The 57,671-nt window shown below is 50.3% G+C and carries 51 protein-coding genes, 1 pseudogene and 2 riboswitches (1 of these 54 running past the window's edge); of the genes and pseudogenes, 19 read left to right on the top strand and 33 right to left on the bottom strand.

The window, feature by feature from the left end:
• A protein-coding gene (locus AV656_RS09730; RefSeq protein WP_063181422.1) for a catalase crosses the window boundary here: on the top strand, positions 1 to 2,042 show its 3' portion. 10 nt of this gene lie to the left of the window's left edge; 2,042 of the gene's 2,052 nt are visible here — the last part of the coding sequence; its start codon lies off the left edge, out of view; the stop codon is at positions 2,040 to 2,042.
• A gap of 53 nt (positions 2,043 to 2,095) precedes the next feature.
• Here AV656_RS09730 and AV656_RS09725 read toward each other — a convergent pair whose 3' ends face one another.
• Entirely contained in the window at positions 2,096 to 2,593 is a 498-nt protein-coding gene (locus AV656_RS09725; protein ID WP_063181420.1) for a DinB family protein, read from the bottom strand.
• 131 nt (positions 2,594 to 2,724) lie between these two features.
• Between AV656_RS09725 and AV656_RS09720 the strand changes: the two genes are divergently transcribed.
• Together AV656_RS09720 and AV656_RS09715 are read left to right on the top strand one after the other, a co-directional pair.
• Entirely contained in the window at positions 2,725 to 2,937 is a 213-nt protein-coding gene (locus AV656_RS09720) for a hypothetical protein (RefSeq protein ID WP_063181418.1), read from the top strand.
• A gap of 102 nt (positions 2,938 to 3,039) precedes the next feature.
• Positions 3,040 to 4,068 carry a S1C family serine protease gene (locus AV656_RS09715; protein WP_063181416.1) on the top strand — a complete coding sequence of 343 codons (1,029 nt, stop codon included), beginning with the start codon at positions 3,040 to 3,042 and terminating at the stop codon, positions 4,066 to 4,068.
• A 50-nt stretch (positions 4,069 to 4,118) separates the two neighbouring features.
• On the opposite strand, the gene AV656_RS09710 is transcribed toward AV656_RS09715, so the two are convergent.
• From AV656_RS09710 to AV656_RS09685, 6 genes are all read right to left on the bottom strand, one after another.
• The gene (locus AV656_RS09710) at positions 4,119 to 5,372 is read right to left on the bottom strand and encodes a dicarboxylate/amino acid:cation symporter (RefSeq protein WP_063181414.1); all 1,254 of its coding nucleotides are present in this window, start codon (positions 5,370 to 5,372) and stop codon (positions 4,119 to 4,121) included.
• A 125-nt stretch (positions 5,373 to 5,497) separates the two neighbouring features.
• A complete protein-coding gene (norA, locus tag AV656_RS09705; protein WP_063181413.1) occupies positions 5,498 to 6,670 on the bottom strand; it encodes a multidrug efflux MFS transporter NorA in 1,173 nt (390 codons plus the stop codon).
• 123 nt (positions 6,671 to 6,793) lie between these two features.
• Positions 6,794 to 7,471: an RluA family pseudouridine synthase gene (locus tag AV656_RS09700; protein ID WP_063181411.1), complete on the bottom strand. Its 678-nt coding sequence runs from the start codon at positions 7,469 to 7,471 to the stop codon at positions 6,794 to 6,796.
• A gap of 72 nt (positions 7,472 to 7,543) precedes the next feature.
• Positions 7,544 to 8,206: a hypothetical protein gene (locus tag AV656_RS09695; protein ID WP_063181410.1), complete on the bottom strand. Its 663-nt coding sequence runs from the start codon at positions 8,204 to 8,206 to the stop codon at positions 7,544 to 7,546.
• Positions 8,199 to 8,549 (bottom strand): hypothetical protein, encoded by a 351-nt coding sequence (locus AV656_RS09690; RefSeq protein WP_063181409.1) that lies wholly within the window; start codon positions 8,547 to 8,549, stop codon positions 8,199 to 8,201. The genes AV656_RS09695 and AV656_RS09690 overlap by 8 nt, the downstream gene beginning before the upstream one ends.
• A complete protein-coding gene (locus AV656_RS09685; protein ID WP_063181408.1) occupies positions 8,546 to 9,388 on the bottom strand; it encodes a ParA family protein in 843 nt (280 codons plus the stop codon). Before AV656_RS09685 ends, AV656_RS09690 begins: the two co-directional genes overlap by 4 nt.
• A 184-nt stretch (positions 9,389 to 9,572) precedes the next feature.
• On the opposite strand from AV656_RS09685, the pseudogene AV656_RS16730 reads away from it, so the two are divergent.
• The 7 genes and pseudogenes from AV656_RS16730 to AV656_RS09660 all read left to right on the top strand — a co-directional run.
• A pseudogene (locus tag AV656_RS16730) lies at positions 9,573 to 9,785 on the top strand (MurR/RpiR family transcriptional regulator); the annotation flags it as partial.
• 94 nt (positions 9,786 to 9,879) lie between these two features.
• The gene (locus AV656_RS16725; protein WP_419865554.1) at positions 9,880 to 9,957 is read left to right on the top strand and encodes a hypothetical protein; all 78 of its coding nucleotides are present in this window, start codon (positions 9,880 to 9,882) and stop codon (positions 9,955 to 9,957) included.
• A complete protein-coding gene (locus AV656_RS16720) occupies positions 9,954 to 10,421 on the top strand; it encodes an SIS domain-containing protein (RefSeq protein WP_419865553.1) in 468 nt (155 codons plus the stop codon). Before AV656_RS16725 ends, AV656_RS16720 begins: the two co-directional genes overlap by 4 nt.
• 144 nt (positions 10,422 to 10,565) lie before the next feature.
• A complete protein-coding gene (gene murQ / locus AV656_RS09675) occupies positions 10,566 to 11,453 on the top strand; it encodes an N-acetylmuramic acid 6-phosphate etherase (protein WP_063181404.1) in 888 nt (295 codons plus the stop codon).
• 15 nt (positions 11,454 to 11,468) lie between these two features.
• A complete protein-coding gene (locus AV656_RS09670; RefSeq protein WP_063181402.1) occupies positions 11,469 to 12,833 on the top strand; it encodes a PTS transporter subunit EIIC in 1,365 nt (454 codons plus the stop codon).
• A 109-nt stretch (positions 12,834 to 12,942) separates the two neighbouring features.
• Positions 12,943 to 14,019, top strand: a complete 1,077-nt coding sequence (locus AV656_RS09665; protein ID WP_063181400.1) for a DUF871 domain-containing protein — start codon at positions 12,943 to 12,945, stop codon at positions 14,017 to 14,019.
• A 52-nt stretch (positions 14,020 to 14,071) separates the two neighbouring features.
• Positions 14,072 to 16,000: an elongation factor G gene (locus tag AV656_RS09660; protein WP_063181721.1), complete on the top strand. Its 1,929-nt coding sequence runs from the start codon at positions 14,072 to 14,074 to the stop codon at positions 15,998 to 16,000.
• A gap of 62 nt (positions 16,001 to 16,062) precedes the next feature.
• On the opposite strand, the gene AV656_RS09655 is transcribed toward AV656_RS09660, so the two are convergent.
• Positions 16,063 to 16,776: a hypothetical protein gene (locus AV656_RS09655; protein WP_063181398.1), complete on the bottom strand. Its 714-nt coding sequence runs from the start codon at positions 16,774 to 16,776 to the stop codon at positions 16,063 to 16,065.
• A gap of 147 nt (positions 16,777 to 16,923) precedes the next feature.
• Here AV656_RS09655 and AV656_RS09650 point away from each other — a divergent pair, with 147 nt between their 5' ends.
• Positions 16,924 to 18,018: an LLM class flavin-dependent oxidoreductase gene (locus tag AV656_RS09650; RefSeq protein WP_063181396.1), complete on the top strand. Its 1,095-nt coding sequence runs from the start codon at positions 16,924 to 16,926 to the stop codon at positions 18,016 to 18,018.
• Positions 18,019 to 18,100: 82 nt separating this feature from the next.
• Here AV656_RS09650 and gltS (AV656_RS09645) read toward each other — a convergent pair whose 3' ends face one another.
• Positions 18,101 to 19,285: a sodium/glutamate symporter gene (gltS, locus tag AV656_RS09645; RefSeq protein ID WP_063181393.1), complete on the bottom strand. Its 1,185-nt coding sequence runs from the start codon at positions 19,283 to 19,285 to the stop codon at positions 18,101 to 18,103.
• A 2-nt stretch (positions 19,286 to 19,287) separates the two neighbouring features.
• The gene (gene hutG, locus AV656_RS09640) at positions 19,288 to 20,235 is read right to left on the bottom strand and encodes a formimidoylglutamase (RefSeq protein ID WP_197462236.1); all 948 of its coding nucleotides are present in this window, start codon (positions 20,233 to 20,235) and stop codon (positions 19,288 to 19,290) included.
• 118 nt (positions 20,236 to 20,353) lie between these two features.
• On the opposite strand from hutG, the gene AV656_RS09635 reads away from it, so the two are divergent.
• Positions 20,354 to 21,256, top strand: coding sequence for a LysR family transcriptional regulator (locus AV656_RS09635; protein WP_063181389.1), 903 nt, complete (start codon positions 20,354 to 20,356; stop codon positions 21,254 to 21,256).
• Between the two features lie 90 nt (positions 21,257 to 21,346).
• Here AV656_RS09635 and gltS (AV656_RS09630) read toward each other — a convergent pair whose 3' ends face one another.
• From gltS (AV656_RS09630) to AV656_RS09570, 13 genes are all read right to left on the bottom strand, one after another.
• Positions 21,347 to 22,534, bottom strand: a complete 1,188-nt coding sequence (gene gltS / locus AV656_RS09630; RefSeq protein ID WP_063181387.1) for a sodium/glutamate symporter — start codon at positions 22,532 to 22,534, stop codon at positions 21,347 to 21,349.
• A gap of 438 nt (positions 22,535 to 22,972) precedes the next feature.
• Positions 22,973 to 23,641 (bottom strand): carboxymuconolactone decarboxylase family protein, encoded by a 669-nt coding sequence (locus AV656_RS09625; RefSeq protein WP_063181385.1) that lies wholly within the window; start codon positions 23,639 to 23,641, stop codon positions 22,973 to 22,975.
• Between the two features lie 130 nt (positions 23,642 to 23,771).
• Positions 23,772 to 23,876, bottom strand: a riboswitch (SAM riboswitch).
• Between the two features lie 211 nt (positions 23,877 to 24,087).
• Entirely contained in the window at positions 24,088 to 25,590 is a 1,503-nt protein-coding gene (locus tag AV656_RS09620; protein WP_063181383.1) for a sodium:solute symporter family protein, read from the bottom strand.
• 20 nt (positions 25,591 to 25,610) lie between these two features.
• Entirely contained in the window at positions 25,611 to 26,987 is a 1,377-nt protein-coding gene (locus AV656_RS09615) for an LLM class flavin-dependent oxidoreductase (RefSeq protein WP_063181381.1), read from the bottom strand.
• A 161-nt stretch (positions 26,988 to 27,148) separates the two neighbouring features.
• Positions 27,149 to 27,255, bottom strand: a riboswitch (SAM riboswitch).
• 160 nt (positions 27,256 to 27,415) lie between these two features.
• Positions 27,416 to 29,065 (bottom strand): catalase, encoded by a 1,650-nt coding sequence (locus AV656_RS09610; RefSeq protein WP_419865552.1) that lies wholly within the window; start codon positions 29,063 to 29,065, stop codon positions 27,416 to 27,418.
• Positions 29,066 to 29,369: 304 nt separating this feature from the next.
• Positions 29,370 to 30,350, bottom strand: coding sequence for an MBL fold metallo-hydrolase (locus AV656_RS09605; RefSeq protein WP_063181377.1), 981 nt, complete (start codon positions 30,348 to 30,350; stop codon positions 29,370 to 29,372).
• Positions 30,351 to 30,375: 25 nt separating this feature from the next.
• Positions 30,376 to 30,891, bottom strand: coding sequence for a hypothetical protein (locus AV656_RS09600; RefSeq protein WP_063181376.1), 516 nt, complete (start codon positions 30,889 to 30,891; stop codon positions 30,376 to 30,378).
• A gap of 118 nt (positions 30,892 to 31,009) precedes the next feature.
• Positions 31,010 to 31,711, bottom strand: coding sequence for an SDR family oxidoreductase (locus AV656_RS09595; RefSeq protein WP_063181374.1), 702 nt, complete (start codon positions 31,709 to 31,711; stop codon positions 31,010 to 31,012).
• 119 nt (positions 31,712 to 31,830) lie between these two features.
• Positions 31,831 to 34,305: a DUF2339 domain-containing protein gene (locus tag AV656_RS09590; RefSeq protein ID WP_063181372.1), complete on the bottom strand. Its 2,475-nt coding sequence runs from the start codon at positions 34,303 to 34,305 to the stop codon at positions 31,831 to 31,833.
• A 301-nt stretch (positions 34,306 to 34,606) separates the two neighbouring features.
• The gene (gene ahpF / locus AV656_RS09585) at positions 34,607 to 36,157 is read right to left on the bottom strand and encodes an alkyl hydroperoxide reductase subunit F (RefSeq protein WP_063181371.1); all 1,551 of its coding nucleotides are present in this window, start codon (positions 36,155 to 36,157) and stop codon (positions 34,607 to 34,609) included.
• An 11-nt stretch (positions 36,158 to 36,168) separates the two neighbouring features.
• Complete coding sequence (ahpC, locus tag AV656_RS09580) at positions 36,169 to 36,738, bottom strand: alkyl hydroperoxide reductase subunit C (RefSeq protein WP_063181368.1); 570 nt, start codon at positions 36,736 to 36,738, stop codon at positions 36,169 to 36,171.
• A gap of 486 nt (positions 36,739 to 37,224) precedes the next feature.
• Positions 37,225 to 37,644 (bottom strand): OsmC family protein, encoded by a 420-nt coding sequence (locus AV656_RS09575; protein WP_063181366.1) that lies wholly within the window; start codon positions 37,642 to 37,644, stop codon positions 37,225 to 37,227.
• Positions 37,645 to 37,656: 12 nt separating this feature from the next.
• Positions 37,657 to 39,201 carry an AbgT family transporter gene (locus AV656_RS09570; RefSeq protein ID WP_063181364.1) on the bottom strand — a complete coding sequence of 515 codons (1,545 nt, stop codon included), beginning with the start codon at positions 39,199 to 39,201 and terminating at the stop codon, positions 37,657 to 37,659.
• 310 nt (positions 39,202 to 39,511) lie between these two features.
• Between AV656_RS09570 and AV656_RS09565 the strand changes: the two genes are divergently transcribed.
• From AV656_RS09565 to AV656_RS09555, 3 genes are all read left to right on the top strand, one after another.
• Positions 39,512 to 40,135, top strand: coding sequence for a LysE family translocator (locus tag AV656_RS09565; protein ID WP_063181362.1), 624 nt, complete (start codon positions 39,512 to 39,514; stop codon positions 40,133 to 40,135).
• A 105-nt stretch (positions 40,136 to 40,240) separates the two neighbouring features.
• Entirely contained in the window at positions 40,241 to 40,957 is a 717-nt protein-coding gene (locus AV656_RS09560; protein WP_063181360.1) for a 3-ketoacyl-ACP reductase, read from the top strand.
• 194 nt (positions 40,958 to 41,151) lie between these two features.
• Positions 41,152 to 41,529: a DUF2871 family protein gene (locus AV656_RS09555; RefSeq protein ID WP_082818696.1), complete on the top strand. Its 378-nt coding sequence runs from the start codon at positions 41,152 to 41,154 to the stop codon at positions 41,527 to 41,529.
• A 60-nt stretch (positions 41,530 to 41,589) separates the two neighbouring features.
• Here AV656_RS09555 and AV656_RS09550 read toward each other — a convergent pair whose 3' ends face one another.
• Positions 41,590 to 42,642, bottom strand: coding sequence for a hypothetical protein (locus AV656_RS09550; RefSeq protein WP_063181358.1), 1,053 nt, complete (start codon positions 42,640 to 42,642; stop codon positions 41,590 to 41,592).
• Positions 42,643 to 42,912: 270 nt separating this feature from the next.
• On the opposite strand from AV656_RS09550, the gene hpaB reads away from it, so the two are divergent.
• The 3 genes from hpaB (at position 42,913) to AV656_RS09535 (ending at position 45,732) form a co-directional block, all read left to right on the top strand.
• Entirely contained in the window at positions 42,913 to 44,361 is a 1,449-nt protein-coding gene (gene hpaB / locus AV656_RS09545; protein ID WP_063181357.1) for a 4-hydroxyphenylacetate 3-monooxygenase, oxygenase component, read from the top strand.
• A 21-nt stretch (positions 44,362 to 44,382) separates the two neighbouring features.
• The gene (locus AV656_RS09540) at positions 44,383 to 44,874 is read left to right on the top strand and encodes a hypothetical protein (protein ID WP_063181356.1); all 492 of its coding nucleotides are present in this window, start codon (positions 44,383 to 44,385) and stop codon (positions 44,872 to 44,874) included.
• 141 nt (positions 44,875 to 45,015) lie between these two features.
• Positions 45,016 to 45,732 carry an FAD-dependent oxidoreductase gene (locus AV656_RS09535; RefSeq protein WP_063181720.1) on the top strand — a complete coding sequence of 239 codons (717 nt, stop codon included), beginning with the start codon at positions 45,016 to 45,018 and terminating at the stop codon, positions 45,730 to 45,732.
• Positions 45,733 to 45,789: 57 nt separating this feature from the next.
• Here the strand turns inward: AV656_RS09535 and AV656_RS09530 are convergent, their stop codons facing one another.
• Both AV656_RS09530 and AV656_RS09525 read right to left on the bottom strand, forming a co-directional pair.
• The gene (locus AV656_RS09530) at positions 45,790 to 49,992 is read right to left on the bottom strand and encodes a tetratricopeptide repeat protein (RefSeq protein ID WP_063181355.1); all 4,203 of its coding nucleotides are present in this window, start codon (positions 49,990 to 49,992) and stop codon (positions 45,790 to 45,792) included.
• 411 nt (positions 49,993 to 50,403) lie between these two features.
• Positions 50,404 to 50,874: a peptide-methionine (S)-S-oxide reductase gene (locus AV656_RS09525; protein ID WP_063181353.1), complete on the bottom strand. Its 471-nt coding sequence runs from the start codon at positions 50,872 to 50,874 to the stop codon at positions 50,404 to 50,406.
• 284 nt (positions 50,875 to 51,158) lie between these two features.
• On the opposite strand from AV656_RS09525, the gene AV656_RS09520 reads away from it, so the two are divergent.
• Positions 51,159 to 51,914, top strand: coding sequence for a SurA N-terminal domain-containing protein (locus AV656_RS09520; RefSeq protein WP_063181351.1), 756 nt, complete (start codon positions 51,159 to 51,161; stop codon positions 51,912 to 51,914).
• A gap of 96 nt (positions 51,915 to 52,010) precedes the next feature.
• On the opposite strand, the gene AV656_RS09515 is transcribed toward AV656_RS09520, so the two are convergent.
• The 7 genes from AV656_RS09515 to AV656_RS16490 all read right to left on the bottom strand — a co-directional run.
• Complete coding sequence (locus AV656_RS09515) at positions 52,011 to 52,442, bottom strand: SRPBCC family protein (RefSeq protein WP_063181349.1); 432 nt, start codon at positions 52,440 to 52,442, stop codon at positions 52,011 to 52,013.
• Positions 52,443 to 52,874: 432 nt separating this feature from the next.
• Positions 52,875 to 54,533 (bottom strand): gamma-glutamyltransferase family protein, encoded by a 1,659-nt coding sequence (locus tag AV656_RS09510; protein WP_082818694.1) that lies wholly within the window; start codon positions 54,531 to 54,533, stop codon positions 52,875 to 52,877.
• A gap of 6 nt (positions 54,534 to 54,539) precedes the next feature.
• Positions 54,540 to 54,722: a hypothetical protein gene (locus AV656_RS09505; RefSeq protein ID WP_063181347.1), complete on the bottom strand. Its 183-nt coding sequence runs from the start codon at positions 54,720 to 54,722 to the stop codon at positions 54,540 to 54,542.
• Positions 54,723 to 54,799: 77 nt separating this feature from the next.
• The gene (locus AV656_RS09500) at positions 54,800 to 54,985 is read right to left on the bottom strand and encodes a hypothetical protein (RefSeq protein ID WP_063181345.1); all 186 of its coding nucleotides are present in this window, start codon (positions 54,983 to 54,985) and stop codon (positions 54,800 to 54,802) included.
• 15 nt (positions 54,986 to 55,000) lie between these two features.
• Complete coding sequence (gene pgsC / locus AV656_RS09495; RefSeq protein WP_063181343.1) at positions 55,001 to 55,462, bottom strand: poly-gamma-glutamate biosynthesis protein PgsC; 462 nt, start codon at positions 55,460 to 55,462, stop codon at positions 55,001 to 55,003.
• Positions 55,463 to 55,480: 18 nt separating this feature from the next.
• Positions 55,481 to 56,674, bottom strand: coding sequence for a poly-gamma-glutamate synthase PgsB (gene pgsB, locus AV656_RS09490; protein ID WP_063181341.1), 1,194 nt, complete (start codon positions 56,672 to 56,674; stop codon positions 55,481 to 55,483).
• 360 nt (positions 56,675 to 57,034) lie between these two features.
• A partial coding sequence (locus tag AV656_RS16490; protein WP_197462235.1) for a hypothetical protein occupies positions 57,035 to 57,671 on the bottom strand: 637 nt, incomplete at its 5' end.

The raw sequence follows: 57,671 nt of genomic DNA, 5'->3' as shown, positions 1-57,671 counted from the left end.
ATGATCATGAGAATGAAATGAACAGTAAAGACGAGCAATTGGAATCATTCCGCGTAGACGACAAGGGCAAAGCCATGACGACCAACCAGGGATTAAAAGTCTCGGAAGATGAATTCTCCCTGAAAGCGGGAGTCCGTGGACCGACCATCATGGAGGATTTTCATTTCCGCGAAAAACTGACGCATTTTGACCACGAACGGATTCCGGAACGGGTGGTACACGCACGCGGTTTTGCCGTGCATGGTGAGTTTCAGCTCTACAAAAACATGAAAAAGTATACGAGCGCGAAATTCCTGCAGGACACTTCGAAAAAGACCCCTGTATTTGTCCGCTTTTCTACTGTTAACGGATCACGGGGCTCTGCGGACACGGTCCGGGATGCCCGGGGGTTTGCGACTAAGTTTTATACCGAAGAAGGAAACTATGACCTGGTCGGAAATAACATTCCTGTTTTCTTCATTCAGGATGCCATTAAGTTCCCGGACGTTGTCCATGCTTTCAAACCCGAGCCGGACAATGAGATCCCTCAGGCTTCCACTGCCCACGACACGTTCTGGGACTTTGTCGCGAACAACCAGGAATCCGCCCATATGATCATGTGGATCATGTCAGACCGGGCCATTCCGCGGAGCTTCCGCATGATGCAAGGGTTCGGCGTCCATACCTTCCGCCTTGTCAATGATGAGGGGAAAGCCCATTTTGTGAAGTTCCATTGGAAACCTGCATTGGGGACACACTCCCTCGTGTGGGATGAAGCCCACAAACTGGCGGGCATCGATCCGGATTATCACCGAAATGATATTTGGAATGCCATTGAAAAAGGATTTTACCCGGAATACGAACTTGGCGTACAGATTCTACCCGAAGAGGACGAATTCAGTCTCGGATTCGACATCCTTGATGCCACCAAGCTTTGGCCGGAAGAAGACATACCGGTCATCCCTGTCGGAAAGATGACCCTGAACCGGAATACGGACAATTTCTTTGCCGAAACGGAACAGGCCGCGTTCCACCTGGGCAATGTCGTACCGGGCATTGACTTCACCAATGACCCGCTGTTACAGGGGCGACTGTTTTCCTATCTGGATACTCAACTGATCCGCCTTGGCGGACCCAACTTCCATGAGATTCCGATCAACCGTCCGATTGTACAGTTCCATAACAACCAGCGCGATGGCTACCACCGCCAGACCATCAATCTCGGGAAAGTGAGTTATCACAGGAACTCCCTTGCCGGCAACACTCCTGCGCCGGTTCCCCCGGAAGAAGGCGGTTATGAAACCTATCAGGAAAAAGTGGAAGGCCGCAAAATCCGGGCACGCAGCGAGAGCTTCGAAGATTTCTTTTCTCAGGCGACGCTTTTCTGGAATAGCATGACCAACCATGAAAAGGCGCATATCATCGAGGCGTTCAGCTTCGAGCTCGGGAAAGTGAAAAGCCAGTCGGTCAAACAGCAGGTAGTGGATATGTTCGCCAATGTAAGCGTGGAACTGGCGACCGCCTTTGCAGTGAATGTCGGGGCAAAACCTCCTGAGGGGGGCGGCTCGAGCGTTACCAAATCCTCCCCTGCCCTCAGCCAGGAAAACACGGCAAAAACAGCAATAACCCGTAGAGTCGCTGTCATACTGACGGATGGATTCAACGGCCCGGAGGTTCGCTATGTGCTGGAGAGACTGACGGACGAGGGGATCATGCCGGAAATTATCAGTGAGAGAATCGGGACCGTACAAGGCACGAACGGGGTAAAGGTAAAAGCGCAGCACACCTTCCTGACTGCAAAATCGGTGTTATTCGATGCCGTCTACATGATCAGGGGAAGCCGCAAAAACAGGAAATTCAACAAAGATGCCGCCTACTTTATTGACGAGGCGTTTTCGCACTATAAGCCGATCGGCGCGACCGGTGAAGGGATCGAGTGGCTGAGAGTCAATGATCTTGAAGGAAAACCCGGAGTCATCACCGGAACGGACATCAAAGAATTCACCGAAGAATTTGTGGAGGCCATTGCCGCCCACCGATTCTGGGAGCGAGTTCTGGTTTGAAATAGGAAGGGTTAAGAACAACGCCCCGTCCGCCTGATTCAGCGGACGGGGTATTATTGTGCATCTTCCAGGAACCCATCAACCTGTTTCCGGTGATGGCGATCATGATAGATAAAATCTCCAATGATGTAGATCAGCGTATAAGGCTGGCCGGTATGCGGGCAATGGGTTTCACCGTTTGACGACACCGGTCTTACAAGCACTTTCTCCGGCAGTTCCAACAGGCGGGATATCAGCTGATTCCGAGTATCCTGTGCTTCCTCAATAAGTGCTCCTGGCGATACGGTTCGTGCATAAGCCGCTGCCCTGTCGTTAAATGGGCCGAACTGCGGGAACTCCATTCCCTTTCCGTCCAGCACGGCAGGAATCACCCGATTGGTCAGGTGCTCATCCCATTTCAGAATATGGGCGATGATTTCACTTGCCGACCACTTCCCTTCCTTGACGCGCTCCTCTAAGATAGACGGCTCAACAGTACTGATCTCCCCGAGCCATTCGGAGTACGCCCCGAGCTCCCGGATGACTTTCTCTGACTCTCTACCAGGTCCCATCTCCCATTTCCCCTTCCCAGATAGACTCTGTTCTCACAGGTTCTTCGCCAATACCCTCCGCTTCCCCTTCAATCGCCCCGGTGCCGGCAAAAAGCCGGAATAAACTGTGGTTGATAAGGAGGTGAGATATCATGACTCAGTACAAAGAAAGCATCCACCTGTTCCTGGCAGCTATCCTGGCTGGCTATGCCATTCTCGGGCTGTTCCTGCTCGTTCCGGCAATCCTGCCATTAGGCCCACTCTTTACACTGCTGGTGATCATTGTGGCAATCCTGATCGTCCTGTTCGCACTGGCGATCATCCTGAAGGCGCTGGCCAAACTGTTTAAGTTCGGTAAATACTGACCGATGAAGGCGGCTGTCCCCCCGGGGCAGCCGTTTTTCATTTATTCCTCCACCCCGGCGTCATGTATAATGGAGCCAAGCAACTTTCGAGGGTGTGGATGTATGAGCAATCCAAACGATCGGCATGACGATTATCCGGACCGGGAGGATGAACGCAAACTTCCTCGTGAAGAGCGGGATCCGATTCAGGATACGGATGACTACATAGAAGAAGACGTATGGGAACCCGACGACTGGGTCGTCTGGGATGCCATCGCGGAAGGCGATGTCCTCGATGAAGAGGAGCTCGACGAAGACGAATTTCACGAATACAATGAGCCTGCTGATCGGAAACCAGTCTCTGAAGAACCGGAAGATCCCGAAGACGAGGAGATCAGGCTGCTCGTCCTCGAGGCCCAGCGCGAGGCACTGCTGAAGGAGCGGACCGAGGAAGCTCCGCCACGCCGGCCATCATTCGGCACGAAGGCGATGATCTGGATCATCTCGCTCATGATGGTCGTCAGCACATTCGCATTCGTCCTTGAGCTGTTCCCGCTGTCGGCAGTGGACTTCCTGCGCACGTCCTCCCAGCTTTCACAGCAGGAGACCGTGCAGGCTCAGAAGGAATCCGTCGTTTCCATCGTCACGCCTGACGGTTCAGGAACAGGCTTTGTCATCTCCGAAGACGGCACGATCCTGACCAACCATCATGTGATCGAAGGCTACGACCGGGTATCGGTCGTCCTCTCGGATGACCGGCGCTTCATGGCGGACGTGACGGAATCCTATCCGGAATCCGATATGGCTGTACTTGAAGCCGATGATGAATCAGGGCTTCCTTCCCTTGAGCTGGCGGACGCCTATCACCTGCAGGAAGGGGACCCGGTCACCTTTATCGGCAACCCGCTCAGCTTCCGCGGAGTAGCAAACAAAGGCAATGTGATCGGCCCGATCCGGGTAAACGGCCTTGAGGAGCCGGTCATCATGATGGAAGCGCCTGTTTACCGCGGGAACAGCGGCAGCCCTGTTCTCGATTCAGATGGACGGGTCGTCGGCATCGTCTTTGCGACGCTCAACCATGAAGAAGAAGGAACCGTCGGCCTGTTTGTTCCCGTGGACGAGCTGTACAGGCAGCGCCTGGAAAACCAATAAAAAGACCGCAGCGCCTTTTAGTCAGGCTGCTGCGGTCTTTTATATTCAGATCAGACAGTCTTGCTTTCTGCGGGAACCCCTTCCATTTCCGGATCACCGAGAACTCCTTCCGTCTGAGAGACGACAACCGCACATGCCGCGTCCCCGGTGATGTTGACGGCTGTACGCACCATATCGAGCAGGCGGTCGACCCCGAGGACGAGCGCAATCCCCTCAACCGGAAGGCCGACGGAAGTGAGGACCATCGCGAGCATGATGAGGCCGGCACCCGGGACGGCAGCGGTTCCGATACTTGCAAGGACCGCGGTCAGGACGACGATCAGCAGCTGCCCCAACGACAGCTCAATGCCGAACGCCTGGGCGATAAAGACGACTGCAGCCCCCTGCATGATGGCTGTGCCGTCCATGTTGATCGTGGCACCGAGCGACTGGGTAAAGGAGCTGATCGACTCCGGCACCTTCAGCCGTTCCTGTGCCATCTTCAGAGAAACCGGCAATGTGGCGGCAGAACTTGCCGTACTGAACGCGACGACCTGTGCCGGGAAGAAATTCTTAAAGAACCAGATCGGACTCCTCTTGCCGATCAGGGCCACTGTGCCGCCGTATACGACGACCGAATGGATCAGGAGTGCCCCCAGGACAACACCCATGTACATGCCCATCGCCCGGATGGCATCGAAGCCCTGGCTTCCGACAGCCGAAGCAATCAGGCCGAATGCCCCGTAAGGCGCAAACTTCATGACAAAAGTGATGAGGTACATGATCAGGTCATTGGCCTGTTCGATCACTTCCTTGACCCGCTCCACCTTTTTGCCGAGCATGGCGAGACCGAATCCGATCAGTGCTGCAAAGAAGATGATCTGGAGCATGTTCCCCTCAGCCATTGCAGTGACTGGGTTGGTCGGGATAATACCCAGAAGCGTATCCATGACAGGCGGTGCTTCCTGTGCTTCATAATTGATGCTTGCCGTATCAAAATTACCTGCAGTGCCGGGCTTCAGGATAAGGGCCAGTATAAGTGCGATCACGATGGCCACTGCTGTTGTAAGGAGAAAATACACGATTGTCTTGCTGCCGATCCGGCCCAATTTTTTCGGGTCTCCGATGCCGACTGTTCCGAGGACGATGGAAACGAAAACGACCGGGACGACGAGCATCTTCATGAGGTTTAGGAAAATCGTTCCGAGAGGGCCGAAGAAGTACGTGTCCACCGGATCAAATACACTTGGAGCAAACAGGTTCAGCGCAAGACCGACGATGACACCGGCAATAAGGGCAATGATGATATTCCGGGCCAGTTTCATAATTGATCCCTCCTTGTTCTACTTTATTCGATAATGACAACAATAATGAAAACGCTTTCTAAGATATTATCTTTAAATTCTGATATTGTCAATGCTTGTTAAGCACCAAATAAAAACAGGCCCGTTCAAGACGGGCCTGCGGCAAGTACTTTCGGCTTCTTCCAGAAATAAGACAATATGACGCCCGCAGCCAGCGTGGCGGTGGCGAAGTAGAACGGATAATCCAGCTCGATATCGAACAGGATCCCGCCGATGACCGGTCCGAACACGTTGCCGAGGCTGGTGAACATCGAGTTCATGCCGCCGGCGAAACCCTGCTCATTCCCGGCCACTTTCGACAGATAGGTAGTCACCGCCGGCCGTACGAGGTCGAAGCCGATAAACACCGTCATCGTCACGAGCAGGATCATAAAGTATGAGCTTACCAATGTGACGCAGTACACAAGCACGGCGGAGACGATCAGGCACCAGCGGATCAGACGGATCTCACCGAGCCATTTGTTCAGCCGGTCGAACAGAAACACCTGTGCGACCGCTCCTACAATCCCCCCGCCCGTGACCATGATGGCAATGTCCTTCGGCGTAAAGCCGTACTTATGGTCGGTATAAAGCGCAAACAGCGACTCGAACGCCGCCAGCCCGAATGACAAAATGAAAATGATGACGAAAGCGATGAAAAACATGGGAGCAAAGATTTTGCGGATGCCGGATGTGCCCGGCACCATTTCTTCCGCTTCCGCCTTCTGCCGCTGCGGCTCGCGGAGCGCGATCATTGAAAACAGAGCGGCGATGAATGCCAGGCCGAATGCAGCAAAGAATGGGACACGCGTGCCGATTTCAGCCAAGAACCCGCCGAATCCGGGGCCGATGATGAATCCGGTCGAGATGGCTGCAGACATATAACCGAGCGCCTTGGGCCGTTCTTCGATCGTCGTGATATCAGCGATAAATGCCGTGACGGCCGGCATGATGAAGGCTGCACTGATCCCGCCGAGAAGGCGCGAGACAAACAGCATTGTGATCGACTGCGCCAGTCCGAACAGAAGCTCCGACAAGCTGAACAGAATCAGTCCGATCACGATCATCCGCTTGCGGCCGTACTTGTCCGTCCATTTCCCGGCAACCGGAGAGACGATCAGCTGCGTCAGTGCAAATGCCGCGACCAGGTTGGCAGCGGCCGACCCGCTCAGACCCAGCTCGTTGATCAGGGCGGGCAGCACCGGGATGACCAACCCAATGCCCATAAAGGCGATGAACAGGTTGATAAGAACCGTTGTGAGCATGATGTTTTTCTTCATGAAGTTTTCCCCTTTGATTCCGGTTCTTCCTATCATATCCGGACATCACGGGACTCTGCCACTTTGGCGGCGTAATCCAGAAAAAGTCTGACATCTGAAAGGCGTGGCTTTGGTCGTACACCCTCAGGACAGGCTCCAATAACTCCAGGGCTCTGCGCTTGGCGGCAGGCTTGTTACACATACCGGCTCCTTTTTCACCGGGTGGGTGAAGGAGAGTGACCTTGACCAAAGTGCAATCTGCTGGCCCGGACGGTTGACGGAAGCGCCGTATTTCTGGTCGCCGTAGAGCGGACAGCCGATTGCCGACAGCTGAACGCGGATCTGATGGGGACGCCCGGTCTCAAGTCGGACTGAAACAAGCGTCAGGTCCCCTTTCCGCCCGAGTACTTCATAGTTCAGCACTGCCTTTTTTGCTTCTTTTACACCCGGCTTCACGACGCTGACTTTGTTCTCTTTTTTATCCTTAAGAAGATGATGTTCCAGGCGTCCATTTTCTTTTGGCGGATTGCCTCGAACGACCGCGATGTACTCCCTGTCCATGTCACGGCGGCGGAGTATGTCAGACAGACGGGAAGCCGCCTTGGACGTTTTCGCGAACACGATCGCTCCTCCTACCGGGCGGTCCAGTCTGTGGACGAGGCCGAGGTAGACATTGCCCGGCTTGTTGTCGCGATCTTTAATCATTTCTTTTAGCGCATTCAGCAGGTCCATATCCCCTGTCCTGTCTTCCTGGACAGGCATATTCACCGGCTTTTCGACGACCAGAAGATGATTGTCTTCATAAATTATGGCTATACTCACATGAAAATCTCCTATACAAAATCAAATTAAAAAAGTGTAAATTACAAACACTGTATTGCCTTACTAGATGACTCAATCAGTCATAGACCTAAGTGTTTCCACGTACTTTTTATTTATCAGATACTCTAATAGAGTCTTCTTTCTATGGAATACATAGTCAATTAAATCTGCACATTTCGCCAACAAGATATATACAAGTTCATGTAGCACTTTTAATACATTTGATAAAAGGCTTCTGGTTTTGTTGACTTCATATTTCATATTTAGCGTTTCATCAAAAAAAGAAACAATCGGCATATCTGCTTTAGCGTTACCATGCACATAGTTACATGCCCTTTTATAAGCACCTTTCGTTGCACTTATATCTAATTTTTGGCTTTCATTCGCATTTAAAAACTTATTCGCTTTCTCCCAAAGCTCGTTACTTCTTGTTTCTCCACTAGCTGGTTCGTCAGAAATAAACCTTAGAGCATGTTCTATTATTGATCGAAGATTCAGATGAACGTACCTATAATTATTATCTTTAAAGCTTTTTATTAAAAACACTAAATCAGAGACCATTGATTTCAAATAATGATTGCCGTTTTCTTCATCCGCTATACTTCTAAGGAAGAAGGTGTATTTTACCACTTTTTTTATATCATTCTGTATGTCAATTGAATATTCTTTAAAGTTTTCTTCGTTAAAGTCGTTTATCTCTTTCTTAATTCTTGTTATTTCATAAGTATTAATCATTTGAAATTCCTTTTATCCATTTACTTAAATTTGTCGTCCCTCTATTTTCAACATCTAATTTGTTATACTTCTCGAAAAATATAATAAGTTTTTTTCTTACTATTTCTAATTCTTTATCTGTTTTGAGGTATAACGATCTTGTTACTCTCGCCACAATTAAAGTTCTAGAACTAAATATATAATCTTTAAATTCTATATCAAAAATTTCTTTTATAAATATTCTAAGATCATCATTTCTTGGAAAAAGTTCTTTCGATAATAATAAATCAGAGACAACCCCTAGAATTTTGTGTTTTTTAGCTCCTTTGAATTTCAACTCACTTCTATAATAATTAAAATTCATTTTTCAAAATCCAATCTCTTTTGTATTTGATCTATAAATTCTTCAGATAAATTACTTATGTCATGTAAGGATTTTTGGTAGTTTGTGGGCAATGATCCCCTCTTACCAACTTGTAGATCTCTAACAACAGTTGTTGTTGCATCAAATATGTAAGTATAATCATCCAACTGACCTTCAAACTCTTCTTTAATTGCAGTTTGTTTTTGCGTTAATTCATTATCTAACATCGTATAAACCAATCCTAAACATTGTATATCATGATCTTCTTCATGAATAAGATTATCGATAGCTGTTGTTAAAGATGAAATACCTATAATTGAATATCTATCAATTCTATTAGGAATTAAATAAAAGTCTGATGATAATAAAGCTGCATCGGTATAAACAGTAAGTGTCGGAGGACAATCGATTAGAATGTAATCGTAGATTTCCCTTAATTTATTTTCTCTAACAAATCGTCTTAGTTTTTTCACCTGTCTATAATCACTTGTTTTGTTTACAAGAACCAAATTTAAATCTCCACATAGAAGATCAAGATTTTCATTTAAAGTTGTAATCACTTCATCTTTGCTTGGAATTTCACTATCCCTTTTGAATTCTGTCTGTGGTTTGAATAATTTATTTATTGTTCTTTCTTCTGGTAGAATATCATCAAAATAATCCTCTTTGCTATAAATATCCAATAATGTCTGAGTTGCATTGAATTGAGGATCTATGTCAATCACTAGTATTTTTTTGTTAAGATGTTTAGCAAGATAATCTGCAATCCCGATTGTAAGCGTTGTCTTTCCAACGCCGCCTTTCATATTTATAAAAGAAACTATTTTACTAGTTGCCATAGTTAGCACACCTTTCGCCGAATAATATTAAATACATATTAACATATAGTATAAATTGTCTGCCAAAGGAGTTACCGCTACCTGAAATAGAGTTGGGTTCTGCTGTCTGTTATACTGGACGCAGTTCCCGCCAATCGGGCTGATCCGGCTGGCGGACCATTTCTCATCAAGGACGGTACCGACCATGAGTTCACTACTTAACCGCATCGAACAAAGCATTGCCAGCCTGTCCGGCGCCGAACGGGCCATCGGTGAATACATTCTGAAGCATCCGGATCTGATTCCGAACATGACGACCAGGGACTTGTCCAAAAACAGCGGCGTCAGTGAATCGAGTGTCGTCCGGTTCTGCAAATCAATTGGCATCGGCAGCTTCAAGTCCTTCAAGCTCGAGCTCGTCAAGGACCTGACGCTTACCGGCATGAACCTGACGGATTTTAACATCCTCCATCATCAGGACGAACCATACGACCTGTTTCAGAAAGTCGCCCATGTCAACAAATCGGCCATCGAGGCCATTCCCTCCTCCCTCGACCGCAGAGAGTTCGAAAAGGCCGTCGGCGTTCTGAAAGACGCGGGCCGGCTCCTGTTCTACGGTGTGGGCGGTTCTGCCACGGCCGCCACGGACGCTTATTATAAGTTCACAAAGCTTGGCTACCCATGTCAGAGCCACCATGATTTCCACTTCATGCTGTCCGCAATCCCCTACCTGAACGGTGATTCGGTGTTTTTGGCAATCAGCAACTCAGGAAAGACCAAAGACATCCTGGAGCTTGCGCGCTTCGCAAAATCCAAAGGCGCCACGGTCATTGCCATCACCAATCTGGACAAATCCCCGCTCTACAAGGAAGCGGACATCCGGCTCTGCACACCTGTCGTGGAGCAGGACCACCGGATCGGCAGCATCCCGTCCAGAATGACACAGCTGACCATCATCGACGCCCTCTACCTCAGTGTTTTCCACGCGAAAGGTGAATCCGTCATCGATGAATACCATGAGGCACGGAACGAAGTCATCCGCCTCCGCAGATAATCCCCGGCTAAGGAACTGGCTGCCAGCCTTTCCTTCCGGGGATTTTTCGACAAATGAAGAAAAAATATTCTCCATATTGACATTTAATTTCTTTTTAATAGAATGAATCCATGAAACATAATTTCATAACAGTAGGTGATAAACATGCTGGAGAAACTCACGACAGAGTCAAGAAACCCGAAGAGCATGAACATCGATACGCTTCCGGTCAGGGAGCGCCTGCTGCTCATGGTCGAAGAGGATGCCGGAATCCCTGAAGCGATCCGGGAAAAGATCGATGCGATTGAAAACGCTGTCAGCCTTGTGATAAACGCATTCCAAAAGGGCGGCCGGCTGATTTATGCCGGTGCAGGAACGTCCGGCCGGCTCGGCATACTCGATGCGTCCGAATGCCCGCCGACTTTCGGAGTGGACCCGGGCATGGTCCGCGGCCTGATTGCGGGTGGCGAACAGGCGATCACGACTGCGATCGAAGGGGCCGAGGACGATTCAGAACAGGGCGCCAAAGACATCGCTGCCCTCTCTGCCGGTCCGGATGATGTCGTCATCGGAATCGCAGCAAGCGGCCGGACTCCGTACGTCATCGGCGTACTGGACCGTGCCAAAGAATTGGGGGCAAAAACCGTCGCCCTGAGCAACAATGAAGGCTCCGAAATTGGCCGCATCGCCGATGTCGCCATCGAAGTCGTGACCGGGCCAGAAGTCATCACCGGTTCGACACGGCTAAAAGCCGGCACCGCCCAGAAGCTCGTGCTCAACATGATTTCCACCATCGCGATGACGGGAATCGGAAAAGTGTACGGCAATCTGATGGTCGACGTGCAGCCCACCAATGAAAAGCTGGTCAAACGCGCCAAGCACATCATCATGGAAGCGGCCGGCGTGGACTTTGAAACGGCAGAGCAAGCTTACGAAAAAGCCGGCGACCAGGTGAAGCCGGCCATCGTCATGCTGCTCCTGGGCTGCTCGCTCGAGGAAGCGAATGCACGGTTAAACGAAGCAAAGGGGTTTATCAGAGAAACTCAGAGATGATCTGGAGGGGAAATGATGAAAAAAGAGGAAAAGCTCGCAAGGGGGATCCTGGACCATATCGGCGGCGGGGACAATATCCATTCCTTTACCCACTGCATGACCCGTGTCCGGCTGAATCTGAAAGATGACAGCAAGGCCGATATTCAGGCACTGAAAAACGTGGATGGCGTCATGGGGGTCATCGAAGACGAGACGCTGCAGGTTGTCGTCGGACCGGGCACCGTGAACAAAGTGTCCGACCAGATTACACGGATGACCGGCATGCGGATGGGGGAAGCCTTGGACGCCAACGAAGATGACGCCGTCGGCCTGAAAAAGGCGGAGCTGAAAAAGAAAAACAACACGCCGGTCAAAAATCTTCTGAGGAAGATCGGAAGTATCTTTATCCCGCTTATTCCGGGACTTGTCGCATCCGGGATCATCAACGGGATTGCAGGGTTCGCCAAAAACGCTGGAGTCGATCCGACACTTACATGGATTCAGATCTTCTCCCTCCTCGGCAGCAGCATCTTTGCCTACCTGGCGATTGTCGTGGGCTGGAACACTGCGAAAGAGTTCGGGGGAACACCGGTCCTCGGGGCCATTGCCGGTATCATCACCATTCATCCCGGACTTGCGGAAATTGTCTTGTTCGGCGAAAATCTGTTGCCCGGTCGCGGCGGCCTGTTCGGCGCCATGTTCGCTGCCTGGCTGATGGTCGTCTTTGAACGCTTCTACAGAAGATTCGTTCCGAACGCCGTGGACATCATCATCACGCCGCTCTTCACTGTCCTGACAGTCGGGTTGCTGACGATCGTTGCGGTCATGCCGGCGGCGGGCGTATTGTCTGACGGCATCACAACCGGCATCCACGCCATTCTTGATGTCGGCGGTGCGGTAGCGGGCGGTCTCCTGGCCGGATTCTTCCTGCCGCTCGTCATGCTGGGGCTCCACCACGGGCTCACGCCAATTCATATGGAACTGATTAATTCCGTAGGCGCGACGTCGCTCCTCCCAATCCTGGCGATGGCCGGAGCCGGGCAGGTCGGCGCATCGATCGCCATCTACGTGAAATCCCGGAACCAGCGCCTGAAGAACGTCATTAGGGGCGGTCTCCCGGTGGGCTTCCTCGGAATCGGGGAACCGCTGCTGTACGGGGTGACACTCCCTCTCGGCCGGCCGTTTATCACCGCCTGCCTGGGCGGGGCTGTCGGCGGTGCCTACCAGGCAATCATGCACACGGCGGCCGGCGGTATCGGGGTGTCGGGGATTTCCCTGATCCCGCTGATTGCGGACAACAAATACCTGATGTATTTCATCGGGCTCGTCATCACGTATACAGCCGGATTCCTCTTCACGTATTTCTTCGGCTTCAATAAAGAGATGGACGAAAACTTCTGATTCAAGCCACTTCATACTAAAAGGGGGCAGGAGGAGACGGGCCGCTGTATAGCGGGCCCCTCCCCCTGCTTTTGTCTATTTACGCCCGATCAAGAAAGGAAGCTGTTTTATGCTTGGAATTTCTGTTTACCTGAATGAGCCCTCTGCCGACAAGCAGGAAACGTATATCCGGAAGATGCAGGCTGCCGGTTTCCGGGGCATCTTCACTTCCCTCCATATCCCTGAAGAGGACCCGGGGCAATATGCCGACCGGCTCCGGGCGCTTGGCGCGCTTGCCGCAACCTATGAAATGGAGCTGACCGCCGACATCTCCCCCGCTTCGCTTGGCCATCTCGGCCTCACGTTCAAGACGGCGGACCGGCTGCTCGACTGGGGAGTCACCGGCCTCCGTGTGGACTATGGGATCAGCGAGGAAGAGACGGCCGCCCTGTCCCGCCGGATGACAGTCGCACTGAATGCCAGTACGCTGACGGCGGAAACCATCCGCAGACTGAAGGAATGCGGTCTCCGCCTTTCTGCAACAGAAGCGTGGCATAATTTCTATCCGCGTCCCGAAACCGGTCTTGGGGTGGAAGATTTCACCGAACGGAACCGCTGGCTGCAGAGCGAAGGCCTAAAAGTCATGGCATTCGTTCCGGGGGACGGCGAACGGCGCGTCCCTCTTTTCAACGGGCTTCCGACACTTGAAGAACACAGGGATCGCACGTCCTTCTCCTCTTATCTCGACCTCTTGAACATCGGATGCGTGGATCATATTTATATCGGTGATCCGTCGGTCAGGGACCGCTCGATGGAGCAGTTCAGGAGCCATGCGGAAGGAGTCTACCTCCTCGATGCCGTACCGGCCTATCCGGATGCGCCGGCCGCCCTGCCCGGATCAGACCATACTAACCGGCCGGATGCCGCCCGGGACGTGATCCGCTCCGCAGAGTCCCGCATGTACGGCAATGCCGGCGACAGGCCGGTCACGCCCGCCAACACGGCGGCACGCCCGCTCGGCTCAGTGACCCTCGACAACTCCCTGTACGGCCGTTATGAGGGAGAGCTGCAGATTACAAAACGGGATCTGCCCGCAGACGAGAAAGTGAATGTCATCGGCCGGGTGACCGGAGATGACCTGCCGGTTCTCCGGCACATCAAAGGCGGAGATGCATTCCGCATCCGAATGGATGGCGGGCCTGTCTGAACCGACTCTGCTATACTATTGAGCAGAATCCGGCCAGGAAGAAGGAATGGACATGTTCAAGACCATCGGAATCCTCGCCCATGTGGATGCCGGAAAAACAACATTCTCCGAGCAATTGCTCTATCATATGGAAGCGATCCGGACCCGCGGAAGGGTCGACCACAAGGATGCATTCCTCGACAACCATGAAATCGAGAAAAGCCGGGGGATTACCGTATTCGCCGAACAGGCCGTGTTTTGCCACAACGGGACCGAATACACCCTGATCGATACTCCCGGGCACGTCGACTTCTCGCCTGAGATGGAGCGGGCAATCCGGGTGATGGACGCGGCCTTTCTCGTGGTGAGTGCGGCAGACGGCGTGGAAGGACATACCGAGACGGTCTGGGGCCTGCTCCGGAAGCATCGCGTTCCGACGTTCATCTTCATCAACAAGACCGACCGGGAAGGCGCGGACCGGGAGGCAGCACTGGACGAGATCCGGAAGTCCCTGTCTGAAGATGTGGTTCTCCTGGATGATGGGCTGACCCCTGATGTCATCGAGTGGATGGCGGAGCGGGACGAGACTCTTCTTGAGCATTACCTCGAAGAAGGCTTTGAAGAGGAAGTGTGGATCCAAGCCATGCGCCGGCTGACGCTTTCAGGGGACGTTTTCCCTGCCGGAAGCGGCTCGGCACTGAAGGACACCGGCATCACCGAATTCTTCGCTTGGCTGGACCGGCTTTCCGACGGGAACCAAGCCGATGCGGACGGACCGTTTGCTGCCAAGGTCTATAAAATCCGCCATGACGATGGCAGACAACGCATCACCTTCCTGAAGCTGACGGGCGGCCGTCTGTCGGTCCGGGATGAGATCCGGATTGACGGCGAGCCCCAAAAAGTCACACAGATCAGGAAGTACAGCGGCCACCAGTACACCGTCCGGGACTCTGCCGCTTCCGGTGAACTGGTGGCGGTCATGGGACTGTCCGGTCTTGAGGCCGGCGAACCCATCGGAGCCGAAACGGGACGGGCCGCCTTTTCCCTCACCCCTTCCCTGTCGGCCGCGGTCCGTTTCAGTGAATCTGTCCATCCGAAAGATATGCTCGCCCGTTTTATGCTGCTGGATGCGGAAGACCCTTCCCTCTCCGTCACCTGGGAGGAGCAGGCCCGGGAGATCCGCGTGCATGTCATGGGACTGATCCAGCTGGATGTGCTCACGGAAGTGGTCCGCGAACGGTTCGGAGCGGACATCACCTTTGGAGAACCGTCCATCCTCTACAAGGAAACAGTCAGGACGGCCGTCACCGGCTACGGGCACTTCGAACCGCTCCGCCATTATGCGGAAGTGCATCTGGATATCGCTCCGTCCGAACGGGGGGCGGGCATCACATTCAAGAGCCACTGCCACCCGAATGAACTTGCCCCGGGCTATCAGAACCTCGTCGGCCAGGTGCTCACCGAAGAGCCTCACCGGGGCCTGCTCACGGGATCAGCTCTCACTGACCTGGAGATCTCACTGATCAGAGGCCGGTCACACAACGAGCACACATCCGGCGGGGACTTCAGGGAAGCGTCGCTCCGTGCCCTCCGGCAGGGCCTGGAAAAGGCGGACAATGTCCTGCTGGAGCCGGTATACGACGTGAAGATCAAAGTGGACACCGGACTGATGGGCCGTGTGCTGAACGACATCCGGAAATCGCACGGACAGTTCGGGGACCCTGAGACGGAGGGAGACGCCGTACGCATCAGCGCGCGTGTACCCGTCTCCACATTCATGGGCTATCCCGCAGAATTCGCTTCCTTCACAAACGGCAAAGGCGCCATTTCCCTGCGTTCCGGCGGCTATGAGGAATGCCATAACCCGGAAGAAGTGACAGAACGGATCGGTTACGACAAAGATTCCGATCCCGACTATTCCTCGTCATCGATCTTCTGCGCCAAGGGCAAGGGCTATTCCATTCCGTGGCATGAGGCGGAAGCGGCGATGCACCTTTTGTAGACACGATGTAAACAACAAGCCGCCATGCAGTTGCATGGCGGCTTATTGTTGTTGTTTGCTGTTTATGATTTGATGCCCAATGTCTTTTTCACTTTGCCCACCGCTTCTTCCAGCATTTTATCCTGGACGACCGTCTTGTCGGGATCCCACTGGCTGCCCTGCGGAAGCTCAAACTGGAATGATTCACAGTACGGAGCGGACCGGTCCATCATGTACTCCACAATTTCATTTTTGATGAAGTCGCGTGCTTCCTGCGGCGTACGCTTGCCCGTGACCACCTCATGCATCATGTTCATGGACAGGGTATTGGCCCCTTCATTGTCACAGTGGACCGACACCTCACCCTTTGTCCGGTCGACCACAAGGCTGCCCTCCAGCTCCCCGATCAGGCCGACTTTATCCGCCGGAACATGGTAGTCGATCGTCTGCTCCAGGCAATCAACATGCGGTTCCGGGAAATCATGCGGAATCTCTTCTTTGAAGACGACCGTCCGCTTCCACGGTCCGTTGTTGTACCAGGTCAGCCGGTTGACTGTTGCTTCGTTCGGCTGGCCGTAGAATTTCACCATCGTCTCCGCGGCAGCTTTCGGTGTCGCCGGCCAAAGCGAGATAATTTCTTCTGCCAGCTTTTCGTCCACCCGTTCATCAGCCACAAGCGGCTCACTTTTCTTCTTCGTATGGAGTTTTGCGTTTGCCGCCATCGCAGTTGCGGCCATCTTCAGGCGGTCCTTCCCCGGCACATCCTTGGCATACGATTGCGCTTGGTTATTTGACATGATTCGCCCTCCCATAAATTCAGTCTAGTATTGTCATTGCCGGTTTTCACTTTATTAAACACCAATCAGAGTGAGTCAAACCGTTTGCCCGGCCCTGTTTCCGGCAGTAGACTGGCTATAAGCAGGAACAGGAAAGGAGCCACCCGCATGGAACCACTCAAGATGGACCGGTCAAAAGGGATGGAGATTGGCCTCTATTCACTCGGTGATCATATGATGAATCCGCATAACGGCGAGAAGATCAGCGCGGAGCAGCGCATCCGGGAAATCATCGATGCCGCCAGGCTTGCGGACGAAGCCGGCCTGGACGTGTTCTCTGTCGGCGAAAGCCATCAGCGCCACTTTACGACCCAGGCTCACAGCGTCGTCCTCGGTGCCATTGCACAGGCGACAAAACGAATCAAGATTGCCAGCTCCTCCACCGTACTGAGCGTCTGGGAGCCGGTTCGTGCCTATGAAGATTTCGCGACCATCGATCTGATTTCCGGCGGACGGGCAGAAATTATTGCGGGCAGCGGATCCAGGACCGGCGCGTTCGACCTGCTCGGCTATGATCTGAACGACTATGAAGCGCTGTTCGAGGAAAAGCTGGACCTCCTCCTGAAACTGAACGGGGCGGATGGCCCCGTCAGCTGGGAAGGCGAATTCCGTCCTCCCCTCCGGGACGCGGAGATCTACCCGAGACCAAAGGGCGGACAACTTCCGATCTGGCGCGCAGTCGGAGGCCCTCCGCAAAGCGCAATCAAGGCCGGCTATGCAGGCGTCCCAATGATGCTGGCGACACTCGGCGGGCCGGCGATGAACTTTACGGTTTCTGTCGACGCCTACCGGGAAGCTGCCCAGCGGAGCGGGCATGACCCGAACCGGCTCCCGATCGGCACGACGAGCCTTTTATATACGGCTGAAACCACTCAGGATGCGCTCCGCGAGTACTACCCTCATCTGCACTACGGATTCATGGCAATTCGCGGCAGCGGCTATCCGAAGCAGCAGTTCGAGCAGGCTGTCGACCACCGTGATGCCCTCATGATCGGAAGCCCTCAGCAAATCATCGAAAAGATCCTCTATCAGTACGAACTTTTCGGCCATCAGCGCTTTATCGCACAGATTGATTTTGGCGGAGTGCCATTTGACAAGGTTGCCAAAAACATCGAGCTGATCGCGACAGAGATTATGCCGGCGGTGAAGAAGTACACGAGAGAAGCCCAAGAGGAAGCGGGCGGCGATTTGGATTCAAACTGAAAAGAAGCCTTCCCGGCCGGGAGGCTTCTTTTTCTGATGATCAGGGAAACATCCCCGTATGCTTTCCTTTAAAAGCTCTCTATTACGGTGCCAGCAGGTTGATCGTTGTAATGATGATAGGAGCAGAGAATACATCGATCAGGAAGGCCCCGACAATCGGAACAATCAGGAAGGCTGTACGGGAAGGACCATACTTGCTGACGGTCGCCGACATATTTGCCATCGCATTCGGTGTTGCACCCAGGCCGTGTCCGAGGAACCCCGAAATCATGACAGCTGCGTCATAGTCCTTGCCGAGCAGGCGGAAAAGCACAAATACGGAAAACAGGACGATGAAGATGACTTGGACAAGCACGATGCCCAGCAGCGGCAGTGCAAGGCCGGCGATTTCCCAGAGTTTGATGCTCATCAGTGCCATCGACAAGAAAATGGCAAGAGAGGCATTGCCGATCAGGTCGATTTCCCTCATGTTGATGGTCCCCGGGATCCATCGATCTGCCAGGTTCCGGACGATAACGGCCATGAACATCGCACCGACATAAGAAGGTAGTACAAAGCCTGTCGTATTGGTAAAGATCTCGCCTATATACGTTCCGCCGGCCATCGAAAGAGTGATCATCCCGATCTGGATCATAAAGGACCGTTCCCTGATCGGCTGCTCATCCTCACCGACGTATTCTTCAATCTTTCCTGACACAGGCTTTAAATCATGTTTATTGATCAGATACCGGGCAACCGGGCCGCCCGAAAGACTTCCGAAAATCAGGCCGAGAGTGGCTGCTGCGATACCAATCGTCACGGCCGAAGTGATCCCCAGCTGTTCAATTGTATGTCCGTATGCTGCTGCCCCGCCATGACCGCCGGACATCGAAACGGTTCCGGACATGACCCCCAAAAGCGGTTCAATCCCGAATACACGGGCAAACGAAACACCGATAATATTTTGCATGAACGCCATTATGCCGCAGGCAAGCCAGTAAATGATAAGAAGCTTGCCACCCAGCCTGATCAGCCTGAAGCTGGCACCGAGACCGACCGTCGTGAAAAATGCCACCATGAACAGTGTCTGCAGCGATGTGTCCAACACCACTTCGACAATCCCTGCCGATTTCAGTGCAAATGCCACAATGGCAAAGATCAATCCGCCCACGACCGGTGCCGGGATCAGGAATCGGTTCAGGAATCCGATCCGGTTAACGAGTGCTGTTCCGATTAGGAAAAGGAATACTGCCAGAAACAGAGTGGTAATCTGGTTGATTTCAATCATCTTCATACACCTTTCTTAAACGCCATCACTGCCTCGTTAACAAAGGATGCACCAAGCCGGACCGTTCGGCCGCCTTCGTCAAGATCAGGATTCACTTCGGATATGTTAAAGCTTGTCGTCTTGGGATTTGCACATATATACCGGATCAGCTCCCGCACCGTTTTGGGATCCAGGCCGAAAACGGAAGGTGCGCTGACACCCGGCGCATCCGCAGCGCTGATTACATCCATGCACAGAGTGAGAAGAACCACATCACAGCTATCCACGAATTCGTCGAGGGGTTTCCGGCAAGTCTCCATCGTGGTCTCTTCTTCCATCATATAAGTAACGCCCAACGTTTCCGCACGGCTAAAGAGCTCTGTCGTATTCCCATACTCTTGGATACCGCAGACAAAATACTTTGCATTGGGATCGTGGTCAAGGATCTGCTTGAACATCGTCCCCGATGATGGCTGCTCGTCATAGTTACGAAGATCGAAATGTGCGTCAACGTTCACCAGTCCAATCACTGCATCTTCACCTGCATGTCTGCGGATGCCAAGATAATGCCCGTAGAGCGTTTCGTGTCCTCCGCCAATAATGACTGCATGTGAACCTGCATCCAAAACGTTGGCCAGATGTTCTCCCAGCTCTTTTTGAGCTGCTTCCAGCTTTTCTCCGACGCAGGAAACAGTACCTGCATCAAACAAATCATGATCTCCTGCTCTCCACGGCATGCTGGCAAGTTGCTTCCTGATTGCGTCAGGAGCCTTTCTGGCACCCAATCGGCCCTTATTCCGCCTGACCCCTTCATCACACTCAAATCCGATCAGCGCCACCGGAACCTGATCTTTTTGATTCCCTTTATGTTCTGTTGCCTGACGGATCACCTGATGATAACGGAAGCTTTCAGGGTCTGAATCACTATCAATCCGTCCTGCCCATATATTGAAATCGCTTTCTTTAAACATTGCAACCATCCTCCAAAACCTGAACTGTTTTCAGTATAATGAGATTGAATTATAAATCCCAATACCGCTTTTCAATAAAACTATAGCCTTAGGCTATAAAAAGAATGGAGAGGCAAGTTTGGACCTCAGACAGATGGAGTACTTCGTCAAAGTCGTCAGCCATGGGAGTTTTTCAAAAGCAGCAGAAGCCCTGCACATCTCACAGCCATCACTCAGCAAGTCGATTCAAAACCTGGAGAAAGAACTCGGTGCTCCTCTGTTGGAACGGACTACCCGCGAATTCCGCCTGACCGATACCGGCCGTCTGCTGTGTGAGCGGTCCACCGCCATTCTCCAGCAAGTGAAGATGCTGAAAGAAGAAATCAAGGAAAACATCAATGGGGATCGTGCCGAAATCCGTATCGGAATGATAGAATCTGCCCATAAATGGTTCACCACACTGATGGCCATTCACCGGGAATCGTACCCCCTCAACACATTCACGGTAATGGATACTTTGTATAATGAAACGGTGCTTGAGGCGCTGCTGCGCTATGACGTGCATGCAGCTGTGACCAATCAGGAACTGATCAATGACCAGGTTCAGGCGGTCCCTCTCTATGAAGAACGATTTGTGGCAGTTTTTCCGGAAACTCACCCACTGAGTCTGTGTGAGTTCATCCGACTGGATGATTTATGCAAGTACCCGCTTGTTCTCGGCATGCCTTCGTTCAGGACACGCAATCAGATTACGGCCGCTTTTAAGAAGGCCGGGCTGACACCGGATATCCAGTTCCAGATTGAACGATTTGAAATGGCGAAGAAAGTCGTTGAACAAAAAATGGGCATCGCCCTTCTGCCTGAAAATTACTTGTCGGGAGACCTTCCCAAAACGTTGTCCTTCCGGCCAATCGAAGATGAATATTTAAAGCGGAACGTCTATTTCTGCTTTGTGAAAACCAGACATTTTCCGGCTTCAGTCACGAACTTTTTCGATCTGGTCAAAGAGCAGTTTGGCGAATCGCCACAGCCTGCCGAATAGACGATGATGCACAAAAAACCTTTCAGTCCGAATCCGCTTCGGCTGAAAGGTTTTTAATTACGATATTTGATTAAAGAACAGCAGTTTCTCTTACGGCGCGAACATGTTGATGGTCGTGATGATGATCGGCGCGCCGAAGATGACGTCCTGCAGGAAACCGCCGACGATCGGTACGACCAGGAACGCCGTGCGGGATGGGCCGAACTTGTTGACCGTCGCACCCATGTTCGCCATGGCGTTCGGCGTAGCACCGAGCCCGTGGCCGAGCATACCGGAAATCATGACGGCTGCATCGTAGTCCTTGCCGAGGAAACGGAAGACCACAAAGATCGCAAACAGGATGATGAAAGCCACCTGGACAAGCACAATACCGATCAGCGGAAGTGCCAGGCCGACAACTTCCCAGATCTTGATGCTCATCAGCGCCATCGACAGGAAGATTGCCAGGGAGATTTCGCCGATCAGGTTAATCTCTTTCATGTTGACAGTGCCAGGGAGCGTACGGTCCACAAGGTTCCGGACGATAACTGCAACGAACATCGCTCCGATATAGGCCGGCAGGACAAAGCCGGTTGCCTCAGAGAAAATGTCCCCGATGTACGTTCCGCCTGCCATCGAAAGGGTGATCAGCGCAATCTGGATCATGAACGAGCGCTCAGTGACCGGCTTTTCTGCCTCTTCAACGTACTCTTCTACTTTTCCTTCAGCCGGTTTCAGGTCATGCTTTCTGATGAGGAACCGGGCGACCGGGCCACCGGAAAGGCTTCCGGAAATCAGGCCGAGCGTGGCTGCCGCCATCCCGATCGTCACTGCTGAATCAATGCCGAGCTCTGAAATCGTCTGCCCGTAAGCGGCTGCACCACCGTGTCCGCCGCTCATCGTGACGGCACCGCTCATAACTCCGAGGAGCGGATCGATACCGAATACTTTGGCAAGCGAGACACCGATAACGTTCTGCATGAAGATGAGGATCCCACAGAAGATCAGGTAAATAATGAGAAGCTTCCCGCCCAGTTTGATCAGCTTCATGCTGGCTCCAAGCCCGACAGTCGTAAAGAACGCGACCATGAAGAGGGACTGCAGGGAAGTATCCAATGCAATTTCAACGACACCCGTCGATTGAAGAATAAAAGCCAGAATGGCGAAAATCAGGCCGCCGACAACAGGTGCCGGGATCAGGAACCGATCCAGGATGCCGATGCGGTTAACGAGGGCCATTCCCAGCAGGTAGAGGCCCACTGCCAGAAACAGCGTGGAAATCTGGTTAATCTCGATCATACTTTGTCACCTTTCCCAAAAAAGATTTACGGTTCCCGGACCCGGCCCGCGCCCGATCGGAATCGGATTCCCCTACGGACCGTCATGCGGTCCAGAAACCGCAACGGTAATAGCGTTTTCAACTATGACTGAACACGTTTTCACGTCTTCTTGTTTTACCCCTTGTTTGTCCGATGAACCCTTCGCAGAACAAAAGCATCCAGAATCCTACCGGAAGGACAAAAATGGAATCGCTTTCGTAATTGTTAAAGGACCGCTTTCTTTAGCGATTCACTGTTTTAAAGTATAATCAGTCACATTAAATAATTGCAATAGGAAACCCAAAATCCGTACTATTCCAAAAAGTAAATCCGCTAATATTTTCTAGGGGTGGAAAGAAAAAAAGACGATTCCATATCCCTAATAAAAGGATACGGAATCGTCTTTAACATTCACCAATCAGTTGTCGTAGGCATTCAGCGCATTCACGCTATGCGCGATTGCGGAACCGGCTTTGAGCGCAACCGCCACGAAGATCGCTTCGGAAAGCTCTTCCAGAGTGGCGCCGGCTTTCTTCGCGTTTTTCGTGTGGAGGTCGATGCAGTACGCACAGCCTGTCGTGTGTGCCGAAGCGACTGCAATCAGTTCCTTTTCTTTCACGCTGAGTTTTCCGGCCTTGAGGGCAGTGCCGTCGAATTTCACAAAGGTTTTGAAGGACTCTTCGTCCAGCTCTGCGAATTCAGGAAGCCGGCTAAAGTAAGAAGCCTTGTAAAGCTCCCCGTCGCCGTTGCCGTCGTAAGCGTTCAGTCCGTTCACCCCATGAGCGAGGGCAGAGCCCGCTTTGAGAGCAGTCGCAACAAAGATTGCTTCAGCGACTTCTTCTTTGGAGGAGTCGTTTTTCTTGGCATTGCCGACATGCAGGTCGATGCAGTAAGGGCATCCGGTGATATGAGCGACCGCAACCGCGATCAGTTCTTTCAATTTTACGGACAGTTTTCCTTCCGCGAGGGCCTGGTCGTTAAACTTGAAGAACGTTTCAAACGCTTCCGGTGCGTATTTTTTCAGTTCGAAAATTCTTCCGAAGTATTCCTTTTTGTACAGGCTTTCTGTTTTGGTTGTAGAAGTCATTCCAAATCTCCCCTTTTCCTCGTTTCTTACTGATTGATCTCCCGGGAATTGATGCCATATTCACGCCGCAGCAAAATTGAGATACAAAAAGCCCCTTCCCGATGAGGAAGAGGCAGTATGTAATCGGCCTTCCTCATCTTTCAAGCATACGCTTGCTGGAATGAGCACCTTGTTACAACGTAACGGTTGCTGCGGGATCAGCGGACCAGTTTCCTCCCCCGGCTCTTGATAAGGTCAAAGATTATTCAATTAGTAAGATTATCCTAAGCATATCGAACCCCAACTAGTCTGTCAACGTGAAATTTTCAATCGACTTTCATGGGCAACTTGATAGCCGGTCATCTGAAATACCATTTCCACAACGCAAAGCCGATCACAGCATAAATGATGACAAAACCGTAAAGCCAAACGGATAGCATTTCATTCACAAACATACAGACTCCCCCTTATTGCCCCTGTTCGGCGTTGGCCAGCCGCGCCTCTTCTTTCTTCTCCGTCAGAACATTCGCCAGCACAACCATCGTGACAATGCCAATTCCCGTCGCCACTGCTCCGGCTGTCATCGTGCTCTGAATCAGGCCGCCAAAGTACAGTATCAGATAGGCCGCGAGTCCGATCAACATCGATCCCTCCGCAGCCCTTGCAGACGCTTTCCGTTTTCCGTACACCGCATATAAGATGGGACCCAGTGTGCCTGCCGCGACTCCGGAAATGCCGATCCACATGATATCGCCCATATACGCAGGTGGTTTCATGACGATCAGAAGGGCGATGATTCCCACAACAGGAACGGTCAGCCTGCTGATCTGCAGCGCAATTTTCTCCGCCTTTTCTTCATCGACTTTGACATAGCCCCTCCTGACCAGGAATTTCAGGAAAATGTCATTGGCAAAAACCGTGGAGATCGAAACGAACAGCCCATCGGTTGTTGACATGGCCGCAGCCAGTATCACGACACCGAACAGTGCGACTACTGCGGCAGGAAATGCCCATGCTACATACTCCATCAGAGCCAGGTCTGCCACGAATTCCCCAGAGCCCAGTGCCACCCTGCTATAGAGCCCTCCAAAGAGAACCAATACGCTAAGCGAAGCCACGATGACATATGTCAGAATCATTTTACCCAGATCTTTTTCGTTCTTGATGCCCAAAACTTTATTAAACAGGTGAGGAGCCGACGCAAAGGCCCACTGGATGCAGATTGCGCCGATCACCGCGCCAATCGAATAGAAGTGAGCGGAATCCGGGTTAAAGACAGCCACCAGGTTCGCATCCTGTGCCGCCAGGTTGTCGGTGATCCCGGCAAACGTGGCCGCGATGCCGTTCTTCCAGAAAATTACGATTCCGGAGATGAAGATCACAATCCCTGCAATCGCCATCATGATCACCTGGACGGCATCCGTGTAGATATCCGCAAATGCTCCGCCGCCGAATACATAAACCACCACGACGACGGTGATGAGGATCAGGCCGGTACGATAGTCCATCCCCAATAAATATTCAAAAATCCTTGCTCCCGCCACAAACTGGGCGGCAATATAAAAAATGTTGAACAGCAGGATGAGGCCGGTCCCCACCCGCAAAAGGTCGCTGTTGTAATAATCCCCAAGCCAATCCGGCAGTGAGAGAGATTTCTGCTCTTCATTGAGTGACCGGATTTTCTTCGCGACCATCAGAACTCCGAGCGCTCCTCCCCCGATCATCGCCAGCATGAGCCAGAGATTCGTGAGCCCCCACTCATGAGACCAGCCCGGATAGCCGAGGAAAGTCGCGGCGCTGAGATAGGTGGCAGCAAAAGAGAGGCCAAGCACAACCGGCCCCAGGCGTCCCCCGCCTATCGCAAAGTCACGGATATTCTTCGTTTTCTTTGTTCCGATATAGCCAAGAAATAGCATGATTGCCAGAAAAACAATAAACCCGATCCAGGTAAACAGTGTGACCGTATTCATGGCATCCCCTCCTTACCCATTTACTTCACAAATGATGAGATTTGTTTTGCCGGGTGGTTGTCAGGAAGGAGAGGCGATCCTGTGCCAAAGAGGTTCTCCCGCAAAGTCTTGCCTTCATATTCAGTCCGGTAGATTCCCCGTTTCTGCAGTTCCGGAACGACATGATCCACAAACTCTCGGAATGTCTCCAGTGAATAGCTTTGTGCGATGTTAAATCCGTCTGCATCCCCCTCAGTCGCCCATTCCTCGATACTGTCCGCAATCTGTTCGGGAGTTCCGATAAACTTGGCGGTTCCGTTGCCGAGGCCATGGTTCAGCACCGCCTCCCGTAGCGTCCATTTCTTGTTCGGGTCTTTCGTATACATGTCCAGATTCCCCTGCACGGCTTCGGTTTCAATGTCTTCGATGTACTGGTCCGGATCATATTTCGAGAAATCGATTCCCGTATGGCCGGAAAGTAGGGCCGCGGTCCCTTCATAGCTCACATGGTTTTTCAGGTCCTCGTATTTGGCGTGTGCTTCTTCCTCTGTGGAACCGACAATCGGAAGGACCATAGGGAAAATGCGTATATCATGCGGGTTCCTTCCAAAACTGCTGGTGCGCCTGCGCAGATCTGCGGAGTAATCCTTGAACGCCTGCAGGGAATGTCCCTTTGTGAATACCGCTTCCGCGTGCTTGGCCGCAAAATCCCGCCCGCGCGGTGAGGCCCCTGCCTGGAACAATACCGGCGTCCGCTGCGGAGAAGGTTCGGTCAGATGAATGCCCGGTACATCAAAGAATTCTCCGTGGTGGTCGATTGCATGAACTTTGGATGGGTCGGCAAATGTATCCCCTTCTCTGTCATAAACCACTGCACCGTCTTCCCAGCTATGCTCCCAGAGTTTATAAACCACTTCCAAAAACTCGTCCGCACGGTCGTAGCGCTGGCTTTTCGGAAGACGTCCGGACAGCCCCAGGTTGACCGCTTCACTTTCCAAATAGGAAGTGACCACATTCCATCCGAGCCGGCCTTCCGTCAGGTGGTCCAGCGTTGAGAGCTGGCGCGCCAATGCATAGGGCTGGGCATAGGTCGTAGAAACCGTCGGTGCAAAGCCAATATGCTCGGTCACCTGTGCCATCGCAGAAATAATCAGCAGCGGGTCGTGTGCAGGCAATTGGACAGCATGGCGAACAGCTGCCTCATGGCTGTTTCCATATTTCGAATATGTACCCAGCACATCCGCGATAAAGACCGCATCGAATTTCCCGCGCTCCAATACTTTCGCGGTTTCCGTCCAGAAGCTCAGCCTGTTATGGTTCGTCCCCTCATCTTTTGCATGCTTCCATAGTCCGGTCGAATGCGGTGATGGCGAGTTTTGAACAAAACCGTTTAAATGAATCTGTTTTTTCTTCCCCATGATCTGTCTCCCCTTTCAGATTCCCTCTCACTAACTGTCCAAATAAAATTAGTCGGGATATTGCTTGTCGGATGTTCCTTGCGCACACGCCATTCGTCCAGGCGCATCCGGACGAGCAAAAACCTCTTCCCTGGGGGGAAGAGGCAACTTCATCTATTCCACCCTCATCTTCCAGGCATGCCGCCTGCTGGAATGAGCACCTTGTTACATCCGTAACGGTTGCTGCGGGATCCTGGGACCAGATTCCTCCCCCGACTCTTGATAAGGAAATATTCAATTAGTAAGAATAAGCCCATATTATCGTTATCCAATTAGTCAGTCAACACCGAATAGTCGAAATGGTAAAAAAGGACGATGCATACAACTGCATGCATCGTCCCAAGAGAGTCATCAGAAGTTGGACAGCCTATGATGACGGATTATGCTGATTAGTAGCCGTCTGTTTCCCGGCTCTTTTCTACTGCTTCATCAACCGCTTCATTCTGGGCAGTGGTGCCGCCTTCGCCGTATTTCGACTTGACGCCGGCTTCCTGGCCAGGGAGGCGGTGGTCTGCACCCTGTTCTTCAAGTTCCTTCATCTTCGCCTCGATGCCTTCCTTCACGCGGCGGCCATAGTCTTCATCGGCCTGTGTGAAGTGGTGAATCATCGCTTCCTGGATGCGCTCGTCACAGATCGCGAGCACATCGGACAGGTTGGAGATGAGTTCTTCGCGCTCCCACTCTTCGAATTCACGGTAGGTCTCGCCGGCCTGTCCATAGTTGTTCGGACGGTCGATCTGCTCGCTCATGACCTTGCCGCTGTATTCAGGATTGTGAGGTGTGCGTTCGGACTTGTCCGCTTCCTGCAGGCCGCCGACCATCGACGGCTCGTAGTTGATGTGCGGGTTGCCGCCCGCTTCTTCCGGCGTGCGGTAGCTCATCTGGCCACGGTGCTGGTTCGTGCGGACTTTCGCCTTCGGTGCGTTGACCGGAAGGTGGAGGTAGTTGGCGCCTACACGGTAACGCTGCGTATCGGAGTAGGAGAACGTCCGTCCCTGGAGCATCTTGTCATCCGAGAAGTCCATTCCGTCCACGAGGACGCCCGTACCGAATGCAGCCTGCTCGATCTGGGAGTGGAAGTCCGTCGGGTTCTCGTTCAGGACCATTTTGCCGACCGGCAGCCAAGGGAACTTGTCTTCCGGCCAGAGCTTTGTGTCATCTAGCGGATCGAAGTCGAGTTCCGGATGATAGCCGTCTTCCATAATCTGCACGTAAAGCTCCCACTCAGGATATTCACCGCGCTCGATCGCTTCGTAGAGATCCTGTGTCATGTGGCCGTTGTTTTTGCCCTGGATCTCCATCGCTTCTTTGGTCGTCAGGTTGCGGATGCCCTGCTTCGGCTCCCAGTGGTACTTGACGAGGACTGCTTCGCCTTTGTCATTGACCCACTTGTATGTGTTGACGCCGGATCCCTGCATATGACGGTACGTTGCAGGACGGCCCCATGGGGAGAACAGGAATGTGATCATGTGGGTCGCTTCAGGCGAACGGGATACGAAATCGAACATGCGGCGCGGATCCGGAACGTTCGAGGCAGGATCTGCCTTGAAGGCGTGGATCATGTCAGGGAACTTCATCGCGTCACGGATAAAGAAGATTTTCAGGTTGTTGCCGACGAGGTCCCAGTTGCCGTCTTCGGTGTAAAATTTCACCGCAAAACCGCGTGGGTCGCGATCGGTTTCAGGCGCATCCTTCGAGCCCGCAACCGTGGAGAAACGGACGAGGACAGGCGTCTTTTTGCCTGCATCCTGGAATACTTTCGCGCGGGTGTACTTTTCGACCGGCTCGTCACCGACTTTGCCGTATGTCTCAAAGTAACCGAACGCGCCCGTGCCGCGTGCGTGAACGACGCGCTCCGGCACCTCTTCACGGTCGAAATGGGAAATCTTTTCGATGAAGTGATAGTTCTCCATCATTGCAGGACCGCGGTTGCCGAGCGTCTTAATGTTCTGGTTGTCAATTACGGGATGTCCCTGGCGAGTCGTCAGCGCCTCGCGTTCCTCATTTGAACCATTCATCTTTTTGTCTTCCGCCAACATGAAAACCTCCTTATGATCGTCGATACCCTCATACTACATGTTTTCAGAATCTTTTTAAAGCGGGAAAGAGACTTCTTGTTTAGAACAAATTTCTCTCTAGAATTATTCTAAACAACCTCAAGACCAAGTATAATGAACAGCGCTTAAACATGCAAACGATTTGAGCCAGTCGGTTAAATTTTTCTCCGACACGGTTGCTTCTATGTATTGTCCTCATCTGAGTGCTAGAGCTTGCCCATGCCGTGTGCAAGGAAACCGGACTGAGAATAAACAATGATAAATGAGAGCGGAATTGCCATATTTGTCAAGAAAGATGATAGTTCCATACTCCGTCTTCCATCGTCTTTGTGATTTTCCCCTGCTCCTCAAGGTAGTCTATATGTCCGATGATCTCTGACATGACCAGCGGGAACTGTGTCCTGTACAGATCTTTGTAATAGGCTTCAGTGATCCTGGCGGGTACCGTGACGCCGCTCCCGATCAGACCTAGGAGCTTTTCGCATTTACGGTCCATCCTGGAAAGCCGGTCGCGGACAAGTTCATCCGTATTGCGGACCGGTTCGTGATGGCCCGTGTAGAGAACGTCCGCGCCGAGTCCGGCAAGTCTTTCGAGAGACCGGCGCTGCTGGCTCACCGACGGAAGCCGGCTGCCGTTCATAGCGGGATCGATGATCGCATTGACCGAGGAACCTTCGATCAGCACATCTCCCGTGAAAGCCGTCCGGCCGTCCGTGTCCAGGAACGTAATGCAGTCCGGGGAATGTCCCGGTGTCTCCATTACTTCGAAGCCGAAGACCCGGTCTCCTTCACCGATTTCAATGATTTCGGTCCGGATGGCATTTTGCGCCGCATCCCGGATGGTCTGTTCCATCTTCGCAAAGCGCCCGGCACCTCTGCCGCCGCCGCCCATCTCTATGTAAAGCTGTTTAAAAAAGGCGAGCCGCATCTCCAGGAACTCCCTGTCCAAGCGCAGTCTCGGGACTGCTTCCCTGTGCGCATAAACGGGGATGTCCCTGTTCTCCAGGATTCTCGGAACGAGCCCCACATGATCCTCATGGTGATGCGTCAGCAAAATCGCTTCCAGGTCGCCTAAGTCCGCGCCCGCCTGCTTCAGTGTGTCTTCAAGACGTTCCATACAGTCATCCGAATCCACGCCCGCGTCAATCAGGACGATTCCTTCCGGCCGTTTGATCAGGTAGAAGTTAATGGTCTTGAGTGTCGGATAGATGCCCGGCTGGATGATCGGATAAATAGTGTATGTCTGTTGTCTGATGGCTTCCGCCATGTCCCCCACTTCCTTCCCCCGCTTTTTAAATGTCTGCAAGCCTTCCCGCGGCTTCGATCACGGATTCCATGAATCCGCCGATGGCCCCCATATGTTCTTCGTCGATTCGGGTGTTAAACACGGCTTCCACCCGGTTCGTCCATCCCGTGTCGCCCTGGGGATAGTCGAAGCTAAGTGTCTGGCTGAGCCGGATGTCACGCTCCCACAGATCTGCCAGCATCGCGCCGATTTTCTCGCATTGTCCGTCGGGATCCGTAACCGGCTTGTCGAACCGGACACGGAGCGTCACACCGGGCTCCGCATCCGGAAGCTCGAGAATCTCACCGGCAAGATCCCCCGCGGATGCGGACAACTCCACTTCAACCGGAATTTCCGGCTGGTCAGTCCGGACGAACCGGATGACAAGCGTCCGTGACAGGTCGGCGAGATCCATGACATCCGACCTTCCCGTAATCAGGATCCTGCCTTCCAGGTTGTCCAGGTTATATATATGATTTTCAAATGCGACCTTGAGGTTTTCGAAAATCGTCGGGTCTGACATTCAGGCCGCCTCCTTCTGGTATTGTCCCATCTTCAATCTTACGGAAAAGAATCAAACAGTTCAATAATTCAGAACCTTTTTATCCTCCCTAAGATGATTGATGGCTCGGTATTGGCGGTCAGACCGGCCGGATCGTAATTTCGTTCACATTGACATGCGTCGGCTGGGTGAGCGCGTAAACAATGGCCTCCGCGATGTTCTCCGGGTCGAGGATTTTCCGGTCGACGCTACGGGATCCCATAAGCGGGGTATCGACCATCCCCGGGGAGATGTTGGTCACACGGACGCCGGTGCGGGCCAACTCCTTTTCAAGGCCCATCGAGATTGCCCGGACGGCAAATTTTGTCGCGCTGTAGACGGTGCTTGTCTTCGTCACTTCATGGCCCGAGACGGAGTCGATATTCAGGATATGACCGGATCCCCGGCCGATCATTCCGGGCAGAACGGCATTTGTCGCGTACAGCAACCCCTTGATGTTGACGTCGATCATACTGTCCCATTCATCCGTCTTCCCGGAGCGTACCGTCCCTGCGAGCATCTGCCCGGCATTGTTGACGATAATATCGACGGTACTGTATGCCTCCGCGGCTTTTTGGACGAGTTCCCTGACACTCGACTGGTCTGTCATATCGGTCGGCACAGCAATGGCCTCTCCGCTCGCTCCGCTGTTAATCTCCTCTTCCACATCCTTCAATTTTTCTGTACTCCTTGCCGCAAGGACGACGTTCAGTCCCTCTTTGGCAAGCCTATAGGCAACCGCCTTTCCGATCCCGCTGCTGGCCCCTGTCACAATGGCTGTCTTTCCGTTCAAGTTTTCCATCCTAACGCCTCCTCTTCATCCATCCTATACCCTGGGACACTGAGCTTAGACAGCCGGTCAAATGACGAAATTGCGAATTCAAAAAAGCTTCCGGAGGTGCTCCGGAAGCAGATGATTTTTTATTCTCCATCGTCTTTCTGCAATGTTCTTGAGTAGATAAGACCGGCTGCGCCGACCGCAGTGAAGAGGAGGGCACGGATGACGACCGAGACCGAAGCCAGGTCGACGATGAACAGCTTCGAAAAGCTCAATGCGAGCAGCACAATGCCTGCATTACGCACCGCCTTCCAATTCATCTTCCGGCCGGCAGTGATCGAAACAAACGCGAACAGGAAGAGGAGGAACGTATGGACAAAGAGGACCGTCTCGTTCTCCCAGTCAAATTCCCTGACGCCGGAGAAAAGCCACTTGTTCAAAAGGAAGAAGTAAAGGAACTGAAGCAGGAACGCGACTGTGGGGACCTCCAGCCTTCTCTTCTCGCCAATCTGTCCACGGATCGCTTTCACGGACAGATAGGTCACCCCGGCCGCAAAAAGCAGGCTGACTGCGAGGCTGAGCCAGAAGCCGCCGCCCTGCCAGCCGGTCATCGGCATAAACAGGAGCAGAACGCCGAGCGTGATAAACTCAATCGCCCCTGCCCCGGCCACATAACGCCCGTGCGCCGAACGGTGAAGAAAGTAGCTGCCGAATGCCAAGAGGCCGATGATGCCGATCCTCAGATGCCATTCCGGTCCGAATGCAAGTTCCGCATCCCGGAGAAGAACACCCGACAGGCGGAACATGTAGATCAGGACAACAATCTGCCCGGCAATCAGTGCGGCATCGATCTGTGAAGTTTTGATCCATGCAGGCCGATGCTGGTAGAATGCCGCATAAACAAGCGCAAGTGTCCCGATGAACATAAGCCATACCGCATGTTCCGCAGAAAAAAACTCACGGAACCAGCCGAACGACACCGTGGAAAGGGAGCCAAGTGCATACAGCCCGCCCGACACTGCCAGTGTCCGCATCGCGCCGGAGCGGAGCCCCGCCCAGATGCCGGCCGCTCCGACGACGAACAGCAGCATCAGCTGCACGGCCGGTCCATCCATGCGGAAGCTGAGGATAAAGACGGCAAATGCCGCCACCGCCATCGTCGTCAGGATATCCTGCAGAGACGAATCTTTCAGCATGTAGGCATAGACGGCCAGTGCCGCATAGAGCACCGCCAGCACACCGTATGCAACCTGAAGAATCGGCTCGTCAAACAGCATGATCCAGATGAGACCGAACACGAAATTCACATACAAAAGCACTTCCGTAAAGATGAACCGGGGAATGCTTCCTTTCAGGTAAAAGAACAGAAGCGCGAGATGCTGAATGAGCGCGGTCGCGGCGACAAGATTCTCATAACCGCCCCGCACGCCGTCCAGCAGAAGATACATATAAAGCGTCATGTTAAACAGGAGGAACAGGGCGTAGAACGTCACGCGGTGCCGGCTTCTGACCGACACGTAGAACAGCGACAAAAACAAAATGAGGACATACGCGCAGAACATGACTGCGGACGCCCCTTCCCCTTCCAGGAGAAACGGCAGGAGGAAACCTGCGATCGCCGTGAAGATCGTAAGCGTCTCAGAGTTTGTCCGGATGGATGCATAGATGCCGGCTGCAATATAGGCGATACCGATCAGGAATGCCGGAATCAGCGGCAGATAGCCGTACAGCTGATTTGCCGCGAACGTTGTCAGGATCCCGAGGGCGATCGTCCCGCCCCAGAGCGTCAGGCCGAATCCCCGCCGTGATCCCCTGATAGAACGGTAGCCCAGATAACCGAGCAGGATGGATCCCAGATAACCAAGGGCCACCCGGACTCCTTCGGTGATCCAGCCCATGTCGAAGCTGACCTTGAGTCCCCACAGCACGCCAAGCAGCAGGATGACCATGAACACCCTCGGAAGCCAGACGGCGAACTGCCGCTCGAAGTCGAACGGCTGCTGTTCCTTGAACACCGGCTTCTGAACGGGCGACGGCGACGGGATTTCTTTCCTCCCGTCCGCCTTCTCCTGCTTCTCTTCTCCGGGTTGCCGCAACCAGCCATAGGTCGTTGCCGGCATGGCGTTTTGTGATTCTTCAGGAGTTTTGGGCCGTTCCGCTGATTCTGGACGTCCGGCCTCCGGCGTTGCGGCAGGCTCGTCTTGCACCGGAGAATCCGGCTCCCCTTCACTGTCCTTTGCTCCGCCGAGCCCGATGCTCGCCATCATCTCCGACAGGGAAGGCGGACGTGCGGATTCGGATTCCTTCTCCGGCTCTTCCGCCGGTTGTACCTCCAATGCCGGTTCCCCTGCAGGAGGTTCACCCCCTGCTGCAGGATCTTCTGCCGACATGGGCTCCGCCTCCTGAATCTCAGGTTCAACCAGTTGCTCCGGCACACTTTCCGGTTCCGGAGCAGGCCTGTCATCCGCCTTCGGTTCCGCGGCCGCTTGTTGCTCACGTTGCGTTTGTACTCTCTCGTCTTCACCGGACTTTAAAGACTTCAGCTCCTGCCGCATCGCCCGCATTTCCTCTTCCATACCAGCTAGGCGCTTCAGCAGTTCCTTCATCTCTTCACTCACGGGGGCACCCCCTTTTATTCTGTGGTGTTTCTAACTAATACGCGTTTGCCGGGAAATGGTTTCACACCCGGCCATCTTCTTCCACTGTATCCGAATTCGGTCCGATCCGGAAGAGGGTTGTCGAAAAATGGCGGTATTTTGCATGGACAGTGAGTGTACAAGCAGTGATCCTGAGAGTATAGGCAGAGGCTATGAGAGTACAAGCAGCGCTCATGAAAGTACAGGCAGAGACAACGAGTGTCCAAGAAGCACTCGTCTCCACAACAAAAGAGCAGGTTCACAAGGAACCTGCTCCCAATCATTATGCCTTAACCGTTTCAACCTGGCTGCGGACCAGATAATCGAATGCGCTCAGGGATGCAGTTGCACCCGCGCCCATCGAGATGATGATCTGCTTGAACGCGCTGTCCGAGCAGTCTCCTGCCGCAAACACGCCAGGCACGTTCGTCGCGCCGCGCTTGTCGACCATGACCTCGCCGAACTTGTTGCGTTCGACCGAGTCGCCAAGCCAGTCCGTGTTCGGCACGAGGCCGATCTGGACGAAGACACCGGCCAGTGCAACATGCTTTTCTTCGCCGGTCTCCCGGTCGATGTAGGTAATGCCGTCAACTTTGTCCGTGCCTGTGATTTCCGTCGTCTGGGCGTTTTTCACGACCGTGACGTTAGGCAGGCTGTACAGACGCTCTTGAAGAACGGAATCCGCTCTGAGTTCAGCACCGAACTCAAGGACCGTCACGTGATTCGTGATGCCCGCGAGGTCAATTGCTGCCTCAATTCCGGAGTTTCCGCCGCCGACGACCGCTACATCCTTGCCTTCAAACAGCGGTCCGTCACAGTGCGGGCAGTAAGCGACGCCTTTGTTCCGGAATTCCGCTTCGCCCGGCACGCCGATATTGCGCCAGCGCGCACCCGTTGCGAGAATCACTGACTTACTCTTGAGGACCGCACCGTTTTCCAGCTCGATTTCGACAAAGTCTTTCTTCTCCAGACGCTTTGCACGCTGAAGGTTCATCACGTCGACGTTGTATTCCTTGACGTGCTCTTCGAGGCTCGCTGCGAGCTTCGGCCCTTCGGTATGCTTCACGCTGATGAAGTTCTCGATTGCTGCCGTATCCAGGATCTGCCCGCCGAAACGCTCGGCGACCACACCTGTACGGATGCCCTTGCGCGCCGCATAGATTGCCGCGCTCGCGCCTGCAGGGCCGCCGCCGACAACGAGGACGTCAAACGGCTCTTTGTCTTCGAATTCAGATGCGTCTGCGGTGCTTCCGAGTTCCGCGAGGATTTCCTCGATTGTCTTGCGTCCGTTTGTGAACGGTTCGCCGTTCAGGTAAACGGTAGGAACAGCCATGATGTTCTTGCTTTCGACTTCTTCCTTGAACACCGCGCCGTCGACCATCGAGTGCGTGATGTTCGGGTTGAGGACACTCATCGTGTTGAGTGCCTGCACCACTTCAGGACAGTTCTGGCAAGTCAGGCTGATGTAGGACACGAAGTGAAGCTCATCCTTGATGTTCTTCACCTGCTTGACCACTTTCTCATCCACTTTCGGCGCACGTCCGCTTACTTGCAGAAGCGCGAGGACGAGGGAAGTGAACTCATGGCCGAGCGGCGTTCCGGAAAAGACAATGCCGGTTTCTTCGCCCGGACGGTTCACGCTGAAGCTAGGTGTTCTTTCCAGCTCAGCCTGTTCCACTTTGATGTGGGATGACATGGCTGCCAGCTCATCAGTCAGAGCCGTCATTTCCTGGGATGCTTTATCGGTTCCCGCGCTGACCTTGAGAACCACATCGCCTTCCATCAGTTCGAGATACTGTGCAAGCTGCTGCTTGATCTGTGCATCAAGTGCCATGTTATCTCTCCTTAAATTTTGCCTACGAGGTCAAGGCTAGGCTTCAGTGTTTCTTCGCCTTCCTGCCATTTTGCAGGGCAGACTTCGCCTGGGTTGTTGCGGACGTATTGAGCCGCTTTGATTTTGTTCACGAGCGTGCTTGCGTCACGGCCAATGCCGTCAGCGTTGATTTCAGCAGCCTGTACGACGCCATCCGGGTCGATGATGAATGTGCCGCGTTGTGCAAGGCCTTCTTCTTCGTCGAGAACGTCGAAGCTGCGCGTGATTTTCTGGGAAGGGTCACCGATCATGACATATTCCAGTGTGCTGATTGCATCGGAATGATCGTGCCATGCTTTGTGCGTGAAGTGAGTGTCCGTCGATACGGAGTAAACTTCAACATCGAGACCTTTCAGAGTTGCGTATTCTTTCTGCAGGTCGCTCAGTTCAGTCGGGCATACGAAAGTGAAGTCAGCCGGGTAGAAGCACACGATGCTCCATTTGCCCTTCATGTTTTCGTCTGTAACCTCGATGAATTCGCCTGTGCCTGCGTTGTACGCGTTAGCCTTGAATGGTTCGATTGTTTTTCCGATAAGAGACATGAAAAATTCCTCCTGTTGGCTTGTATTTTATAGTTGTTCCGGCCCTGACATCCTCAGCGCTGACCCTACTTAACTATAATAATTCTAATTACATATTCATTATTATATGAATCTGAGCTTTAGTCAACCAATATACTGCTATCGGGACAAATGACACGAATCATTCAAAATCTCAAGTGAAACCGCCAATTCCGGGTATGCTTATGCTGTCTGGATTTCCTTTTCCTCTGATCCCTGTGAATAAAACTGAGTAGATGCGCCTCTCACTTTCCCAATATACACAATATTTTTTCAATTATCTTTGTCAAGTCCTCCTCCGTTTGAGTATGGCTTTTATATTGGGAACTATTCGCCGCCGGCCGCATAAACGAATGGCACCGGCGGCAGTAAATAAAGAGGCCGGAGGAAGATGAAAAGTCTTCCTCCAGCCCTTTTGGTGTTCTGGTGTTCAGGCAAGTGTTCCCGGGCTCCAGTGAATTGCAGACTTCAGATTTCCTGTGGTTCACCATTCAGGATCAACCGGTAGGAGATCTCGGCGCTCAGGGAATCTGAGACGGAACAATACTTTTCCTCTCCCAGACGGATTGCGCGCCATACCTTTTTGCTGTCGATGTCCCCATCGACGACAAAGGTCACCGTCATTCCGGTGAAGCCTTTTGGTGCTTCTTCTTTCCGAATGCCCTCAGTTTCAATTTCAATCTTATTGATTCTCTCCAAATGGGGCCTCAAGATCATCGTGACGTCGATACCGATACATCCGGCCAATGACCCCAGCAACATTTCCGTCGGAGTCGCACCTTTTCCCAAGCCGCCATAGGCTTCCGTCGCATCCATGTTGATGTCATACCCGGAATCTCCGACGGCCGTAAAAGCCCTGCCGCCCGTCCAAGTCGTCTTTACTTTCATTTATGTTCCTCCTTAATAGGTTAAGCTTGTCCCCGGCCCGACCGGGATGCCGAGCAGGTACCATACGGTGAAGAAGATCGTCCAGCAGATCAAAATGGCGATTGAGTATGGAAGCATTAGTGAAATTACGGTCCCTACCCCATTCTGTTTCCCGTATCGCTGTGCAAACGCAACAACGAGCGGGAAGAATGGCATCAGCGGAGAAATGATGTTCGTGGATGAATCACCGACGCGATACGCCACCTGGGTGACTTCCGGAGCGATGCCCATCTGCATGAACATCGGCACGAACACCGGAGCCATGATTGCCCATTTGGCTGAGTCAGCGGCGATAAACAAGTTGATGACGGTCGTGATGAAGATGAGCGCCACAAGAAGCAGAACGCCGTCCAGTTGGATTGCCTTCAGCAGTTCAGCACCATTTACCGCGATGATGGTCCCCAGGTTTGTATAGTTAAACAACGCCACAAACTGAGCGGCAAAAAAGATCAGCACGATAAAACCGGCCATCGTTTCCAGGGACGAAGTCATCAGACCCGCAATGTCTTTATCGTTTTTAATGGTTCTGGTGACCAGGCCATATACGGTCCCGGGCACCAGGAAGATCAGCATCATCAGGAAAATGATGCTGCTCATAAACGGAGAGGAGACGATAGACCCTCCCTCTCCACGAAGTGGTGCATGTTCCGGCAGGACGAGAAGAGCGATCGCTGCAATGGTCAGCAGGACAGACAGATTGGCCCAGCGCAGCCCCTTTTTCTCGATGGCCGAAATTCCATTTTTGCGGTTTTCCTCTAACGCTCCGGCCGGTTCATATTTCCCCAGCTTCGGTTCGATCAGCTTATCGGTGATCAATGTACCGATGATGACGATGAGGAACGTGGAAGCGAACATATAAAACCAGTTATCGGTCGGATTGACCACATAACCGGCATCCAGAATCTTGGCGGCCTCTGTCGTAATCCCGCTGAGCAGGGGATCATTGGTGCCGATGAACAGGTTTGCAGAGTACCCGCCCGCAACTCCGGCAAACGCTGCAGACAGCCCTGCCAGGGGATGCCGGTTAAAGCCCAGAAACACGATGGCCCCGAGCGGAACCAGTACGACATAGCCGACGGACGCTGCCACATTGGACAACACCCCCATCAGCACGACAATCGGCGTGACAAACCGTTTTGGCGCCTTCGTCACAGTATTGGTCATTAAGGCACTGATGTACCCGCTCTTTTCCGCGACGCCGACGCCGAGCATGGCGACCAATACCGGGCCAAGCGCCACAAACGATGTGAAATTTGAGACGACATTGGAAAACATGTAGGCGATTCCCTCTGGCACAAGCAGGCTTTCTGCTTTCACCGTCAGCATCTCGGTCTGCATCGTCTCATTATTGACACCCTCAAATGTCACGCTGGTTCCAAGAACATATAAAATATGGGAAGCCACAATCACGATGAAGGTAAACAAAATAAAAATCGTGACAGGGTGAGGCAGTTTGTTCCCCTTCTCTTCAATGAAATTCAGTAATCGAATCGATTTTGATGAATCGGTCCGCTTCATAGACAGCTTCCTCCTGATTGATTTACATTAGGTTGATTAGAGATTAGCTTAGTATACATTCTGGGTACTATTCAGCAAAAAGTTTTAACTCAAGATAATCGAAGTAAAAAATATCAGATCATTCCCCCGCTTTGGGAACATATTTATTACTCAAATAGCAAAAGCCCCTCACCAATAATAGTGAGAGGCCTGCATGTAGATATTGGGTGAAAAAAAATAAACCCACTTTTGAATTGTTGTCATTCAACCTATCAACTCAAAATAACTTGATATACCGTAGAATTGATAAGAGATAAAAGGAGGAAAAACAATGGACCTGGTTTTAATGCTTTCCTTTCTCGGAGCTGCAGTCGTGCTGACCATCATGCCGGGACCGGATAACCTATTCACATTGGCACAGAGCATTGCCGGCGGGAAACTGGCAGGAATCTGGACGACGCTTGGGCTTTGCACAGGCTTGCTTGTACATATCGCGGCTGCTGTAATCGGTCTGTCCGCTCTGATCTATCAGTCCGCTTTCGCTTTTTCACTGGTGAAGTACGCAGGAGCCGCTTACTTGCTGTACCTGGCTTATCAGTCATTTAAAGCGAAAGACACCGCCCTGAACCTCGAGAGCGGAACCGCGTCGGACTACAGATCACTGTACAAAAAAGGATTGATCATGAATTTGCTGAATCCGAAAGTCTCCCTGTTTTTCCTTGCCCTGCTTCCCCAGTTCGTTACAAACACCGGCAGCAATGTCCAATTGCAGATGCTGATACTCGGCCTCGTCTTTCTCATTCAGGCATTTGTCATCTTTTCACTGATCAGCCTCTTTGCCGGCAAGATCGGCAGGCTGATCCGCAAATATCCATCTCTATCCGGAAGAATGAATCTGATTCAGGGCGGTTTGTTTACGCTCATCGGACTTCGGTTGGCATTTGGCGAGAGATGATGGGGATTCCTGTCCGATCCAGACAGGCATTTAACTAACCACACAAAAGCCCGGTATCGTACACTTTAGTTTGTTCGCATCATCACTTGGAGAGGAGCAACACATATGCAAACCATCTCAGGTAAAGTGGCACTCATCACCGGTGCGGGCCGCGGAATCGGCCGTGCAACCGCTATTGCATTCGCAAAGGAAGGCATCCATGTCGGCCTGGTCGGCCGTACCCCCGAAAACCTTCAGAATGTGGCAGAAGAACTGAAAGAATACGATGTAAAGGTCGCATTTGCCGCGGCAGACATCTCGGATCTTGAATCCGTCACAGCAGCAGTCGAATCAATCCGAGGTGAACTCGGCCCGATCGATATCCTTGTCAACAACGCCGGCATTTCGAAGTTCGGCGGATTCATGGACCTGACACCGGAAGAATGGACGAAGATCATCGACGTCAACGTGAAAGGCGTCTACTACACCACTCGTGCCGTGCTCCCTGAAATGCTGGAGCGAAACACCGGCGACATCATCAACATCTCCTCCACTGCGGGCCAGAAAGGCGCACCGGTGACGAGTGCTTATTCAGCCTCCAAAGCAGCCGTCATCGGCATGAGTGAGTCGCTCATGCTTGAAGTCCGCAAGAAAAACATCCGCGTGACGACACTGACCCCGAGCACGGTCGCCACAGACATGGCGGTCGAACTGAACCTGACCGACGGCAATCCGGAGAAAGTCATGCAGCCTGAAGACCTTGCCGAGCTAATGGTGGCCCAGCTGAAGCTGCACCCTCGAGTTGTACTGAAGCATGCCGGACTCTGGTCGACGAACCCATAATTAAGTCCCATTACTCGGACAACATCAAGCCCCTCCCAACTGAACAGGTGGGAGGGGCTATTCTTTCGGGGCTTTTTTTCACATCAAATCTTGACACTTTCCCTCTGGATACGACATATCCCTTCCTCTATGTACATAAAGTTACTAAGGACCTCATCACCGGTCCTTTGTTAAATCAAGAAAGGAGAGTGTCAGTGGGTAGAGCGCTTCTCCGAATTTCCGTCGTCTATTTCATGCTTGGGATTTCAATCGGTCTCTACATGTCATTTACCCATGTATTCAGCCTTGCAACGGTCCATGTCCACGTTAACTTATTGGGCTGGATGTCCCTTGCACTTGTGGGCATCATTTATCACCTATACCCGACCCTCGAAAAAAACGTTCTTGCGAAAAGCCACTTCTGGCTCCACAACCTGGGCCTGCCCGTCATGATGATCGCCATTGCCCTGGCCATTCAGGGCGTCCATCCGATCTTCTTCCCGATTGCCACGTTAGGCGGCCTGGCGACACTAATTGGGATCTTCTGCTTCGGGTTCAATGTTCTTATTAATACGCCGAAGCGGGAGGCCTGAATTCCATCGCCCGGACACGAAAAAAACCTCCTCGCCAGCCGAGGAGGCTTTTTATTTGGATTATTTCCCTTCCCGCTTCAGTTTGAACGGTGCATAGAAGAGGGCGAAAATCAGGAACAGCCCCAGGTAGCCGATTATTGAATAGAACTTGGAGACCAAAGTCGTGAAGCCGACAAAGCTCAAGACAAATCCGATAGCCAAAGTGATGACTGTTGCAGTCCGGGCTTTCTTAGTCTCCATCTCGAAAAACCTGGCGACAAATCCGTAGAACATGCCGAGCGCCGTGTTGAAGATCATTCCGAAGAGTACAATGGCCATCAAGACCGCAAGGATTGGTGAGATGTCCTCTACAATTTTCAACAGAGGCAGGTCATAAGACGCCACTGTTTCAATTTCAGCGAAAATCGCCAGATGGCCAAGGACAATCATGATGCCGATTGCCAGCCCTCCAAGCAGGCCGCCGATCCCTGCAACCCGCGGATTCTCTTCAGAACCCCCGGTCAACAATGCCATCCCTGCCCCGACTGCGATATTAAAGGAAACATAGTTGACAGCGGAGATGAACCAATTCGGAAACGATTTTTCAAGGCTTTCCGTAACCGGGTTGAGTTCGGAAAACGAAGCTTCCATCGTGGTCAGGCTATACACTGAAATGATGCCGATGAAAATCAGGAGAAACGGCGTAATGCTTGCGATGACACCGATTACTTTATCAACCTTCAGCATCATGGCAAGCGTCACGAGGACAGTCATCAGCAGACTGCCGACAAAAACAGGCAGGCCGAACTGCTGGTTGAGCGTAGATCCCGCTCCCGCTATCATGACGACGCCGACACCGAACAAAGTAAAGATGATGATGGCATCCACAATGACGCCAAGATAGCGCCCGCTGATCTCATAGATGGCTGATTTATGCGATTGCGCCTTCAGGCGGCTCCCGATATTCGCAAGGGACATCCCCAGATAAGCAAAAAGCGCAGTTGCAAGAACCGCTCCCAAAGTCCCCTTAAGCCCGAAGCTGGTGAAGTACTGTAAAATCTCTTGACCGGATGCAAATCCTGCACCCACGATGACGCCGACAAAAGCGCCCGCAATTTTCAAAGTCTTTAGCATGGTAAAATCCCCATTTATCTTGATGTTTTTTATGTAATATCCGTCCAGCGGATCTTTTACATTTAGTTTATCAATATATAATAACATTCAAATAGTTAAATCTCATAAACTTGTTCAGTTTTTCGCCTTCTTCGCGTTCTGTTCATTCTACACGACCGTTATAATCCTAAAGAATGGCAGCATAACATGTGAACAGGCGATCAGCAATTTCCGCTTCGCACACCCCAATTGCGTTTTACATAAGATTAATTGACTGATGGGAGTGAACATATGGGAGCCATTAGCGGAAAAGAGTACCTGAAGCGGATTAATCAGCTGAATAACGAAGTGTGGTTAGACGGGAAAAAAATCGAGGGTGCCATTTCCGAACACCCTGTCTTTAAAGGAATTCTTCAGGAAAAAGCTGCCCTTTACGATCTGCAGCTTAATCCCAAATACAAAAGTGACATGACGTTCCTGTCCCCTGAAACGGGCAATCGGATCGGGCTGTCTTACATGCAGCCAAAAAGCATTGAGGATTTAATAAAAAAGCGAAAAGCGTCTGAACTGTGGGCAAAGCAGACTTTTGGAATGATGGGCAGAAGTCCTGATTATTTGAACACCGTTTTAATGAGCTTTGCGTCTTCCGCAGGCTTTCTGGAGGGCAAAGGAAATTGTTTTCCGCAAAACCTGACTGCCTTTTATAAAAGCGCCAGGGAAAAGGACCTGTCGTTTACACACACCTTTATCAGCCCTCAGGTCAACCGTTCCCAAATCTATATCGAGAACAGCAAAGAGCCGATTGCGTTGAAGGTTGTGGATGTTAAAGATGATGGAATAGTGGTGAAAGGCGCGCGGTTGCTTGCCACACAGGGCGGATTAACCGATGAAGTGCTGGTTTTCAGCGTAGGCAGATTCTTGTTTAATGAAGACGAAGCATTCGCGTTCTCCATTCCCTCCAATACAAAGGGATTAAGATTTATTTGTCGGGACACGTTTATGGGAGGCCCTTCCCGGTTCGATCACCCCCTGAGTTCACGATACGAGGAAATCGACAGCATTGTCGTATTCGACAACGTTCTGGTTCCATGGGAACGCGTATTTTATTATAACAACGGTGAAGTAGCCGAAGAATTTATCACACAAAGTTCCTTCCATGCATTTGCCAAACATCAGGTCATTACAAGGCAGATCGCAAAAACGGAATTCATCTTGGGTGTTGCACAGTTACTGGTTGAAACGATCAAGATTAATGACTATCAGCATATCCAGGAAAAAATAACAGAAATCATGCTCGGCCTGGAAACGATGAAGGCGCTGCGGGAGAAAGCGGAAAATCATGCATCCCTGGATGATCATGGGATGTTGCGCCCCGATGTGATTCCACTGAATGCTGCTGGTGTTGTCTTCCCCAAAATGTATCCCCGATTCACAGAGATTATTCAGATCATGGGAGCCAGCGGAATGATTACATTGCCGACCGAAAATGCATTTCAATCGAGTATCAGAAAGGATCTTGACCAGTATCTTCAAGGGGCGACAAAGTCAGCTGAAGATCGGGTAAAGGTCTTCCGGCTGGCCTGGGATCTGACGATGAGTTCATTCGGAACCCGGGAAACACAATATGAACGATACTTTTTCGGTGACCCGGTACGGCTCGCCAGTCAGTTCTATAAGGAATATCCTAAAGAGCCATATGCGGATACCGTCAGTGAATTTTTGCACCTGAACAAATCATGAATAGAAGGTTTGGGGTGTTGAATGACTAACTTTTATTCGTTTCAGGGAACGGTCACGGCGATCAGTGATTTTAACCCCGGCTACAACCAGGGCTGCAGCCAATTATTTACGCTGGAAAATGAGCTGGGCTCAATTGTGAATTTCATCGTGACCCCCTCCACTTACTTTGTGGATCATGATATTGTTCGTGTCGGAGACCGTGTGACCGGATATTATAATGGAGATTTGCCGGCTATTCTGATTTACCCTCCGCAATATCAGGCCATTGTCATGGTCAGAGAGCACCCTGACCAAAACATAAAAGTGGATCACTTCGACAATCAATTGGTCAGCAGCGATGGAGAGTTAAAGCTGAATTTATCCCAGTACACTCAAATCCTATTTACAAATGGCCAACTTTTCTCAAGATACCCGGGAGGCCGGGACTTAATCGTATCGTATGGGCCCACGACCCGAAGCATCCCCGCCCAGACCACACCGTACCGGATCATCGTGTTGTGTTTGGAGTCATAACTGAACCCCCTCGGCAACTGTTACCGGTTGCCGAGGGTTTTTGGTACTTTGGTACTTGTCCCGATTGAATAATTGAGAATAGTTATCAACTGATGTATAGTAGCAGTAGCGATGCAGACCACTGATAAAGGGGAAAAAACCGTGCAAATATACTGGACCAAGATTAACCAGATCATTGATGAAACACCTGAGGTCAAAACCTATATGCTCGACCTCCCCGAAGGCTTTGTGTGGGAAGAAGGTTCCCACACCCACCTCGGGCTGAAAGGCTTCAATGCCGGTGACAAGCCGAACAAAAGCCTCGTTCGCCATATGTCCATCTCCACTTTGCCGAACGAACAGGCAATCGGGATCACAACACGGATCCGCGAACTTTGTTCCGAGTACAAAGCAATCCTGAGAAACCTTAAACCCGGCGATGAAGTCGCTTTGTTTAAAACGCATTCGAATGTCCCGCTAAGACGGGAAAACAGAAATGTTTATCTGCTGTCATCCGGTGTCGGCCTGGCCACATTCAGACCGCTTGTGCTTGAATACCTCGAGCGAGCTGACAACGTCAGCCGGATCCATTCCCTCAATATCGATTCAACAAAGGACTTCTTATTCACGGATGTCTTTGAATCCGCACCGGAGAAAAAGTTCACGGCACAGTTTGTTGACCGACGTGGAGACTACTATGAAGAAGTGAAAAAGCTTGCGGCTGACCAGGACGGGCTTTTCTATATTGTCGGCAGCGATGAGTTCCTTTCACAAAACATTGACGTCTTGCGGGCACAGGGCATCCAGCCGGAACAAATCATGCTGGATAAGCGGGAAAAAGGCCGGGCAGCGTTTTTCCCGGATGAATTGCCGGTTTAATTGACCCACGGAAAAAGGCCTCTCACCATTCAGCGAATGGTTGAGAGGCCTTTTACTTCACCCTTCCCTTACGAGAGGAAAATGCCCGGCTTGCTTCAATGGTTCAAGATCTTCGTCGTCATCCGACAACTCCAGAAACATTTCTTCTTCGTCCAGTTCAAAAACTCTTTCCAGTTGCCGGGATGATTCTTCGTAACGTCCGAGCAATGACAGATAGCACGCCCGATTGTATTGGAAGAACAGATCATCCGGATGAAGGGTGGTGGCATGCTCGATGCAGTGTAGCGCTTCATGCGTCCTGTCCTGCATCCGGTAAATGATTCCAAGCTCATTCCAGGCATCGGGATCTTCGGGTGCCTGCTCGATCGCTTTCTTCATCGCCTGCTCTGCTTTTGGATATTGCTCCATTTCCGCATAGATTTTACCCAGGAAGAAGTGTGCATTCTCGGTCTCCGGATCCAACTTTAAGCATGCCAGGTAGGTGTCTTCAGCTTTCGGATAGTCCCCCTGCAGAAACAGGGAGAACCCAAGCTGGAATAAATAGTCCGGTTCCTGATGCCGGCTTTGCAGCTGATCCAATAGAGACTGCGCCTTCACCAGATGCCGCTCCCGTTTCTTCTCACTGAATGTCTCCTGCTCATGGATATAGAGCAATACCAGCTTATAGGCAAGGTCATCATCCCAGTGATGAGACAGTGAGGTTTCCAGGGTTTTGATTGCGTCCCCGACAAGGAAGGTTGCCATGTAAAAGTCCGCGAACCAGACTGCGGCCTGGACATTCTCCCTGTTCTTTTGAATCGCAGTTTCATAGAGGTCGATCAGGACGCCCAGCTGCAGGGTGGTTTGCGCAGCCCCGATCCACTTTTTGAAGACCCCTAGTTTCTCGGTCTGCTCAGCCATCAAAGGAACGACCACTTTTTCCAGAGCAGCGGCGCTGTACATCAATGCCGTGCTTATTTCCTGTGCTGGGAGCTTCAGTGTCCCAAGCTGGGTTTTCAGCTTGCCCAATGATTTCCCGTGGAAGAATTCAATAAGTGTTTCGTAGAATTCCTGTTCGTCAACATGACTTTCTATCAGTTGCAGCAGAAGCTTCCGGGCCTGCTTTTGCTCTCCTTTTCTGAACAGGAACTTGGCCTGCTGATGAAGCAGGTGGGGCATTTCCGGTGAAGCTTCCAATGCTTTGGCCAGATACTCTTCCTCCCGGTCCAATTGGCCAAGCTTCCCGTAAATGGTCGCCATGCTATCGTACAGGAAAGCTTCATCAAACTTTTCCTTATCCAGACCTTGGATATCGCTTAAAAACTTCCGAAGCTGTTGCTGATCCATCAGGTCGGCAGCCTTTTCCACCGGGATGGCATACGGATTGACCTTAAATGCTTCCAATAAATAATGAAGCTCTTCATGCCGGTTCTCCGTTTTGTTTGCAACAGAAGCAAGGTCCAGGAAAGCCTGCTCATTGGAAGGATCCAGCTTCAGAACCCGTTTATAGTAGAGGACAGCCTGTTCATTGTCTTCCATCTTGAAATGGATATCTCCCAGCTTGGACAATGTCAGAATCTCTTCTTTAAGTTCCAGTGCCTGTTCCAAATACTTTTTTGCCTTTCCGTAATTACCGCTGTCTCCATAAAGGGCGCCCGCATGGAAGAGGAACAAGCGATCATCCTCTTTACCGCTGCGCTCATCTTCAAGAAACCTGATGCCTCTCCTGTATGAAAGGGAATCCCGGATCATTCCGGTATAGAGCTCGAGCGCTTCATGGAGGCTTATTCCGACCATCCTGATGCCTTCTTCCATGAAGCCAAGCCCCTGCTCCATGTATGTCCCCGGATCCTCCGACTGGCCCGCAGCTTCACAGATCAATTTCCCTCCGTTAATCAGGAATTCATGACTTCCACCAAACCGCTCCTTCAGTCCGTTCATGGTCCTAAGGAATTCATCAAGATTTCCTTCTTCTTTGATCAGGGTCGCCAGGCTCACCCAGGCCTCCGGGTTCTCAGGCTCCTTCTCCGTCGCTTTTGTGTAATACGACCGGGCCATTTCAATGTTCTTTGAACGTTCTCCATGTTCACCCATCTCTACAAGCAGCAGATAAGCATTTTCTGTGGCTTCCAGACCTTTTCTAAGCATCGCTTCAGCCGCTTCGGCATCTTCATGAACCAGTTCATAAATGAGAGCGAGGTCCCGATAAGGCTGAGGGTTGGCCGGGTCCAGGGAAATGGCGACTGAAAAGCCCCTGACCGCTTGATGATACTTTTCAAGCTCCAGATCGCAGCAGGCTCTTTCAAACCAGATATGGGAGCTGTTCTTTTTGATGCGGAGGGCTTTAGTAAAGCAATCTCTGGCTTCCTCATACCGCCCCGCACTAAACAGGATCATGCCGTGATTGACAAGCGCAAAGTCATCGGTGCCATTGATCTCAAGTGCAATTTCAGATAGCCGCAGACCTTCAGATAAATCCCCGGCATGGGTAACGGAAATCGCCTGATATGACCACAGGCTCGAATCATTCGGTTCCAACTCGGCCGCCCTTCGGAACTCTCCCGCAGCCTGCTGAAACTCCCCTTTGTCCGCGCTAAGCCTTCCCAACAGATACCAATAGGTTGAAATCCGGGAGCCTCCGGTCATGCCCTCAAGCACTTTTCTCGCCATATCCCCCTCATTCGCCTGGACATAAGCCAATGCAGTTATCAGATCCCGGTAGACAGAATCCGAAAGCGTCTGATTCAGTACCTGAATCATGCCTTCCAGCATGTTTTTATCAATCATGCGGGAAAGATATTTTGCGCTATAGATCGCCACAATCGGATGTTCCATATGAACCCTGAGGAATTCAGTATCTTCCAAGCTCAGCGGCTGGTCACAGTTTTCTGTCAGAAGCAGCATCCTGCCGGCAATCTCATGCTCACGTTCATCCAGAAATTTGAGTTTGGCCTTTTCACTGATCGGCAGAACCGCCAACGACAGAGCATGGTTATTTCCGAATTCCTTGTCCAGCTCCTCATAATCCACGGTATGCACCTCGCGGAAATTCGGGTCCTGCACGGTGAACACTTCAAGATGATCATCGTATCCGGTAAGTACCTGGACGTGTGATTCGATCGGATAGTCAATCGTAATGAGAACACCTGCCCCAAGATCGATCAGCTTTTTATAACGTTCTTCATTTCCGTGGAAAAGGACGCTGTGGTATCCCGTCTCTCTGAAGAAGCTGATCACTTTGGACACCTGGGAACCGTTATTCTCAAATATCGCTTCTGCTATTGCCTCCTGGGTGATTTCGGCTGAAAACATGCTGAGGAGCATTTCAGCACTGGCCGGCAGACAGTAGTTATAATTCTGGACAACTTGCCTGTAGGACAGTTGTTTCGCAGTGTGTGCTTTACTGCTGCTGAACCTTTTAAAAAGTGTGTCCTGCCGGAGATCAGGATGAACTGAGAGAAACTGCTCGAGTTCCCCCCATTTTTGCTCTTTATATAAGCTGGTTGCTTCGTAAAACCCGAACAGCTTGCGGTAGTCATGAAATGGGGAGATCCTATTGAGCACGGAAATGGTTTCCCGCATTTGTGGCCAATTTTTTTGTGCGTATAGAATCCTTATTTTTTCCGCCAGCAGCTTTGGACAGAACGGATACTCGTTCAGGCCTTCGTTAACGGCCAGTTCCGCTTTCCCGTAATCTCCACGCAAGCTGTAATGCTGCGCCAGAAGGGCATAAGCAATCTCTCCGTTTTTCTCGTCCTGTTTTCCGTCTTCCAGAAGCTGAGTCGCTTCCGTCCATTCACCCCGATAGAGATAATAATAAGACTCCCGGATCGCCATTGATTCCGTTGTCAATCCGGCGCATTTTTCCAAGTACAGACGGCCCTCGTTGAATCGCCGCATCCGGATCAGCAGGTCTGCCAGGTTGAAATACAGTTTTTCTGCTGTTTTGGCAGGCAGATCACTCTTCTCCAGGTTCTTTAGAAGCTCTTCCGCTTCGATCAGCTTATTTTCATCGATCAACTCCTGGCAATACCAGATCAGTGTGTTCGGCGTCTTCAGCTTCCTGTGACTGTATCGGGCAACGATTCTGCCCCAGCGGCTCATCAATGCGGCGTCCATGATGGTCAGAATCTCCTGGATCGTTTCCTCGGGCTGATCCAGGAACTCCCGGATTGCAGAAAGCTTGACCGGCTCCGGCTTTTGGAAGGCTTCGGTAAAGAGCTTTAAGGCATCCTGATATTGATGCGTATCAAGCAACTCGGTGATCTGTTTTGTGTTCATCCTTGTCTCCTCGGTATAAATAATGTTTTTAATAGTGATAAACGCTTGGCCAAGCTGCAGGGCAAGTATTGCCTGACGTTGCATCATACTCCCTTATCGAGTCACATATAACGCCGACTGTGAAAGCATCAGCGATCATTTAGAAGTGTACGGAGGAAAAATCCTTATACTGGTTTCATGACCAATTTGATTTACCTCTTAGTAAAAAATATATAATGAACTAACGAATTTTACCATCGTTTTTTTGTTGATTGTTCCAGAGAAAAAAACACCTGAACCCATTTAAAATTGGTACGGACCAGAATACAGAAAGACTCCAGAGGACAAAAACCTCCTCATGTCTTGCTGAAAATATCCATGCAAAAAGGCCTCTCACCATTCAGCGAATGGTTGAGGGGCCTTGTGCGCCCATCACTTATATTTACTTAATAGTTCTTCCGGGATATGACAATAATCGTTCGGGTATCTGGCTAACCGGTCTTGGTGTTCTTCTGCACTTCTCACATAGTTTGAAAGAGGCAATACTTCAACAACAATCTGTTCATCATCACTTCTCGCACGAAGAAATGCCTTCGCTTCTTTTAAGTGTTCTTCCTTTTCACTATAGACTCCGGTTCTGTATTTCTCCCCGACATCCTGTCCTTGTTGATTCAAACTGTACGGATCAATGATTTCAAAGAAATACCCCATCAATTCCCTGATGGTGACCACTGCCGGATCAAATCCGGTTTTGACACATTCGGCATAACCATCATAGTCGCCATCAAGTGTGTCAGATGTTCCATTGGCCCTTCCCGCTTCTGTAAACTGAACCCCGGGTAAGGTCTTTATAAAAGCTTGAACTCCCCATAAACATCCCCCTGCAAAATATACGATTTCCATCTCGTTCTCCCCCTTATGCAGGAACTGACCTAAAACCCCAGACTGGGGCATATCACATAAGCCCGATTATAACAGAACGGACAAATGAAAAAGGCTTCCCGGTAGTCATTAAAACCAGTGAGAAGCCCCTAAGTTGGTTAGTAACGAGTCGTTATTACAATTATTTAAACGGATTTCAGTCCTTTTACAATCCGATTAAGAATGGCCCATAACGCTTTATTTCTATTATAGATGCTTTATAATGCCAGGATAGACTTCTTGTCTGAGGAAGGAGATCGTTATTCATGAAAAAAATGATGACTCTATTCATGAACGGTTTTTTGGCAGTTGTTTTGGCGGCATGCGGAGGAAATGAAGAAAGCGATGGAGCCAACAATGAGGATAAAGCCATGACAGCGGAAGCCGATCAGCAGAAGCAAATGGAAGACATGCAAAAGAAGTTAGAAGAACAGCAAATCGATGAAGAGAAAACCGTTGCCATAGTGAATGATGAAGAAATTATGGGCAGCCAATACAATAACGCTTTAGCCTCTTCACAGGGACAAATGCAGCAAATGGGACAAGACCCTACTTCTAAAGAAGCTGCAGAGCAAATAAAAACCCAGACCATTGACAGCCTCGTCGGACAGACGCTTCTTCTGCAAGAGGCGGATCAAAAAGGCTATCAGGCTTCAGAGTCAGACATCAATGAGAAACTGGATGAAGTAAAAGGACAATTTAAAACTGAAGAAGAATTCGAAGCAGCTCTTAAAGAATCCGGCATGGATATGAAATCACTTAAAGCTCAAGTAGCCCAGGACATTCAACTTCAACAGTACGTTGAGAAAGAAGTTCCTGCAGGTGAAGTCAGCGATGAAGAAATTCAAACAACCTACGACCAATATGCGGAACAAGGCAAGGCTGCGAATCAAGAAGTACCAAAACTAGAAGAAATGAAACCACAAATCGAACAATCTCTTCAACAGCAAAAACAGCAGGAACAACTCGTTCAGCAAGTTGAAAAGTTGAAGGAAAATGCGGAGATCGACATCAAGATTTAAGGAACACGCCAAAAGAGGCTAACCAGTTTTCCCTGGTTAGTCTCTTTTGGCCTTTTTATAATGATGAACGGTAATTTGGCTGATCTCAATTGAAGTTTAATGGATCAGTGAAGCCCTCAAATGAACACCATACTCCAAATACCCTTTCAGACAAGTTAACATGTAGACCCAACCCTCTTTGTTATCCAACATTACGCTTATGATATTTTCATCATTTTCATTAAAACCTTCTTCAGTGATTTCAATGATGCTTTCAGAATGACCCAGTTCATTCAGGATGATCGTAACCTTATTTCCTTCTTCATTCGTGCCCCAGTGAAACACGATTTTTTCGTTTAAATCAATTTCCTTTATTTTTATATCACCCTGTGCTTCATATTCATCATATCTGAGTGTAATGACCTTACCTTCTTCCCATCGTTCAGAACTGGAAGAGAACCAAAAACCCCCTATTTTTGAAGGGTCAACGAAGGCTTCGAACACGTCACCGACCGGCTTTTCGATTTTCATTCTTGTAATGTTGTGCATAAATTCCTCCTTAAAATATCTTCGCAAGTATTTCTCAATATTCTATACAAGGTATATCTGCAAGTTCCTATTAATTTTAAATCGAAATTAAGGTTCTCAATCCGATACTTCATTTCGGTATTCCCTTTTTATAAAACTTGTTTTATAAAACTTGAGAGGGAACCTTAGATAACTTCTATAAAAAATATGATAATCCTTCCTGACCGACTGATGTGGACACAGTAGTAATGAAGAGATGGGGCATGTAACTAAAGGATGGAAAAAGGCCTCCCACCAATTCAGTGAAAGACCTAAAAACCTCCTCAGCTTATGCTGAGAAGGTCGTTACCCAGGTCAGGCAGGCATCTGCCTGCTACCGGGAGCTGCCGCTTCCGTTGTAAGGAAGGCAGAGGGCTGCTGAGGATGCAGCATTCAGAGAGGCCTTTTAATGGATCATTTTGACATCCAAGTGCCGTCTCTATTATTATCACTGAACCCATGAATTTCACCGGATTCGTCATTAATAACCAATCCCTGTACACTCCCAAAGTAAGTGGTGTTACCAATATTTTGAACTTCAATCCCAAGGTCTTCAGGATTCTTTAAGAGCACATAATCCGGCTCAACTTGTAAGATATCCTCGTTAAACTCCAAAAATGCTCGTGGGTTGTTTACTGATTCTTGAATGGGTTCATTAAACTTAATCATTTTTACTAACTGTTGAGCAACCATGGATGTAATTTTTCTTCCTCCAGCACTTCCAATCCCTATGGCAGGAGACCCGTTTTTGGTTAATATCGTCGGTGTTGTATAACTAAATGGGCGTTTGCCGGGTTCAGGTCTGTTTGGTGAATCTTCTCGATTACTAAAGTTTTTTAATTGATCATTTAAGAAAAAGCCATTCACATATTCCCCTGATCCAAAGGAACTGCTTAGCGTATTCGTTACGGATACCATCATCCCATTTTTGTCTACTACCACAAAGTGTGTGGTGTCTCCATGATCTTCAATATCAGCATCTGACTCCAAATCATGGCGATATTCTTCCGATAACTCAAGGCCATTGACTTCGGATACGAGATGATTAATATGATCGTCTGATAGCATTTCATCTGTTGGGACATCGGTATAGTCAGGGTCCCCGACATTTTCTAAACGATCACTGTAACTGATTCTATTAATCAACCCCATCATTAACGAAAAGTCCAAAGGATGATCTTTGGTATCTTCAATTTGTAACGACTCCGCCATTTCTAAAACTTGAATTAACATGATCCCTCCAGAAGGCGGAGGTGGCGCTAAAACTTCATAGTCACCAAATTCACCTTGTAAGGGCTCTTTGACTTCCACCTCATAGGATTCTAAATCATTCTCTTTTATATCCTCTTCCTCATCGTTAATTGCACTTGCAATGTCTCCTTGATAAAAAGCACTTGGCCCATTTTCTTTGATATCTTCCAACGTTTCCGCTAGTTGTTTTTGTACCAATACTTCTCCCGCCTCAATAGGTTCTCCATCAGGGAAGTAATGGTTCAAATCGGGCAGGTGCTCTGATTCTTCCAATGCATGATGCAGTGTTTCAGAAACCGTCACACCATTTGCAGCAAAATGGATAGCCGGATCCATGAGCTGTTCCATATTCTTTGTTCCAAAATCATCATGAACCTTGTACATACCTTTAACAAACCCCGGTATCCCTATATCACTTGAAGGCAATGTACCTTCCGGGGCGGTTTCCCGGTAATCATAAACAACTGGGTCTTCGCCGTTATTTGGATGAATTAGCATCGTTCCGCCTCCACCAATTCCCGATCCATACGGCTCCGCAACACCCAAAACAAAACTCACTGCTATGGCAGCGTCAACAGCATTACCTCCTTGTTCGATTATTCTCATACCTACTTCCGTTGCAACAGAACTATCAGATGATACGCCATAGGAGCCCTTTTCCTCTTCCTGCGTTGTATCATTAAGGATCAAGTCATTATTGTCTGTTAATTGTGGGCCACCACTGCCACTGACATTTAGTATGATGAAAAGTAGCAGAAGCAAACCCAAACCGATAAAAATGTAATACCTACTTTTGTATAAGAAACCTTTCTTGTTAAGCATATCCAATCACATCAAAGCAGCTAAAAAGAGGACGGCAGTAATGATTAGCCCTGTTATGGAATCCGTACTTGTCCTTTTCTTTTGTATTTTGACTGTTTTTAACACCCATTGTTTAAAGGTTAGTCTCTGTTCAGTTGTTTGCTGTGTTTGTTTTGTTTTTTTTACCTTTTCTTCAATAATAGATTGCATTCATAATTCCTCCTCAAATATAGTTAGATGCGGTCCTGAAGGTTAGTCTACTAAGCAATCAGCTACTTTTTGTTCGATCACATTAAAGTAATTAAAAAGAGGACGGCAGTGATGATTAATCCCGTTATGGAATCCCTGCTTGTCCTTTTCTTTTGTATTTTGACTGCTTTTAACACCCATTGTTTAAAGGTCAATGTCGGTTGTGTTTGTTTGGCTTGCTTTGTTCTTTTTACCTTTTCATCAATTCTCACAGTAGATTCCATTTTTATCATTCCTCCTTAAATTAAGTTCGATGCAACAACGATCCCCAAGGTTAGTCCGCTAAGTAATAATGTACTTCCGACTGTTGGCAGGACCCCTTGTTTCTCAATCGTATTTGCAATCAAGCCAGGAACGATAATCCCTATAGCAATCAATCCACTAACTGACGCCGGAATAAATTGGGGAAATGCAAAGTCAAAAATTGCTTTCATAATGATTCCGGTGGTGATCATAGCTGTAAATTTTCTTCTTCCATATAAGATTGTAAATTTCCCAATCACCTTCATGACGACTAAAAATGTCAAAAAGCTGATCATAAACGTAGCAACAATACTCACTGGAGAGATTACCATCAAGGCAATATAACCGGGTACGACTAACCCCGCTGGAATGGCTCCTGTCCGTTCTGTGTAAAACAAGCTGAGAATAACTCCTGCAGTTATTGCTAAATAAATATCTCCCGTATCAAATGTAAACATTTTTTACTTCCTCTCCCTTTAAGCAATTTCTTTTGTTATTTTCATTTGCTCAAGCTGAGCTACCAGCTTATCTGCTCCGCCATGGATATTTCCGACTCCATAAATACTTTTACCGGATAAGTAGGGTTGGAGTGCTCGCACAACTTCATCGGTACTGGCATTTTCCAGATTTAAAAGGTTTTTGACGGGGAATTCCCCTCTCTTATACGCATCTGCTATAAGCCCCGTGCTGTCTCCCATTGCAACCAGTGTTTCTGCTTGTATATTTGGCAAAACTTGCTGAACAAATTGTTCCGTACGATCCACCCGATCCGATCGAGTATTCATAATCACAACTGGATCGTCTGTAGGATAACTCAGTTGTTCCACACGCTCCCATATATTGAGTGTGGAAGTGGGGTCGTTAGCAGCAAACCCATTCACTAAATAACTAGGATTATCTACATCACCAATGGGAAGTATCTCCATGGCACCTGGATCCGGCCAAGCTTTCAACATTCCTTTACGTGCCGTTTCATGATCGATACCGAGAACATCGGCAACTGCTAGTGCTAATGCTGCATTTTCCGGGAATACCATATACTCGAATTTTTTAAGGAATTCTTCAGAAACTACAGACGTGTCACATACATGGACCTTTGTATTCCGTTTCTTAGCCATTTGCTTAAAGTGAGGAACATAGGGACTATCATTAATAATCAGGTCGCCGTTATAGGGTATTGCTTCAGAAAATGAATCTGCCACCTCTTCTAATGTCGGCCCTAAAACATCCATATGATCTTCTAAAACATTAACGATTAAAGCGATATTTGCTTGTAACAGTTTTTCTTGGAAAACTATTTGATAATCTGGCTTTACGGCCATACACTCGCTCACGAGAGCATCAGCGTTTAACTCAGCAGCTTTGGCTAAGACCTTTCTTTGTTCACCTATATTCGGACCTTCCAGTCTTCTCTTAATAGGATCTTCTTTGGAATCAAACCAGTAGAGCATTCTCGCATCGGTTCCTGTCGTTTTTCCAACTGTATGATATCCCGCTTCTTGCAAAACGCCAGTTATCAATCTGGTAACGGTTGATTTACCTCTAATCCCATTTACATTTACCCGTACTGGGATACTTGCGACGTTTTTATCGTTTATTTTCTTATCCCTAACCCCCAAAAACAGGGCTAAAGAAGCTAATAACAGAATGAGTAAAAATTCGACTACCATTTTTGCACCTCCACAGTAAATTGACTATATTTTCGTCTATCCTCCTTTTCCAAAAATAAATTGTCACATATTAGCAATCGCTCTACCATGTGCTACTATATCAAACGATTATTAATTTCATATAACGTCAATATAAACTTGTATTACTATTCAATTACATGGTTAATTGTCTTAATTTTTGTTTTATATGCTGTCCTGGCGCCTTAATAATCCGCAGTCCAAAATTTAAAGATTTCTTAATATAATTAAAAAACCCATGACGATTAATACCTCAAACAAAAAGGTATGATCGCCATGGGGTATTCAAGTTCTACTTCTTCCACTATCTAGATCTTTTATAAAGGAATGTTTCGTTTTGTTTTATTGAGCAGGTTCTTCAATAATGGTATAGGTAGCCTGGGTTCCATCTTCTGCTGTGACAACAAGTTGGTCATCAGTTGCTAATTTGTTTCCAGCGCCTTTCACCTTGCCATTTTTACCGGTTACTTCATAGGTTTGTTTTGAACCATCTGTTGCTGCAAGGGCTCTTAACATTTCTTTTACCTTTGTAGCGTTTGCTACGGTTATGGAGCCTTTTTCTTCATCTGTTGGCTCTTCAATCGTTTTTACAATTTCCAAATGTTCCGGTGCTTTGTTAGGAGCGTGAACTTCTACTTCGCTGCTCTCATCTGCAATAATCATATAAGTAGCCTGGGTTCCATCTTCTGCTGTGACAACAAGTTGGTCATCTGTTGCTAATTTATTGCCCGCGCCTTTCACCTTACCATTTTCTCGAATTACTTCATAAGTTTGTTTAGAACCATCTGTTGCTGCAAGAGCTCTCAGCATTTCTATTACCTTTGTAGCATGAGCTACGGTTATGGAGCCTTTTTCTTCATCCGTTGGTTCTTCAATCGTTTTTACAATTTCCAAATGTTCCGGTGCTTTGTTAGGAGCATGAACTTCTACTACGCTACTTTCTTTTACAGTAATTGTATAAGTAGCCTGGGTTCCATCT

Source organism: Bhargavaea cecembensis (assembly GCF_001619585.1).
GTDB classification, from domain to species: Bacteria; Bacillota; Bacilli; order Bacillales_A; family Planococcaceae; genus Bhargavaea; species Bhargavaea cecembensis_A.
Note: the sequence above shows the minus strand (reverse complement) of the source record. Positions and strands in the feature narration are given on the sequence as shown.

What these genes read in the sequence shown, in the direction of transcription:
- murQ (WP_063181404.1), top strand. Translation starts at nt 10,566, where the DNA reads ATGCTGGAGAAACTCACGACAGAGTCAAGAAACCCGAAGAGCATGAAC.
- AV656_RS16725 (WP_419865554.1), top strand. Translation starts at nt 9,880, where the DNA reads ATGTCAACAAATCGGCCATCGAGGCCATTCCCTCCTCCCTCGACCGCA.
- AV656_RS09690 (WP_063181409.1), bottom strand. Translation starts at nt 8,549, where the DNA reads ATGAATTTTAATTATTATAGAAGTGAGTTGAAATTCAAAGGAGCTAAA.
- AV656_RS09725 (WP_063181420.1), bottom strand. Translation starts at nt 2,593, where the DNA reads ATGGGACCTGGTAGAGAGTCAGAGAAAGTCATCCGGGAGCTCGGGGCG.
- AV656_RS09595 (WP_063181374.1), bottom strand. Translation starts at nt 31,711, where the DNA reads ATGGAAAACTTGAACGGAAAGACAGCCATTGTGACAGGGGCCAGCAGC.
- AV656_RS09550 (WP_063181358.1), bottom strand. Translation starts at nt 42,642, where the DNA reads ATGCTAAAGACTTTGAAAATTGCGGGCGCTTTTGTCGGCGTCATCGTG.
- AV656_RS09660 (WP_063181721.1), top strand. Translation starts at nt 14,072, where the DNA reads ATGTTCAAGACCATCGGAATCCTCGCCCATGTGGATGCCGGAAAAACA.
- AV656_RS09500 (WP_063181345.1), bottom strand. Translation starts at nt 54,985, where the DNA reads ATGGAATCTACTGTGAGAATTGATGAAAAGGTAAAAAGAACAAAGCAA.
- AV656_RS09575 (WP_063181366.1), bottom strand. Translation starts at nt 37,644, where the DNA reads ATGAAAGTAAAGACGACTTGGACGGGCGGCAGGGCTTTTACGGCCGTC.
- AV656_RS09670 (WP_063181402.1), top strand. Translation starts at nt 11,469, where the DNA reads ATGAAAAAAGAGGAAAAGCTCGCAAGGGGGATCCTGGACCATATCGGC.
- AV656_RS09710 (WP_063181414.1), bottom strand. Translation starts at nt 5,372, where the DNA reads ATGAAACTGGCCCGGAATATCATCATTGCCCTTATTGCCGGTGTCATC.
- gltS (WP_063181387.1), bottom strand. Translation starts at nt 22,534, where the DNA reads ATGATCGAGATTAACCAGATTTCCACGCTGTTTCTGGCAGTGGGCCTC.
- AV656_RS09525 (WP_063181353.1), bottom strand. Translation starts at nt 50,874, where the DNA reads ATGGAAATCGTATATTTTGCAGGGGGATGTTTATGGGGAGTTCAAGCT.
- AV656_RS09655 (WP_063181398.1), bottom strand. Translation starts at nt 16,776, where the DNA reads ATGTCAAATAACCAAGCGCAATCGTATGCCAAGGATGTGCCGGGGAAG.
- AV656_RS09505 (WP_063181347.1), bottom strand. Translation starts at nt 54,722, where the DNA reads ATGCAATCTATTATTGAAGAAAAGGTAAAAAAAACAAAACAAACACAG.
- AV656_RS09615 (WP_063181381.1), bottom strand. Translation starts at nt 26,987, where the DNA reads ATGGGGAAGAAAAAACAGATTCATTTAAACGGTTTTGTTCAAAACTCG.
- gltS (WP_063181393.1), bottom strand. Translation starts at nt 19,285, where the DNA reads ATGATTGAAATCAACCAGATTACCACTCTGTTTCTGGCAGTATTCCTT.
- ahpC (WP_063181368.1), bottom strand. Translation starts at nt 36,738, where the DNA reads ATGTCTCTTATCGGAAAAACAATCGAACCATTCAAGGCTAACGCGTAC.
- AV656_RS09510 (WP_082818694.1), bottom strand. Translation starts at nt 54,533, where the DNA reads ATGCTTAACAAGAAAGGTTTCTTATACAAAAGTAGGTATTACATTTTT.
- AV656_RS09715 (WP_063181416.1), top strand. Translation starts at nt 3,040, where the DNA reads ATGAGCAATCCAAACGATCGGCATGACGATTATCCGGACCGGGAGGAT.
- AV656_RS09515 (WP_063181349.1), bottom strand. Translation starts at nt 52,442, where the DNA reads ATGCACAACATTACAAGAATGAAAATCGAAAAGCCGGTCGGTGACGTG.
- AV656_RS09600 (WP_063181376.1), bottom strand. Translation starts at nt 30,891, where the DNA reads ATGTCAGACCCGACGATTTTCGAAAACCTCAAGGTCGCATTTGAAAAT.
- pgsC (WP_063181343.1), bottom strand. Translation starts at nt 55,462, where the DNA reads ATGTTTACATTTGATACGGGAGATATTTATTTAGCAATAACTGCAGGA.
- AV656_RS09695 (WP_063181410.1), bottom strand. Translation starts at nt 8,206, where the DNA reads ATGATTAATACTTATGAAATAACAAGAATTAAGAAAGAGATAAACGAC.
- AV656_RS09560 (WP_063181360.1), top strand. Translation starts at nt 40,241, where the DNA reads ATGCAAACCATCTCAGGTAAAGTGGCACTCATCACCGGTGCGGGCCGC.
- AV656_RS09520 (WP_063181351.1), top strand. Translation starts at nt 51,159, where the DNA reads ATGAAAAAAATGATGACTCTATTCATGAACGGTTTTTTGGCAGTTGTT.
- AV656_RS09620 (WP_063181383.1), bottom strand. Translation starts at nt 25,590, where the DNA reads ATGAATACGGTCACACTGTTTACCTGGATCGGGTTTATTGTTTTTCTG.
- AV656_RS09570 (WP_063181364.1), bottom strand. Translation starts at nt 39,201, where the DNA reads ATGAAGCGGACCGATTCATCAAAATCGATTCGATTACTGAATTTCATT.
- AV656_RS09685 (WP_063181408.1), bottom strand. Translation starts at nt 9,388, where the DNA reads ATGGCAACTAGTAAAATAGTTTCTTTTATAAATATGAAAGGCGGCGTT.
- ahpF (WP_063181371.1), bottom strand. Translation starts at nt 36,157, where the DNA reads ATGGCACTTGATGCACAGATCAAGCAGCAGCTTGCACAGTATCTCGAA.
- pgsB (WP_063181341.1), bottom strand. Translation starts at nt 56,674, where the DNA reads ATGGTAGTCGAATTTTTACTCATTCTGTTATTAGCTTCTTTAGCCCTG.
- AV656_RS09565 (WP_063181362.1), top strand. Translation starts at nt 39,512, where the DNA reads ATGGACCTGGTTTTAATGCTTTCCTTTCTCGGAGCTGCAGTCGTGCTG.
- AV656_RS09720 (WP_063181418.1), top strand. Translation starts at nt 2,725, where the DNA reads ATGACTCAGTACAAAGAAAGCATCCACCTGTTCCTGGCAGCTATCCTG.
- AV656_RS09540 (WP_063181356.1), top strand. Translation starts at nt 44,383, where the DNA reads ATGACTAACTTTTATTCGTTTCAGGGAACGGTCACGGCGATCAGTGAT.
- AV656_RS09530 (WP_063181355.1), bottom strand. Translation starts at nt 49,992, where the DNA reads ATGAACACAAAACAGATCACCGAGTTGCTTGATACGCATCAATATCAG.
- norA (WP_063181413.1), bottom strand. Translation starts at nt 6,670, where the DNA reads ATGAAGAAAAACATCATGCTCACAACGGTTCTTATCAACCTGTTCATC.
- hutG (WP_197462236.1), bottom strand. Translation starts at nt 20,235, where the DNA reads ATGTTTAAAGAAAGCGATTTCAATATATGGGCAGGACGGATTGATAGT.
- AV656_RS09605 (WP_063181377.1), bottom strand. Translation starts at nt 30,350, where the DNA reads ATGGCGGAAGCCATCAGACAACAGACATACACTATTTATCCGATCATC.
- AV656_RS09610 (WP_419865552.1), bottom strand. Translation starts at nt 29,065, where the DNA reads ATGTTGGCGGAAGACAAAAAGATGAATGGTTCAAATGAGGAACGCGAG.
- hpaB (WP_063181357.1), top strand. Translation starts at nt 42,913, where the DNA reads ATGGGAGCCATTAGCGGAAAAGAGTACCTGAAGCGGATTAATCAGCTG.
- AV656_RS09625 (WP_063181385.1), bottom strand. Translation starts at nt 23,641, where the DNA reads ATGACTTCTACAACCAAAACAGAAAGCCTGTACAAAAAGGAATACTTC.
- AV656_RS09665 (WP_063181400.1), top strand. Translation starts at nt 12,943, where the DNA reads ATGCTTGGAATTTCTGTTTACCTGAATGAGCCCTCTGCCGACAAGCAG.
- AV656_RS09650 (WP_063181396.1), top strand. Translation starts at nt 16,924, where the DNA reads ATGGAACCACTCAAGATGGACCGGTCAAAAGGGATGGAGATTGGCCTC.